This window comes from Arcobacter thermotolerans (genome assembly GCF_983172305.1).
The window spans coordinates 1-57671 of record NZ_CFAFZJ010000008.1; the positions used below are offsets into that span (position 1 = coordinate 1).

Consider the following 57671-nt stretch of genomic DNA (forward strand, 5'->3'; position numbering starts at 1 on the left):
AATGAAAGAGAAAGAGTTTGAATATATTGCAAATAAAATTTGTGATGTATTAGATAATATTGAAGATAAAGAGTTACACAAAAAAATAAACAAAGAGCTTGAAGAGTTAGCTAGTAAGTTTGTGATTTACAGTAGTTCAACGTATTAATAAAGAGAAAAAAGTGGAAATAGAAAAAAATAGTTCTACTTATAATCAAATAGAAAAAGCCATCAAATACATAGATGAGAACTTCAAATCTCATCCAAGTATTGATGAGATTGCAAAAAATGTTGGAATGAGTAAGTACCATTTTATAAGGGTTTTTAAAGATTATGTTGGTCTTACTCCTCAACAGTTTTTGCACAGTGTTACTTTAAACTATGCAAAAGAGCATATAAAAGAGTCCAAATCTATTCTTGATAGTAGTTTAGATATTGGACTATCAAGTTCCAGCCGTCTTCACGAACTTTTTGTAAACTTAATTGGAGTTACTCCAAAAGAGTGGAAAGAAAAAGGTAAAGATGTAGAAATAACTTATGGTTTTGGACAAACTCCTTTTGGTGAGGCTTTGATTGGATTTACATCTAAAGGGATATGCTATTTAGGTTTTTGTGATAACAATAAAAAAGATATTTTTCAAAGATTTAATGAACTTTGGGAAAATGCCAACTTAGTTTTTAATGAAAAATTAGCAAATGAGTATTTGGAAAATATCTTTATAAAAAATAAAAAATATCCCCTTTTTGTAAAAGGTACAAATCTTCAAATAAATGTTTGGAAAGCATTAATAAATATTCCAAATGGAAAAATTGCAACTTATAGTGATATTGCAAATATTGTAGATAAACCAAAATCTGTAAGAGCGGTTGCAAGTGCTATTGGAAAAAATCATATAGGATATTTAATTCCTTGCCACAGAGTAATAGCAAAAAGTGGTGCTATGAGTGGATATAGATGGGGAATTGAAAGAAAAGAGAATTTACTAGCTTTTGAAGCCTCGAAAAAAATAAAATAAAAATCAATAAAATATTCAAATAAGTGCTTAAAAAAGATAATCTTTGGCTATACTTCACAAAATTTTTAAAAAAGAAGTAATATGCAACTACTGTCAAAAGACGCTCCACTAGAAGTAAGTTTAAGAAAAATGAAAAAAATCATAGATGATTTAGGTTACAAAATAAGGCTTTCAAAAGAGAAAAATCCTGTAAAAAATAGTTTTTCAGTAAACTTAAGTTTTGAAGGTGCAAACAACTATATATTTTCAAATGGTAAAGGTTCACTATCACAGTCATCTTTAGCAAGTGCTTATGGTGAATTTATAGAAAGATTACAAACAAATCTATATTTTAATGATTACTATTTAGAAAATAGAGATTTTTTTCCAGACCAAAAAGGATTTGATAAAAATAGCGATTTTTTAGATGAAGATATAAAAAAATATTACACTTTAGAAGGTATTGAAAAAGATGATTTTTTGGATTTTAACTCAAATAATTTTTCACAAATAATATCTTTACCTTTTATAAATCAAACTTCACAAAAAAAAGTATATTTTCCTATAAATTTACTAGCAAATCTTTATGCAAGTAATGGATTATCTACAGGAAATACAAAAGATGAAGCAAAAGTTCAAGCTCTATGTGAGATTTTTGAAAGAAATGTAAAAATAAAAGTTATAAAAGATGGTTTATCTCTTCCAGAGTTTCCAAAAGAAATTCTAAATAATTTTTCAAAAATAACTGAAGATATTAAATCTTTAGAAGAAAAAGGTTTTAAAATAAAAGTTTATGACTCATCTTTGGGTGGAATATATCCAGTTACAGCAATAGCTTTTATAAATCCAAAAAACAATACACTATTTTTATCTTTTGGAAGCCACCCTATTTTGGAAGTTTCAATTGAAAGAACACTTACAGAACTTTTACAAGGAAGAGAAATAGATGAGCTAGATAGCTTTGAAAAACCAACTTTTGATATGGAAGAGATTGCTTCAAACTCAAATTTAGAGTCTCATTTTGTTGATTCAAATGCAAAAGTTGGCTTACAGTTTTTAAGTTCTAAAAAATCATTTGCTTATACTCCTTGGAAGTTTGATACAGAAAAAAGTAGTGAACAATTTGCAATTTTAAAAGAGATTTTAAATAAAGAAAATAAAACCATATATCTTAGAGAATATGACTATTTAGGTTTTTACTCTTGTCATATGATTGTTCCAGATTTTTCAGAGATTTATCCACTTGAAGATATGATTTATAACAATAAAAATCAAGGAAAACTAATCCGTGATTTTATTTTAAACAAAGATAAATATGATTTAGAAAATTTACTTGATGAGTTAAGTGGTTTTGATGACTCCATAAATATGGGAGCATTTATTGGAGTTATTTTTAAAGAGGATTTCTCTTTAGGTGAATTCAAAGCTGATATTTTGATTAAATTAAAAGAGTATGAAGAGGCAATTTTTTGTCTTGAACAATCAAACAAAAAATTCAACTATATTTTGGCTCAAGTTTTAAGAATGACTCAAGAGAATTTAAATCTTGAAGATTTCAAAGATGCTCTTTTTGATATTTTTGAAGAGAAAAATATCAAAAGAGCTTTAGAGATTATTGATGAAAAAAGCTCACTAATAAACTTAGAGTTTGCAAATGAGTATAAAAATATTTTAAACTTATTTGATTCAAAAAATAAAAAATATATATAAAAATAAATAGCAAGAAAATCTTGCTATTTATCTATTTTAGAAGAGTTGCCTTACAAGAAGTTTCATCATTTGATGGAATAATATGTCTTAAAAATCTTGAATATTTACCAACATAATCAACCTTTGGATATTTTGCTCCAACTTTTAGCAAAATCTCATTTTGTCTTAACCACTCAAGCTCTACAGGAATAGCATCTATCCAAGCACAATTTGTAAGTAAATCTTCTATTCCTTCTAAATTTGGCTCATCTATTTTTTTGCTATATTTTGCATATAATTTAAGATATGTAGCTTCAACACTTTGTGGTTTTTCATCTTTGAAAATAAATACAACTTTAAAATCATCAGCACTTAGTCCGCTATCTATTGGTAATGTTGCTAATGTAGAAATTACTTGAAGATTTTTGTGAAGCTCTTTTTCTTCATAAAATGGTTTAAATGCTTCTATACAATATCCTAAAAATCCATCACCCATATCAAATACAGCTTCACTTTTTGTACAATCAACATTTTGCCCACTTTGTTTTAAAGCTGCTAAAAATACTGCAGCACTTTTGTGATTCTCATTCCAGTTTACAACTGGAAATGTAGCTTCTAAAATTAATTTTGGGTTTAAAACTCCTCTACTAACTCTAGCAATCCCAAATCCCAAAGGTTGTTTGTACCAACTCTCTTTTTCAATACTTTCAACAAGTGCCTTAAAATCTTCTTTTGTATTTATCATATTGATCTCCTAATTTTAATATTAATTTTACTCAAATTCTAATAAATTGTATCCATATCAATAGAAATATTACTTGATTTTAAATAGTGCAAAGCATTTAAAATTGCTTTAACATCTTTTGAGCGAATAATAACCTCATATCTATATTTATTTGCAATTTTAAAAATTGCACACTCACCAAATCCTACAACTTCAATATCTTTATTGTTTTTTAAATCTTTTACAATCTCGTTTAATTCTTCTTTTATTTTTAAACCATTTGTTGAAGATAGAACTACTCTTGCTAATTTAACAAATGGTGGATACAAATCTTTTCTAAATTCTAACTCACTTTTTAAAAACTCTTTATAATTTGACTCTTCTAAATAATATTTAAAAAACTCTTCATTTTTTGTCTCAATTACAACTTCTCCAAAGCCATTTCTTCCACTTCTTCCAGATATTTGTAAAAGTAAACTCAAAGCATTTTCTCTTGCTTTATATGAACTCATATTTAATAAACTATCCATTCCTAAAACAACTGCTAGTTTTACATTATGATAATCATGTCCTTTTGAAAGCATTTGAGTACCAACCAAAATATCTATTTTATTTTGATTGAACTCATCTAAAATCTTTTTTAAAGATTTTTCACTATTTACACTATCTTTATCAAATCTTTTTATAATACTATTTGGAAACTCATTTTTCAAAAGTTCTTCAATTTCGGCAGTACCAACCCTATGATTTCTTACAATTCCAGTTTTACAAGATGGACAAAACTCTGGAATTTTTTGTGCGAATCCACAATAGTGGCATTTTAAAGCTAAATCATTTTTATGTAAACTCATAGAAACACTACAAAATGGACACTCAACACTTTTACCACAATCAAAACAGATTTGATGCTTAAAATTTGCACGAGTTGGTAAAAAAACTATTGTTTGATTTTTATTTTCAATACTCTTTTTTATCAAATTAATAGTTTTTTCTGAAATATTTTGACTACTATTTTCAAAGATATAACTCTTTTTTGTCTCATAAAATGTTTTATCAAGTTCAAAATATGGAATTTTGTAAAAACTATTTATTGATGGAGTTGCACTTCCCAAAATAAGTCTTAAATCAAATTTTTTTGCTATGAAAATTGCTAAATCTTTTGCATTATATCTAGGAGTTGTATCACTTTTATAAGAGTTATCATGCTCTTCATCTACAATAATCAAACCCAAATTGTTATAAGGTAAAAAAAGAGCTGACCTTGCACCTGCTATTAATTTTATATCACCATTTTGAAGTTTATTTAAAATCTCTTTTTTTCTTTTTGCAGTTACTTTAGAGTGCCAAATTGCAACACTTGAATCAAAAACTTCTTCAAGTCTTTTTTCCATTTGTGGAGTAAGAGATATCTCTGGCATTAAAAAAACTGCCTGTTTTCCTTGCTTTAAAATCTCTTTTATAGTTTTGATATATATTTCAGTTTTACCAGCACCAGTTTTTGCAAAAAGAAGGGCTTGTTTTTTACTATCTAAAAAATCTTTTGCCTCTTGTTGAAAAGATGATAAAGTTATCTCTTTTTTATATTCAATACTAGAATTTTCATAAACTATATTTTTATTAAAAGTTTGAAATAAGCTCAAAGCAAATCCCATAGAACAAATATAGTATTTACTAATAAAATCACCAATTTGAAGCATAAAATCGCTATAAAACTCATCTTTTATACTCAAAATCGTACTACATTTAAAATCTGGTTTATCAACTTTTTTTATAACTACTGCTAAATTTGAATTTTTTCTATTTGCTAAAATAACTTCAACTAAAGATCCATTTTCAATAATCTCTTCACTTTGATAAGTCAAATTTTGTAAAGGAGATTTTAAAATCGCTACTTCATAATAGTTCAATAAAGTTCCTTACATATTTCTTCACTACTTACACACAAAAATTGACCATCTTTTAATAAAAATTCATATTGATTTTTTCTTGTAAAAAAAATGTATTTATCATCTGATATTTTTGTCCAATAGCCATTTTTAGACTCATTTGTTGAAGTTGAAATAATTGGAAAATCTAAAATATATTCAAATAACTTCTCATTTTTAACATCAATCTTTGCACCATCAAACTTGTTTATATTTCCATATTTTTGTATTAATATATTTTTTGATTTCTCTTTTTGTATACCATTGTTTATAAGAGCTATATCGGATTTTAATTTAACTAAATCACTATTTTCTAAAAAGGTATTGAGTTTTGGAAGTAAGAAAGATAATATAGTAGCAATAACTACTATAAAAATAACTATTTCAAGAGTAGAAAATGCTTTTTTTCTAAAACCCTGCAATTTTATTTGCAATATCCTCAACCTCTTTTCTAAAAGTTCTATACTCTTGATTTAGCTTTAAATATGCCAAAAGAAGTGATTTTGTATCATTATTTTTATCAGTATCTAGATATTTACAAAGCTCTCTTTCAAGCTCCTCATCTCCAGAAATTGTATAAGCTTTATTATTTATGTGAAATGTCAAATCTTTAGTCATTTGTATTTCCTTTTATTAAAGTTAATGTACTATCAATTTTTAAAATCATGTCTTGATTATTTCTTTCAAGTTTATCATTTTCATCTATTAGTTCACTTATTTTTTGCTCTAAAGCTATTTTTTCTAGTTTTATTTTTGCATGCTCTTCTAATAGATTGTCAATTCTTTCATTTAAAAGCTTAATGATTTCCATACTTTTATTCATAATTTAAGATATCAACTCCTCATAATCATCACTCATATAAACTTTTGCTACTTCATAAAGTTTTGCAACAGATTTTCCCCAAGATGAAAAATCATTTAAATCCTTAGTACTAATACCAAAGTTTTGAGAAATTTTTTCTATCAAAATTTGTTCATTTATATTAAATACACTATCAATATGAACTAATATCATTAGTTCTAAAACAACAATCTTCCTACTTCTTTGACTTTTAAAATTATTTAAAGTTGCCTCTAAATTAAAACTATCCATATCAAATGAATCTATATTTTCAATTCCCATCTCATCACAATACTCTAAAATAACTTCTTCTTCTTCTTTTCCAAAATTATTATCAACTCTTGCTAAATAGTGAGCCAATTGTAAAAAAGCAAATTTCTCTCGCGCTTCAAGTTTCATCAATAACATATTTTATATTCCTATTTGTATTTAATATTTAACCTTACATTATAGTATATTTTTTTTAATTTGCACCTAAATCAAATTTTGCAACAAAACTAAACTACTTTAAACCTCTACCCAAAAACTCTGAAGCCTCTGTTATTATCATAAAAGCATCTGGATCATATTTAGTGATTAAATTTTTTAATAAATCAATCTTTCCCGCATCAACTGTAACATAAATGATAGTTTTATTTTGCCCTTGATGAAGCCCTATACCTGTTAAAATAGTACCGTGTTCCTCTATTCTTTCTCTTATTTGCTCTTTTAAAACTTCAACATTGTTTGATACAATATTAACTATCTTTTTTGATGGTCGTCCTGTTAGAATAATATCAAGTACTCTAATTCCAACATAAACACTAAGCATACTATAAAGTGATTTATCTATATCATTGTAAACAAAAACAGAAGCAAACATAATTGTTGCATCAATAGCTAATAAAACTTCTGCTGCTTTATATTTTGTCTTTTTTGCAACTATTTCTCCTACAACAGATGTACTTCCCGTAGATGCTCTTCCTTTTATAACTAATCCAACACCTAAACCTATAAAAATTCCACCAAAAACTGCAGCTAGCAAAATATCATGGGTAATTGCTTCTATTTTTAAAACTTCTTTTAATATATCTGTAAATGTTGATAAAAGAAGAACTACAATAAATGTTTTAAAAAGATAATATTTTCCAAAATAGATATAAGATAAAAATAAAAATGGGATACTTACAACTGCAATAATAATTCCCAAAGTAATTTGTGGAAAAATTGCATGTAAAAGTAAAGAGATACCAACTCCTCCTCCTGTAATTATCTCATTTGGAGATAAGAAACAGACTGTTCCAAATGCCATTGCAAATGAGCCTAAAATTATAAATATATAGTGTTTCAACTCTGTTTTTTTCATATTTTTCCTAATTTTTATTCAATTTCCCAGCTAAAAAACCACTTGAAAATGACCATTGAAGATTGTATCCACCACAAGGTCCATCAATATCTACAAGTTCTCCGCAAAAATATAAACCTTGTAAAATTTTACTTTGCATAGTTTTTTGTTCTATCTCTTTCAAAGAGACTCCACCTCTTGTAATCATAGCTTGTCTAAATCCATCATGTCCAACTATAGTAAAAGGTGTCCAAGCTAGAATTTTTATTAGTTTTTCTCTTTTAAACCCTTCTATTTGTTTAAATCTTAAATTCTCATCAATTTCACAAATATTTAAAATCTCTTTAGAAACACTACTTGCAAGAAGAGTTTCTAAATTTTGTAAAATAGTGTTTTGTGGATTTTTAGAAATTTCATTTTTTAAATGCTTAAAAATATCCTCTTCATTTTTGCCTTTTAAAAAATTTATCAAAAGTGGAACTTCATCATATTTTTCTAAAATTGGAGTAATTTCTCTAGCAAAATCCAAAATAACAGGACCTCTTAAACCTTCTTTTGTAAAGATTAAATCTCCTGTTAGTTTTAGATTTTTATATTTTGGAATATTTACTTTTAATATAGCTTTTGCAATTGTATCGGCTTTACAAGAAACAAAATTTTTCTCTTTTGTAAAAAGTGGCATCATAGCAGGAGAGGTTTGTGTGATTGTATGACCAAAAGATGAAGCAAAAATATATCCATCTCCTGTTGCTCCTAAAGTTGGATAACCCAAACCTCCTGTTGCCAAAACTAGATTTTTACTTTTAAAAATATCTTCATCTGTTTTGATTTCAAAAATATCTTTCTCTTTTTTTATACTTTTTATATTTATCGAAGTTTTAACTTCAACTTTTAATCTCTCAAGCTCATTTTGCAATGCTTCTAAAATAATAGTAGAGCTATGATTTACTGGAAATACTCTAAATCCATCTTTAGCAATTGTAGCAACTCCAATTGAAGCAAAAAAAGCAAGCAAATCATCTCTTGAAAAACTATCTAATGCATCTTTTATGAATCTGCCACTCTTACCAAATTTAGTACAAAAATCATCTTGAGATAAAGTATTTGTAAGATTACACTTTCCTCCGCCTGTTGCTTTTAGTTTCAGTGCAATTTGTGCCATTTTTTCAATTATTAATACTTTTTTATCATCTTTTGCGGCGCTTATACTTGCCATTATTCCAGCAGGTCCTGCACCAACAACTATTAAATCATAAATTTTATTCAATTTTCTCTTCTTTTATTGAGTTTCTTGTATTATACACAATTTAATTTAAGCATTTAGGGGTTGTGTGTCTATGCTTGGTCGAGGTTTATTAGTTTTTACAATTTTATCACTATACTCATTTGCAACTACAAACAATAAAATAGCACTTTTGACTTTTGATGATGGTCCAATAAAAGCAACAAAAAATATCATAGAAACTGTAAGAGAAGAGAATATTCCTGTTACTATGTTTTTTATTGGTTGTCAAATTGAAACTTTCCCAAATATATATAAAGAGGCTATAAATTATCCAAATATTTTAATAGGAAACCATACATACTCTCACGCAAATAATAGATATAGAAAGTTTTATAGTGATCCTCTTTTAGTTGTAGAAGATATAAAAAAAGCAAATTCAATAGTAGGAGTTGATAATATTTCAAATACTTCATCTGCTTTTTTACCAGTAAGGCTTGCGGGAAGAAATGTTTTTAGACTTCCAACAATTACTAAAAATGACAATATGATTGATACAACACAAAGAGAAAAAGAGATTGTTGGTTATGATAATATCTATAATGAGGGCTATTATATTTATGGTTGGGATTTAGAATGGGCTTATGAAAAAAATGGAAAACCAATATTAACTCCTCAAGAGATATATAACTCTATGGAAAAAATATATGAAAAAAAACTCTCAAGCAAAGAGGATAAAGTAGTTCTTCTAATGCATGACTTTATGTTTAGTAATAATTTTGATGGAAAAGAGAACCTAAAAACTCTAATACAACTTCTTAAAAATGGTGGTTGGAGTTTTGAGAATATAGAAAATTATTAGAGTATATATTTATCTTAGTAGATTTTTAATACTATTTCAATTTTAAAACTATAAAAAGGAATTTAATGGCTGGATTATTGGGCTATTTATCAATATTAGCAGATGATATTGGATCGCTTGCAGGAAAAACAGCAGCTACAACTGCAAAGTCTCTTGCAACTTCACTAGATGACATAGGTATTTTATTTGATGATATAGCAACTTATACAAAATTAGCAAGCATAAAATCTAGTGGTCTTTTAGTAGATGACCTTGCTGCTATTGCAAACTTTACAAATGAAACAACTTCAGAAATACTAAAAAAAGAGCTTGAAAAAGCTAAAGATGTTGAAGAGTTTGAAAATAATGTTAAAAAATTAGATGAAGAAACTCAACAAAAAATTATAAAAGAACTTGAGCATATAAGAGAAGTTGCAAGGCTTGAAGCAAAAAGAAAAGCAGCTTTAAGAGAACTTCCAATTGTTTATAAAATTGCAAAGGGAAGTTTTATAAATAAATTTATCATTATTCCTGTTGTTTTACTTTTAAGTTATATTGCACCTTGGGCTATTGCTCCTATTTTAATTATTGGAGGAGCTTATTTAGCTTATGAAGGAGTTGAGTCAATTTTAGAAAAATTTGGTCATCATCAAGAAGATGAACAAACAGCTCAAAAAGAGAGTTCAAATGAAGATTTTGAAGATCAAAAAGTAAAAAGTGCTATAAAAACAGATTTTATTTTATCTTTTGAAATAATTGTTATTAGTTTAAGTTTATTAGATAATAGTGATTTTATAACAAAACTTATGGTTTTAATAAGTGTAGGAATTTTAACAACCGTTTTAGTATATGGAATAGTTGCTTTGATTATAAAACTAGATGATATTGGCTTTTATTTGCAAGAGAAAAAAAGTATTGCTTTACAAAAAATAGGTGATGGTTTTGTAAAATCTATGCCTTATATTATAAAAAATATTGGGGTTCTTGGAACAATTGCAATGCTTGCTGTTGGTGGTGGAATCATAGCTCATGAAACACATATTTTACAGTCACTTGAAAATATTATAAAAGCTATCCCTCTTGGTGGATTTTTTAGTGAAATTATTTTAGGTGCAATTGTAGGATATATTGTAGTTTTAGCAGTTCCTATTTTTTCAAAAATTACAAAAGTATTTAAAAAATAGTTTAAGTAAGTGGTTAAATATCACTTACTTAATAAAATATGTATGAAAAATATCTACCAGAATATATAATACTAAAAGCGAAAAAATAATCATTCTATAGTTCATGATACTCTCTTAAACTCAAAATTCTCTCTATGCTGTTTGATATTCCTACTTTAAACTCATCTTCATTTGCATACAATCTATACAAATCCAACTCTTTTTTTCTATTTATGTTCATTACTTCCTTTATTATATTATCTAAGGCAATTTTTCTAGTATGGCTATCTTGATTATTTTGATATTTTGTTTCAAAATCTTTATGTTGTTTTACTTTTTTTATTATATGTAAAATTTTTTCTCTACTCTCTTGGGGTGTTTCTGCCCAACCACTAAACCATCTTTCATTAAAACTGTTTATTATTTTATCAAGTTCATCTTTCTCAGAATTTGTATGAGCTCCTCTTGGATTTGCATTTTGAGGGTCAAGTTGTGTTGCACTTTCATCAAGCCCAATACTAATTCCTAATTTAACTCTCTCTAATCCATAAGTTGATAAATCTACACTATTTAACAACTCATCTAGTTTATCTTGGTCTTTATCTTTTATAATCATTTTTGGAATTAGAAACTTTAAAAACCAAAATAGTTTTTCCCATGCAACTATCTCATAAGGCATAATAGAAGACATTTGCCCATATATTTTTACAAACTGTTTAGCTTTGATTTTATAATCTGCTTTTTCTTCATCTTCAAGTTCTAATTCAATATTAAATCTTTGAGCTGAAATATCAATTATTGGTGATAATTTTGAAGCATCAACACCTTTGAAATATTTCTCAAAAAACTCATCAACTTCACTTGATTCATAAACACCTAAATCATCTAAATTATCTTTTAACTCATGAAGTACATTTATATCTGTTGCTTCACTTAGCGTCGTTGATGTATAAAATGGATCAAACGAAGCTTTAATATCCTCCGTTTTATTGAAAAAATCTAATACAAACAGATCTTCTGTTTTTTTACCATATTTTGGTGCAGCTCTATTTAGTCTTGATAGTGCTTGAACAGCTAAAACACCTTGAAATTTCTTATCTACATACATAGCACATAGTTTTGGTTGGTCAAACCCTGTTAAAAATTTATTTGCAACTACTAGTAATTTATACTCATCACTATCAAATTTTTCACTTATATCTTTTGAGACAAAACCATTCATATCATCTTCTGTATATTCGATTCCATCTATCTCTTTTTTTCCTGAAAAGGCAATTATTGCTTTAAATGGATTTCCAAGTTCCTCTAACTTTTTATTTATAGCTTGAAAGTAAACAATAGCTGTTTCAATATTAGCCGTTACAACCATACCTTTGGCTTTGCCTTTTAATTTTTTAGCCTTTACAACTTTTTCTATAAAATGGTCAAGTATTATTTCAACTTTTGTTGCTATTGTAGATGGATTTTTTTCTACAAAACTTCTTAGCTTTTTTTGTGCTTTTTTTGTATCAAATAGTGGATTATCTTCTATTGATTTTTCTATTTCATAATAACTTCTATAAGTTGTATAGTTTGAAAGTACATCTAAAATAAATCCCTCTTCAATAGCTTGTTTCATAGAGTAAAGATGAAATGGTTTAAAAGTTCCATCTTCTTGTTTTGTTCCAAATTTTTCAAGAGTTGTATTTTTTGGTGTTGCTGTAAATGCAAGATAAGAAGCATTTCCTTTCATCTTTCTATTTTTCATAACTTCTAAAACTAAATCTTGAGCATCTAGTTCTTCATCAAACTCTTTTTTACCCATTGCTTCATTCATTTTTCCATGAGCCAAACCACTTTGAGATGAGTGTGCTTCATCAATAACCACAGCAAATCTTTTTTCACTTAAATCTGCAATTCCATCAACGATAAATGGAAACTTTTGAATAGTTGTAAGAATGATTTTTTTACCACTTTCAAGATTGCTTTTTAGTTCACTTGAGCTATATGCAGGTGCAACTATATTTTTTTGTTCACTAAAACTTTTTACATTATCACGAAGTTGTTTATCAAGTAGTTTTCTATCAGTTACAATTATCACACTATCAAATAGTGGATAATCCAAACCTTTACTTCCTTGTACATTTTCGCTTATTGGATAAGCTTCGATTAGCTGATATGCACTCCATGTAATAGAGTTTGATTTTCCACTTCCAGCACTATGTTGTATAAGGTAAGTTTTTCCAACACCATTTTGGCTTACATCGTTTATTAATTTTCTAACAACATCAAGTTGATGGTATCTTGGGAAATAAAGTGTTTCACCATCTAGTCTTACAAAGTGCTGGATGATGTTTGCTAATGAATTTTTACTAAATATCTCTTCCCAAATATAAGAAGTTTTATGTCCATTTGGATTTACTTCATTTCCAGCTCCAAAATTATTACCTTTATTAAAAGGCAAGAAGAAAGTTTTATCTTTTTCTAATTTTGTAGTCATAAATGCTTCATCAGTATCAATAGCAAAATGAACTAAACATCGTGCAAAGTTTAATAAAGGCTCTTTTGGGTCTCTATCTTCTTTATATTGTTTAATACCATGATATCTTGCATTTTGTCCTGTCCAATGATTTTTAAGTTCCATTGTAATAATTGGTAATCCATTTATAAACAGAACCATATCAAGCTCTAAAAGTGGATTTGTTTTTGAGAAAGTTACTTGTCTTGTTACACTAAAAACATTTGAAGCAAATCTTTTTTGTAACTCTTGCCCACTTGAAGCCAAAGGTGCAATAAAGAAAAATTTAAAATGAGCATCATCTACATCAAGACCTTTTTTTAGGATTTTTAAAATCCCATACTTCTTAATCATCTTATCAAGTCGTTGGATGATTTTTAGTTTATATTGTGGGTCTTTTTTTAGTTTTTCTAGCTCATCTGCTTGTGTTGTTTCTAAGAAATCCCAAAATCTCTTTTCATCAATCGCATAATCTTTATTAAAATCTTTGTTTTCACCCCTGACAAAACTTTGTTCTAATAAAGAACTTTCAATACAACTCTCTAATGCTTCTTCGTTAGTTTGACTTACTATCATTTTAACCCCTTAATATCAACTTCTAGCTCTTTTAAACTTTCTATTTTTTCTATTTTCTTTTGTTCATCTTTAAACTTTTGATACTCTAATTCACTTTTTGCTTTTGCTATATCGTGGCTTATTTTTCCTGCATGAGTTAGTAACTCTCTACCATTTAAAGATATAACAGCATCTAGTCTTGCTATCCAATCTTTCATATACATAGGTGTTCTTTGCATTGCCATAGTCTCTGCAAATGCTAAATATTGCTCAACAAGTAATCCTAAGAGCTTTATCTCTTCTTCGTTTAAATAGTTTTTAGCAATACTCACATCTTTTTTTGTTACATTTTTACTCTCTTTATCATATGAACTCATACCTAAAAGAGGTTTACTCATATCTATTCTATTATGTACAAGTTCAGCTGCTGTTTGAGATGATACTGCCCAAAGTAGCTTATTTTGAACAATTTTAAAAAACTCTATTGTTTTTTCATCTTTTGGGTCATAGTCAATACTTGTCATATAGATGTCTTTGATTTTTTGATAAAAAAACTTCTCAGAGATTCTAATATCTCTAAGTCTTTTTTGGAGTTCATCAAAATAGCCCATTGAATTGCCATTTTTAAATCTTTCATCATTTAGTACAAAACCTTTTGTGATGTACTCTTTTAATTTGTCATTTGCCCAAATCCTAAATTTTGTACCAGTAGATGAACGAACTCTAAAACCAATGGCTATTATCATATCAAGGTTATAATACTCTACATCATAGTTTTTACCGTCATTTGCAGTTGTTCGGTAATTCCGAACAACTGAATTTTTATCTAATTCACCCTCTTCAAATATTGCTTTAATATGTTCACTTATTGTTGATTTTGCTTTACCAAATACTTCACAAATTTGAGCTTGAGATAGCCATATTGAACCATCTTCAAACATAACATCTACTTTTATATTACCATTTTCGTTTTGGTAGATTAGGATATTTGGATTATTGTTCATCTATGAATCCTCTATCTTTTCTCCATCTTCTACCATTTACTAAGTCTTCAAATTCAATTCCATCTAACTCTAAATGATCTGCATGATCTGTAACAATAATTTGTGGTTCTATACCTGTTTCTTCAAATGTTTTTTTACAATAAGATACAAGTTGATTAAAAATATTAGTTACGGCTTTTATATCTTCATCAAGGTTACTATCTTTATCCCCTTTTTTATCTTCTATCTTTTTAGCATCAAACTCATCTTCATTATCTTTTATTGTAGTAGGAAAATATACTTGTGTAGGTTGATCTAAAAATAAAATTGGTGGAATTAAAGATTTATCACCAAGAGAACAAAAAAATTTATGAATAGCTAAAAATAAAGTTAAGTGACTATATAACCAATTTGCACCACTTCCCATAGATCGCAGATAAATTTTTTCAATTTTTCCATTATTATATTTTTCATCCCATAAATCAAAACTTTCCAATGAGAATTTTAAATTGATTGGTTTGTATGATTTTTCAAAATCAAATTTTTCACCAATTTTCTTCATTTCAGCATTTATATATTTCTCGGCATTTGATAATTTTTTATCAATATCGAATTTTTCTTCTAAATCTTTTTCATAACTTTTTATTTTTTCTCTTGAAATTCTAAGCTCTTCTTCAAGATTAGAACTTTCACCATTAACCAAACTTTCCAGTAAATTTTCAATTTTAAGCTTAACTTTTAGACCTTGTTCCTCTAAGCTTCTATTTTTTTCTAAACTACTAGTAATTCCTTCTAATTTATTAATTTTTTGATAAATTATTCTAATTTTTTTATCTAAACCACTAATCTTTTCTTGAATCTCTTTTTTATCACTTTCAAACGAATCAAGCAAATAATTTGATTTTGAAAGCTCATTATTTAGCCAACTAATAGCATTTTCTAACTTATTTGTTTCATTTAAAATTTTCTCATTGAATGTATGGCAAAAAGGGCATTCTGATACTTTTACTTCCTCTTCACTTTCATTGGTCATATTTTCTATACTATGAAAATGTTTATTTGCATATTCAATTGAAGATGAGATATCATTGAGTTTGTATTGTAAAATCCTTTTTTCTGCATAAAGTTCATTTTTTTTATTTCTAAATTCTTTAAGCTCTTTTAAACTTTGCTCTGATTCGTAATTAGCTGAAACATTTTTTGCTTCAAGTTTTTTTAATGTATTTGCAGGATTTATAAGTATTTGCATTATGGTTTCATCGATTAATATATTACCAGTAATCGCATAATATTCATTTAATAAACCATCTAATCTCTGAGTATTAAATTCATTGAGCTGAATTATTGCTTTTTGTTGATTTTCTAAGCTTTTTAAATATCTTTGTTCTTCTGCTAAACTTTGCTTGATAGTGTAATATTCTTGCTTAACAAAACCTGCAAAAATTTTAAATTGATCTATTGTTTGCTCTCTTTTTTCTTTTTCATCAAACCGATAAAATAAAGAATGTTTATTAGCTATTAAATTCTGATGTTGTAACAAAAAAGGTATCATATTTCTAATTGAAGGACGACCTTTTTTAGCATTATTTTTTCTATAATTTCTATCTTCTAAATCTTCATCAATATCCATTATATCTAAGCCTAAATAATGACCCAAATCCACATTGAAATCTTTAGAAAAATAGCTTTTTTCAAAATATTCTTTTTTTATATTTTCTGTATTAGGTAATTCTGATTCAAATTTTAAAAATTTTTTTGACCAATTTGGACTTCTTCCTACTGTAATAAAAGTATCTTTGATAGCTAAAACCATAAAATATATATCCGCACTATGTGTAATAATTCCAGATGGAATATTAAACTCACTACTTCCCATACAATAATCAAATATTTCAATCATTGCACTTTTACCTGTAGATGATTTACCTGTGATTACATTAACACCTGTATTAAACTCTACATAATGTATTTTATTTGATTTATCAACAATACCTAAGTATTTTACATAACTTTTCATAGTTCTTTTACTCCCAATAATCTATATATTGTTACTGCATCTAAATCTCTAAAAATTTTATGCAAATTTGATGAAGCCTTAAATGATTGATTCAAATTTTCAACTTTATTTTCAACTCTTTTTAGGCACTCAATAGACAAATCTTCATTGATTTTTAACCATTGATTATTAACTGCATGTTGTATACACTGATTTGTTATCTCTTTATAGTTTTTGATTCTCTCAGGTAGACCAAAGACATTTTCCCTTTTTGATTTTTCCTTACTGTCTATAAAAGTATGAATGTTACTTGTTATTCTAACCGTTTGAAGTGTTTGTTTACTTCGCTCATTTAATACTAGTGGTAAAACAATATATGCTAATAAAATATTTTTTGGTTTTTTTTCTAATTGTTCATAAAATGCCACAATTAAAGGAGTCAAAACAAATGGATTATTATGTATTTTGTAGATACTATCAATAAATTTATTCATCTTCATCTACCTTTAATTTCCAAATTATTTTTCTTTGATTTTCATCACTATCGTTATCTGCCATTTGATGTAAAAGACCATTTCTAAATCGTTTAGGAGTATCATGAAAATTTCTAAAACTTGGAGCATCAGCCCCAATTACGTTATTATAAAAAATTTTTGATTTTTTTGTAAGGTTAGTATTATTAGTTTCTAATGAAGCCGTACTATATTTTGAATTGTAAGTATCATGTATCTCTTTTTCATAATTATCATAGTGTTTAGTTAATATTTGATATTTAGTTAATTCTTCAAATATTATTTTTCTAGTATATATGAAGTCTGATATAGCATCGCTTTTGACTTCTTTATGATTGATTTCATCTATTTTTTTCACAAAAGTATAGTTTGAATGTTCTGCTTCTTCATCTGATGTTGCCATTATAATTCGATAAGTTGCTGGAAAAATTACAGTTTTTGAGTTAAATTCTTCTAATAGAGATGTAGCTTTAGCTTGAAAAGATTGATATGTAATTTCCCATCCATTAGAAGTAATTTCTGGATTAACTATAAAACCAATTAAAGAATTTATATAGTCATTTTTCTTATCTGAGATTACACCAGTTGCTTTAGTTTCTATTAATCTTTTATATAAAGTCTCATCATTTTCAGCTTCACTTTGAATTATAAATTTTTCTAAAATATCTAACAACTTAGCATTTTTGCTAGAATCTAAAACATAATTTAGCAGCTTCTGTGTTGTGTCAGATTTTTCTTTTTGTTTACTAAATTCTTTTAATATTAAATTTAATATTAAATGTTTTTCATCTTTATTTTTATTGTTCCAATCAATAAATTTTGAAGTTGGACTAATAGTTTGTGTAGTTAATAAAATTAAACTATGATAATAAGATATATCAAATCCATCATCTAACCAATTTTTTAAAGTTTTCCAAACATTGTGGTCTAAATCTGTTAAATTCTTTTGATAATCTTTAACTTCTACTTGTTCTCCACTTGAGTTTGTAACATCACCATACTTTTCAATCCAAATTGATTCACCATTTTGCATTTCAAAACAGTTTTCTAATGCAATTAAGAATTGATGAATTATAGGTTTAATTGTTTTTGTTGAATCATGAACTAAATTATCACTCATTGTTACACCTTTACTTTTCCAGTTACTACACTATCAATAAGTGATGCTTTATACTCTTTGAGTTTTGCTATATAGTTTTGTTGCAATTCTATGGCAATATCTATTTTTGATGTTTGATTTTCAATATATTCTACGATTTTGATTTGTTCATCATACGATGGATAAGGGATTGAAATATCTCCAAATTTATCAAAATAAAGTCTTAATCTCATATCCATGATACCTCTTGAATACTTTTTCATCTCTTGTGAAAAAACTTTTAATCTAAAAAGTTCATGATAATATATTCCTACAATATCTTTTTTTGCTCTTAAAATATCATAAGCTGGACTTGTAACTCCCTCATATTCTGATAATCCAATTGCACCCATCCATGCAAGAAGTTTATTTACAATAAAATCACCTTTTTTGACTCTCCAGTAGCCATCAGTTGTTGAAGCTTTATTTCCTTTTTCTGCCAATTCTTTTCTTGGTCTAACTCCAATATCTGTGTATATTGAAAGTAATTCTTCTTCATTTGCTTTTGGTGCAGGTTCTATTATCAATTTAAAAATATTCTTTACTTTAATTATTTCCCAATGTTTTGGTATTTTTCCAATCCATTCAACACCACTATCTACAAACTCTACATCTTTGTCTAAACCTTTTGTTACTGCATCATTGATAACGATTTGTTTTCGCTCTTTTAAAAGTTCAATTAGTTTTTCTTTTTGACTAATAACTTCATCAATTTGAGCTGTTTTTTCATCAAGGAAAAAGGCTATTTTTGTTTGTTCACTATCTTTTGGTATCCAAACAAATGTGTCTTTTAAAATATTTTGAGTAATGCTATAAACTTTAACTCCCTTTACTTTCTCATGCAGTTGAGAACGAAAATTTTTAGAATCAAATAGATAGGCATAAAATTTTGAATTTAATGTTTTTTGAGGACGACAAATCATAGTATGATAACCTGCAAAAATTTTTCTATCCCCTATTAAATGCGTGAAGTTACCTGAACCTTCTATATCTTCAGAAGTATCAGCAAATACAAAATCTCCTATATTTAATAATGATTTACTACCATTTTTCAAATAACTTTCATTAACACATTTTAATTTATGAATATTAGGATTTATTTTAAATCCAAACTTAGAATGTATTTCTCCATAATTAACACATTCTACACCTGTTTCTTCTAAGTTTTCCTTAGTAATATTTAAACCTTTTCCAAAAGAAAACAAATGTTTAAATCGTTTTATATCCCAGTGATTTGGAAATTCTAGAAAAGGATTTATTTCACTATCTTTATAAGACGAATATTTTTCTAATTTATTCATTTTCAAAACCTTTTAGCTCTGCTTCTATTTGCTCAATAGTAGGAAGTGATGATTGATACTCTTTTGGAAGTATTTCAGTTAGTTGATACTCGCTTATACCTATTGGTGTATTTACATTTCTAAGTGCATATTCCACTATCATATCACTTTTTGATTTGCAAATTAGTATTCCTATTGTTGGGTTATCAAACTTAGTTTTTATTTGTTCATCTACTGCTGTTATATAAAAGTTTAGTTTCCCTGTATATTCAGGTTTAAAATCTGTTGTTTTAAGCTCTACAATTACAAAACAGTGTAGTTTTACATGATAAAAAAGTAAATCGATTTTGAAGTCGTTTTTATCTACTGTTATTTTGTATTGTTGCCCTACAAATGCAAATCCACTTCCTAACTCCAATAAAAATTTAGTCATATTTTGCATAAGAGCTTCTTCTAACTCTTTTTCATCATAACTTTCTCTAAGAGTTAGAAAATCAAAATTATATGGGTCTTTTGTGATTTCATTTGCTAGAGCTGATTGTGTTTTTAGAAGTTTACTCTCAAAATTTGTGATAGCTTTGCCACTTCTTAGATATAACTCTTTGCTCATCTGTTCTACAAGCTGTGCTCTTGAATAGTTATTTTCAATAGTTTTAGAGATATAAAATAGTGCTTCATCTATGTTTTTAACTTTTGAGATAATATGAATATTATGTCCCCAAGGTATTTGAAAAATTTGTGCAACAAGCTGTTGCACAATTTCGTCAATAGACTGCTGACTATTTGAATAAAATAAAACCCATTTTTTCATATAATGAATATTTCTTAGTGAAAATCCTTGTAAAGCAGGAAACTCTTCTTTTAAATCTTTACTAATATTTTCTAAAATCTTATCTCCCCAAGAAGACTCTTTTTGTTTTGATATTATCATTGAGCCTATTTCCCAATAGAGCTTCAACATCTCTTCATTTACTTTTATATGTGCTTTTAGTTGAGCTGATTGGATTTTTGATTTAATATCAAATAAAAATTGTTTATACTCTTGTGTAATTATTTCCATCTTATAATCCTAAAATCTCTTTGATAAGTCCATCACTTGCATTTTCAAGTTCAAGTATATCACGAGCTACTTCATCTAGTGTTCTTAATGGTTTATGTATATAAAAATATTTATTAAAGCTTATTTCATATCCTATTTTTACACTATCAAGATTTATCCAAGCTTCTTGCACATGAGGTTTTACCTCTTTTAAGAAGTATTGGTAAATATTATCTTTTAAAGGTATATTTTCACTATCTCTTAAATCTGTATCGCTTTCATATTCCACAAACTCATCTTTTTTACCAGTTGGATAATATCCGAAATCTGATAGTTCATCTTCTTTACATCCTAAGTAATCACAAAGTTTTTCTAGCTTATCACCACCTATTTTAGATACCTTTTTAATAACCTTTTGTGCTGTTTCATCATACCAAGATACGGCATTTAGCATCATGTTTTTTTCACTTGCACTTAGAGTTATTTTTTGCTCTTTTAATACTTTTTCTACTAATTCTTTAAAAATATTAAAATCATCATAAGTAGTAGTTCCTATTTTTTCTTTTAGTAGTTTTGCAGTATCAACAAGTGTTTTATGCTTCTTCCATAACTCTTTTGAAAGAAGTGATTTTAGTTGTTTTGTATTTAATTCTATATCATTTTTATCTAAGTATTCTTCTATGGTTTTTTTATGTTTTCCTAAGTCGTTATAACACTCATCTTTATACTCATTTTCACACCATATCATAGCCTCTTCAAGAGTCTTATCATATTTTAGAGTCTCTATTAAATCATCTCTAAATTGAGCTTTTAATCTTTTTGGTCTCTCAATTTGTACTTTATAGTATCCAAAATCACTATTATCAAAGATTTTAGAAGAGATTTTTTTACCATCAATTTCATCATCACAAGTTTGGAATTTTGAATAAATTTCCATAATTTTTGAGATATGTTTAGACTCTAATTCGCAGTTTTTATCACCTAGATTTTTTCTAAGTTTTGAATATAAATTATTTGCATCTATTAGTTGTACTTTACCTTTTCTTGTATTGGCTTTGTTGTTTGAAAGAAGCCAAATATAAGTAGTAATTCCAGTATTATAAAAAAGGTTATTTGGAAGTTGGATAATAGCATCTAATAAATCATTTTCTATTATATATCTTCTTATGTTGCTCTCTCCACCACCTGCATCACCAGTAAATAGTGAACTTCCATTGTGAACAGATGCAATACGGCTCCCTATTCCATTTGAAGATGATGGTTTCATTTTTCCAACCATTTCCATTAAAAACAGTAATTGTCCATCACTACTTCTTGGAGTCGCATCAACATCACTTCTATTTCCCCAATAATCAGCAAGATTTACTATAAATCTACTATCTATTACATCTTTTCCATCTTTGATATATTTTTGTTCACTTGCCCACGATTTTCCATAGGGAGGGTTTGAGAGCATAAAGTCAAATTTTATTCCTGCAAACATATCTGTACTCAAAGTTGAGCCATTTTTTATATTTTCAGGATTGTTTCCTTTTATCATCATATCTGATTTACAAATAGCATATGTTTCATCGTTTATCTCAATTCCATATAAAAGCACATCACCTTTTGCTTTTATCTCTCCATCTTCATCTTTTATAAAGTTTTGAGATTCTGTTAGCATTCCACCACTTCCACACGCTGGGTCATAAATAGTCATAACAGGTGGTAAATTATCTTTGATTGGGTCAAATACAATATGTGTCATAAGGTCAATTACTTCTCTTGGAGTGAAGTGTTCTCCAGCTTCTTCGTTGTTGTCTTCGTTGAATTTACGAATAAGCTCTTCAAAAACATATCCCATACCAAGATTTGTAAGAGGTGGTAGTTTTTTACCATCTGGATCAACTGCTTCTTTATCTGTAAGATTTATATAAGAACTTGTGAATTTTTCTAACACATCAAGAAGCACATCTTTATCTGCCATGTGTTTGATTTGAGATTTTAATTTAAATTTTTCTATTATCTCTTGAACATTTTTGCTAAAGCCATTTAAATATTCTGTAAAGTTTGCTTCAAGCATTTGTGCTGAGTTTGTTGCTGTATCAAAAAGTTTTTGCAGTGTCCATTTGCTTGTATTGTAAAACACATATCCACTTGCATCTTGTAATCCCATTTCATCAAGCTCAGTGAAAAGAGCTTCTTCTTTTTGAAATCTAAGCTCTTCAAGTACAGCTTCTTTTGTAGGTTCTAGTAAAGCATCAAGTCGTCTAAGAACTACCATAGGTAAAATAACATCTCTGTATTTACCTCTTACATATACATCTCTTAGACAATCATCTGCTATTTGCCATATAAAACTTACTAATTTGTTGTGTACTGCTTGATTCAAAAAAAACCCCAAAAATAAAATAGCATAGATTTTATCTAAAAGAATATATAATTTAGGTTATCCTTAAAATCTGTCTTTTATTTGCCCTGCTTTGTTCAATTTGAATAAAATCCTTCTCATATTTTTTATACTTTTTCAAAAATGGTGGTATTTTTCTACCCTCTATCATCATCACATCATCCAAAATTGTTTTTACCAAAAGCTCCTCTTCATAATCACGGCTTAAATACTCAAACAAATACTCTGCAACCCTATCCAGAGAGATTTTAAAAGTACTTTCACTTCTTTTATATATCCACTTACTAAAATCAAAAAAGTTTTTGAACACTTTACCATCTTTAAAAAGTAGTTTTGAAGTTTTTACAAAATTTCCACTATTGTAAACAATATCCCAAAATCTAGCAAATCTTTTCATATCTTGCATAAGCTCAAATGGTATTAGATTATTTTGTAAAATATCATAAGGTGGGTTTGGATTATAAACCATACCATGTAGTTCATCATGCCTATTTAAGGTAGTTCCAGATAGTTTTTTTAAAATTCCAATTTGAATTTCACCACTACTCAAAGTATAAAGCAAATTAAGATTTTGTGCAAAACTATCAATTGTTTCACTAGGAAGTCCTACAATTAAATCAATATGCATATGAGCATTTGTCTCAGAACTCAAAAATGCTAGATTCTCTTTTATTTTATCAATTTTTAGATTTCTGTTTATATTTTTTGCAACATCTAAATTTAGAGTTTGAATACCAACTTCAAGTTGCAAACTTCCTGCTTTAAACTTTTTCAAAAGCTCTCTTAACTCAGGTGGAAAATTATCAGGAATTACCTCAAAGTGTAAAAAATAGTCATCATCTTTTGCTAAAAAATAGTCTAATATTGCTTTTGCATAAGATATTTTTAGATTAAAAGTTCTATCTATAAACTTGTAGTTTCGTGCACCCCTATTCCAGAGTTTATCAATCTCATTTAAAAAAACATCAATAGGAAGATATCTCATTGAACTGTCAATACTAGATAGACAAAATTCACAAGTAAAAGGGCAACCACGGCTACTTTCTATATAAATATGCCTATTTTTTATATCAAAATCACTGTAATAATCATATGGTAGTTCAATTTTATCAAATTCAACTGGCTTTGCATGAATTATCTTATCTTTTGGTCTAATTCCACCTAAGATATTTTTACATAAGTTATAAACACTTATTTCACCCTCGCCAAACATAAAGTAATCAGCCATTTCAAAATCTACTCTATGAGGAAGATGACTAATCTCTGGACCTCCAAGAGCTACTATTGTATTTGGGCTTATTAGTTTTATATATTTTACAATTTCAGCTACATCTTGAGCATTCCAAATATATGTTGAGATTAATACAATTTTTGGTTTGTACTCTAAAATCTCTTCAACTATTGTTTGATTTTGGCTATTTATTACAAACTCTAAAATCTTTGCTTCATCTTTTAACTCTTTTAGATTTGCAAACAAGTATCTTAAAGATAGACTTGAGTGCGAAAATCTTGAGTTTAGTGTTGTTAATATTATATTTTTATTTTCTATATTCATGGTGTGGATTCTACTTAAAATGGTGTTATATTAACCTTTCATAAAGAATAGTTTACTATACTTAAAAGAAAAAACAAAAGGTGTGAAATGTTACGAACGAAGTTTTCTCAATTTAGAGCTATATCTATAATTGAAGGAATCTCTTATTTAATACTAGTTTTTCTGGCAATGCCTCTAAAATATCTCTTTGAAGAACCTATGGCTGTTAAAATATTTGGAATGATGCATGGAATATTTTTTATATTTTTTTGTATAGCTTTATACAATGCTATGAAACACTACAAATGGGGATTTTTATTTAGTTTAAAACTATTTATATACTCTTTAATCCCTTTTTTATTTATACTAATAGAAAAAGAGATTATGAAAACAAAAAAGGCTATTTAGAAAGCAAGGCTTTCTAAATAATTTTACTCTACTTTTTGCTCAATTACTTCAGATAATTCAATATCAGAAATTTTTACAGGATACTGTTGTTCATCTTTTGTAAAACTAGTTCCTATTTTTGGAACTATCTCATAATTTATAGTTCCATTTGGATCAGTTGAACCAATTGAGTATGCTCTAAAATTTATCTCCAAAATCTCAGCTTCAAAATCTTTGATATTTAAGATTATGCTAAACTCTTTTAGTGAATTTTCACTCAAAGTATCATCATAAGCTTCAATAGCTAAAAAGCTATTTTTAATACTTTCATAAGGATTTATAGTAAAAAGCTCACTATTTGGTTCATAAACATTTATCTCTTTTAAATCTCCTAAAATAGTAGAAACAACTCTTGATTTATCTTTTAATTGAGGAAAAGATACAACTAATCCTTTTTGACTATTTTCATTTAAAGAAGATTTATACCCAAAAGTTATTTTTAAAAGATTTTCACCAATCATATCATAAGAAGTCGTAAGATTTTCATCATCATAATATTCAAAATCACTCTCTTGTTGAGTAAATTTTAAATCTTTTTCTTCCAATAATTTAATATCATTTATATAAATACCATCTTTTAAAGATATCTCAAATCTCTTTAAATCATCATTTGCAATATCTTTATAATTTAATCCTAAACTCTCTTTTAAAGGTAAGATTAACTTATCTGCTGAAACTTTATCTAAATCAATTTTTATATCAATTTTTTCAAAAATATCATTTAATCCACTAACTAATGCTGGTTTCATATTTTTATTTAAAGATAAATTTGCTTCATATCTTAGTTTTTCAAAAATCTTCTCAGAATTTTGAGAAAATGAAGAAGAAACTCCAGAAGATGAAACTTTTACATCACTTTTTACAAGCTCTTCAAAAAAACTATCAAAAGCTTTTGAAAAAATATCTTCATCTTCACTATCTATAACTTTCATTAACTCTTTGTACTGTTTATATGGTAAATTATCCAAAGAAAAATTTATCTCACTATTTTTTACATTTATTATATTTGAACCATTTATCAAGCTTTGAACATCATTACTAATAAAAGAGAACTCATCAAAAGAGATTTTATCTTTTGTACTAACTTTGTCATTTATATTTTTAGAAGAGCCATCAAATAAGATATTTTTTATACCCATTTTTACAAATTCACTTTCTAGTGATAGATTAGAAACTGAAAATTTAGTATCTATATTTTTTTCAATCTCTTTGTAATAGCTTTTCATATCTTCTAAGACAAAACTTTCATTATTTGCGCCAATAATTTTAAATAAAGCAATATTTAAACTATTTTTATCTCCATTTATTCCTCTTAATGATATTAAAGAGCCACTATTACTAAATGCAATATCATCTAAAGTAAAGTTCATTTTGTCATCTACTTTTAAGTGAATAGCCTTTTGTTTTAAGATACTTAAAAGCTCTTTACTAGCTTCATCTTCACTATTTTCTAACTCATTTTGTAATACAACTGATAACTCCTTTAAATATAAATCTGCTTTCATCTCTTTTGTGAAAATATTTAAAGAGAAATCATAATCAAACTTTGTACCCTCAATTGCTAACTGTTTTGATTGACTATCAAAAATATTTAAAAACTCAACAAAAACCTCTTTTGCTTGGCTCTCTTCTATATTCTTAACTATAAAATCTAATGCTTTTATAGCATCTATAACTTGGATTTCACCATCTTTTCTTATCTTCATTGGAAGATTAGAATTATTTTGAGTTATAGAAAAACCATTTTGATTTAACTCTTCAATTTTTAGATTAACTGCCTTATCAACTGACCTATTTATAGTAAAAAAAATAGCTCCAGCTACTATTAAAACTACAAATCCTATCAATAATTTTTTCATTTATGTTCCTTTTTCTTTAAAAACAAAAGCTTATCAAATAGTTGCTAAATTATCTTTAATAATTTAAAAAATTCACTTTTTCATCAATAAAATTATTGTTAAACTCTAAAATCTTTAATACTTTACCCTCTTCTATAGTATCTGCTTCACCTGAACTAATCATTAAAGAGTTACTTTCACATATTGGACTTATCATTCCAGAGCCATATTTATTATCTCTTGTAACTTCAAAAACTCCATTTATAACTCTTCCTAAAACAGCCTCTACCCTTCCATCTTTTACTCTAAATGATTTTTTATTTTTACAAATTATAAAATCATGATAAAAATCTGTTTCACCTTGAAGTTTTTTAGCTATTGGTAAAAGAAAAATATATGCATTTATAACTGCTGCCAAAGGATTTCCTGGTAGTGATAAAACAATAGATTTATTCAAATTTCCAAGCATCATAGCACGACCTGGTTTTAAATTAACTCCATGATAAGCAATATCTAATCCAGATTTAAAAAATGCTTCAGCTAAAAAATCGGCCTCCCCCATAGATATTCCACCACTTGTAATAATTAAATCAAAATCCTCTAAACTCTTTATAAAATCTACAGATTTTTCAAAACTATCTGGAACAACTCCACAATAAGTAGCATCAAATGAGTTCTCCTTTAATAAAGCAATGATTGAACTTGCATTGCAGTTATAAATCTCATCTTCACTTGCACTTTCCCAAGGCTCTTTTAACTCATTTCCTGTTGATATAACAGCTATTTTAATTTTTCTATAAACTTCAATAGCATTTATTCCTTGAGAAGCTAAAAGTGCGATAGAAGAAGAGTTTATCTTCTCTCCTTTTTTTATAATTACATCACCCTCTTTTAACTCTTCGCCTTTAAATCTAATATTAGAATTTAATTTTAGATTTTTTGGAACTTCTACACTAAAACTATCTATTTGTATGCAATTTTCTATTGGAATTATTACTTCAACACAAGAAGGAACTTTAGCTCCTGTCATAATTTTATAACATTCACCGATATTTAAATCTTTAAAAGCTTTTTTATCACCAGCAAATATAGTATCAACTATTTTTAATACCTTTCCACTATCTTCAACTCTACAAGCAACTCCATCCATTGCTGAGTTATTAAAAGATGGAAGATTTTTTTTACAAATAATATCTTTACTAACAACTTTTCCTAAAGAGTCAAAAGTGTATGCAACTTCTGTTTTTGAAATAGGGTTTGTTTTCTCAAGGCTTTTTTTGCATGCTTCTTCAAAATTTAAATATGTTAAACTCTTTTTCATATAAACTCCTTATTCAAAACTTCTTATCTGCTCATATTTTTTAAAAATCAGATTTACAACTTTATTTATAATCTCTTCTTCATAATTTTCATTAAAACTAAAAATTAAAGCATTCCTACTAATACTCTCTTCAAAACCCATAGCTTGAATAACTCTTGAAGGTTTTGATAAGCCCAAACTACAACCTTCACCATTTGATAAAAATATATTTTCAAATGCTAAAGTTCTTATAATATCTCTTGCTTTTATTCCTTTTAATGCTATATGAAATGAGTTATTTAATGTATTTTTATTATTTACAAAATAGTATAAATTATCTTTAAACTTATCTTCTAATTTTTTTATAAAAACCTCTTTTATTTTAATATCTTTTTTTATATTTTTATATGACTTAAAACAAGAATATATAGCTAAACTATCTGTAAATCCAATATTTAACTGCTCAAATCCATCATTAAATAGTAAAACTCCACTTAAAAAATATCCACAAAGTTTATAGTTATCAAAATATATAATATCACTATATTTACAAAAATCTGCACTTGCATTTGAGATAATTTTTGCATTTGTTAAAGTTTTTAAACTATTTAAATCTGTCTTTAAAAATGTATCCATAACATATGATGAGATAAAAATATAGTCAAAATCTTCATTTTTTAACTTATCTAAACAAACAGTTCCATCTTTATTTAAATCCAAATAAGTAATTTCAAAACCTAATTTCTCATACATTTTACAAGCATCTATTAAAGCTTGTGATTCTCCTAGACTAACTGCTATTTTTGAATTAAGTTCAAAAATAAGTCCTAGAAAACCCTCTTTTGAAAAAGAGAAGGTTTTTAATTTTTTAAAAGAGAAATAGTTCAAAAACTCTTTACAAAGATTTTCAAACTCAAAATTAGTAGATAAACTATCTAAAGAGTAGTTTTTATCTATATTTAAATCTAAAGGATTGTATTGTAAAAAGTTTAATCTAATCAACTTTTACTCTTGAACTATGCGTATAAATATTCATTTTATGCTCTCTTGCAAAACCAACTAATGTAACTCCATGTGAAGAAGCAGCTTTAATACCTTCAAATGTAACAGCTGCTTTTGACACAACTATTGGAATTTTATGCATTACACACTTTACAACCATTTCATTTGATAACCTTCCAGTTACATATAAAATAGATTTTCTTATATCTTTTTTACTCATTGCTGCAAGTCCAACAACTTTATCAATAGCATTATGTCGTCCAATATCTTCAGCTTCAAATATAGTTTTATCTTCAAGAACAATTTGTGCTTTATGAACACAACCTGTCTCATCAAAGAGCTTTGAGGATTTATTAAATTCACTCATCTGTTTTAAAATTTGACTAGATTTTACTTGATAGTTTGTTTGCACAAAAGAGCAATCAAAACTTAAATCAGCATTTCCTGTAACTCCAACACAACATCCAGATGTTAAAGTTTTATGTTTAAATAGATTTTCATAAGATATTGAAGAGATATCAGCCTCAACATAAACTTTCAAACCATCTTCGTCTATTTTCAATGATTTTATATCATCAATAGTAGAAATAACTGCTTCACTTAGTAAAAATCCAACTATATGAGCATCTTGATGCTCTTTTATAGTCATAACAGAAATTAGTTTTTCACCATTAAGATAAAAATCTATCTTCTCATCTTTTATTACAAAATCCTCAAAACTCTCACATTTATCTTCAAAAAATTTATCTACAATAACTTTTTTAGAGTTTATTTTATCTTTTTTAAAAAAAGAGAGAGAGTTATCTCCCCCTTTAAAAAGAGCTGTCATCTTTTTGCCTTCTCTTTTTCTATATCAGCTAACACATCTGGAGCTAACTGTTCTAAATACTCTCTTGGATATTTTCCAGTAATCAAACCTTTTAAGTTACCTTTTACAGCAACTAAAGTTGAATATACAAAATCCATTAAGAAGAACATTATTAAAACACTTGCACCAAAATGAACATAAAGTAATGCTCTTTTAAACTGTATAAATTGAGCATTTGTATATGCATCTGGATGAATAAACCAAATTAAAAATCCACTAAATAGCAATCCTGCTCCCATCATCACAAATACAAGGAATATAATTCTTTGCATTGGTTTATAACTTCCTGGAAGAGTAATTTTAGCTATTAGGCTATTTTTTGATAAGATTTTTAAATCCTTAAATGCAATTATGCTCATCAATAACCAAACAGGGAACCATATAAGTCCTGTAACTTCATGAGTACCTCTTAAAATATATGGAATATAACCACCCTCGCTTCTTAAACTCCAAGTTATATTAAAACCTGTAATAATTAAAGCTAAGATAATGAATACATTTAACCAAATTATTGCTCTATGAACTAAAGAAAAAACTTCAACCTGATCATTTGGTCTTGTTATTTTTGCCTCTTTTCTACCACTTATTGTGTACATTACACAAAAAATAGCAATTTCAGCAACAAAAACCCACCAAATATATAGTTGTCTTTCATTACTTGCTCTTATAATCTCAGGAGCAATAGCTTCATAGTTTGGTCCAAATGCTCTATTTACCATCTCTTTATAAGTAGAATCTGCTGGAGTTAAAATCCCATCAATATTTCCACCTGTTAAAACATGGATTGTGTACTTAATTAAGTATCCCCAATCCATTATCATTAAGAAATTAATAAATACAAATCCAACAACTCCAAGACCTAGAAGTGTAAAGATATATGCCCTATTTCTTTCAAAAAATGAGCTTTTTTCCATAAATTATTCCTTACCAACCATAAGAAGGAGTTGCAATTCCCTTTCCTTTGCTTGTAGCTCTATATGTTTTAATTAAAGCAACTTCATTTGCATCTCCTACAAGTAAGGCTTTAGTTGAACACATTGAAGCACACATAGGAACTTTTCCTTCACTAATTCTATTTTGTCCATATTTATGGAACTCTTCTGGAGTATTAGTTTCTAAAGGACCTCCTGCACACATAGTACATTTATCCATTTTACCTTTTGTACCAAAAGCACCATCTTGTGGGAACTGTGGAGCACCAAAAGGACAAGCAAAGAGACAATATCCACAACCAATACATTTGTCTTTGTCATGTAAAACAATTCCATCTGTTCTGATATAAAAACAATCTGTTGGACAAACTTGTTGACAAGGAGCATCATCACAATGCATACAAGCCATAGAAATAGAGAACTCTTTTCCTACAACACCCTCATTTACAGTTACAACTTTTCTTCTATTAACTCCAACTGGAACTTCGTGAGCCTCTTTACAAGCAACTACACATCCATTACAGTTAATGCAAAGATTTTCATCACAGTAAAACTTCATACTTGAAAAATTTATTTTATTACTCATGATTACTTCCTTTACGCTTTTTCTATTCTAACAAGTGAACATTTTGTTTCTGGACAAGCTGTTTGCTGATCAAAACCATAACTAGTTACTTGTGTTGAGTTTTCACCCATTGCATATGGAGCTGTTTTATCTGGGTATCTATGTGTTAAATCTTCTCCACTCCACCATCCAGAAAAGTTTTGTGGTAAGAATACATTATTTTCAGCTACTCTTAGACTAACTTTACATTTAATCTTAATCTTTCTACCAGTTGTTCCATGAACCCACATCATTTGACCATGCTTAACACCTAATTTTGATGCAGTATTTGGATGTAACTCTCCATACATTTCAGGGCTTAACTCAGCTAAATATTTACTAGCTCTTGTTTCTGTTCCTGTTCCCATATGCTCAACAACTCTTCCTGAAACAATATTAATTGGGAAATCATTTACCCAAACTTGTTTTTTCTGCTCAGATTCATATCTAACATCAACTCTAAAGTGATTAGTCTTATCTTTAATAGATGGATATTTTTCAACTAAATCAGGTCTAAATGAGTGTAAAGGTTCTCTATGTTTTGGAATTGGATCAGCAAAAGAAGGAACAATAGTCATAGCTCTTGCATTTCCATAAGGTACAAGTCCAGCAGCAAGTGCATACTTAACTAAAATTCCACTATCATCATTTTTCCAGTTCTTACCTTCAACTAACTTTTTCTCTTCTTCAGTTAAAGTAATTCCAGCTAATGCTTCGATATTTGCACCAGTAATTTCTGCATAACCACCTTTTACTTTAGAACCTTTTGGATAACTTCCATCAGCAGCAAGTAAACTCACTCCATCTTTTTCTAAACCAAAGTTTGCTCTAAACCCCATACCACCTTGAGATACTGGTAAAGTAGTGTTATATAATACTGGGCTTCCAGGGTGTGTTGTTGTCCAACATGGCCAAGGTAAACCATAATACTCTTTACTAAACTCTCCTGTTCCTTGAAGTGTTGTAGTATTAAACAGATGCCAATTCTCTTGTTGTTTTTTAATTCTTTCAGCAGTAACACCTGTCATACCAATTGTTTTTAATGCTCTTGCAATTTCATTTGTTGCATCTTCTGGCCATTGGAAATTATCTCCTTTACCCATTCCTGCAACTAATTCATTATAGAATCCCATTCTTTTTGCAAAATCAAATAAAATTTCATGGTCAACTCTAGCTTCATATAAAGGTTCAACAACTTTACTTCTCCATTGAACACTTCTTCCTGTGTTTACAACAGTTCCCGAAGTCTCTACTTGTGAAGCAGCTGGCAATAAGAATAGATTATCTGTTCTTGTTGTAATAACAGCAGCATCATTTACATAAGGATCAATAAATACAACTAATTCTAACTTGTCTAAAGCCTCTTTAATTCTTTTTACATCAGTTACAGTTGAAATACCATTTCCAATACAAACTAAAGCTTTGATTGTACTTCCACCATTATATTTTGCATTTTCTTCATGAATTACACCATCTGCAAATAGTGAAAGAGAGTTACCTTTCGCTTCCATTAGCTCTTTAGATTTAAATCTTCCTTTTAACCACTCGTAATCAACTTTCCATTGTTTTGCAAAATATTTCCAAGAACCTTCAGCTAAACCATAATATCCTGGTAATGTATCAGATAAACATCCAACATCTGTTCCACCTTGAACATTGTCATGTCCTCTTAGAATATTACATCCACCACCTGGTTTTCCTACATTTCCTAATATTAATTGCATAATTGAACCAAGTCTTGTATTAGAAGAACCAACAGTATGTTGAGTCCATCCTTGATTCCAAATTAAACATCCAGGATCTGCACTAGCTAGTAGTGTTGCAGCTTGAATTAAATCTTCTTTTGGTAATCCTGTAATATTTTCAACATGCTCAGGAGTATATTGTTCACACTCATTAAAGATTTCTTGAACTCCATAAACTCTATCATTTAAATATTTTTCGTCATACCATTTATTTTCTTTGATTAATCTAATCATTCCATATAAAAATGCAACATCAGTTCCTGTTCTTATTCGACAGTATAAATCTGATTTAGCAGCAGTTTTTGTAAATCTAGGGTCAACAACAATGATTTTTGCACCATTTTGTTCTCTAGCTTTCAAAATATGTTGCATAGCAACTGGATGATTGTCAGCTGGATTAGCTCCAATTATAATAATAGCTTTAGAATTATGCATATCTCCTAAGTGATTTGTCATAGCTCCATATCCAAATGTATTTGCCACACCGGCAACTGTTGGACTATGTCAAATTCTAGCTTGGTGATCTATATTATTTGTTCCAAACATTGAAACAAATTTTTTAATATAATATCCTTGCTCATTACTAGTTTTTGCTGAACCTAAGAACATAACTGAATCTGGTCCAAATTGTTCTCTTAGTTCCATTAATTTATTAGTTACTTTTGTCATAGCATCATCCCATGATACTCTATTCCATTTTCCAGCAACTTTTTCTATTGGATACTGTAATCTATTTGTTGATCTGATTTTATCAATCATATCAGCACCTTTACAACAGTGTCCTCCTCTACTAATTGGGTGATCTTGAGCTACCTCTTGTCTAACCCAAACACCATTATGAACTTCAGCAACTACTCCACAACCTACTGAGCAATGCGTACAAATAGATTTTATAAGTTTTGAACCAGGAAATGGATTTCTAACCTCTTCCTCTGTTGCATCTCTTAAAACTTTATTTGTACTTGCAAAAGCAGATGTAGTAGTTATAGCAGTCGCTAGTGAAGCCATTTTAAGAAATGTTCTTCTACCAAAGCTATTTGCTCCCATACTATCCTCCTTTTAAATTTTTATACTAGTTTGCAGCTCTATAAAATTCTTCCCAAGCTGCTGATTTTTTATATAAAATCTCTTTTTTAGTTGATCTTCCCACAACTACACCGTTACCGTTGTTGCTATTTGCTCCTCTATCTTGATTAGGAGATGTTGCTGCTGTTGCAACCACACTTCCAGCTAAAACAGTAGCAGCTATACCAGCTCTTTTGATAAATTGTCTTCTTTGTGCTAATTCATCTGCCATGATAACTCCTTTCTTTAATTCAGGGTAAAAGCCCCTCTAAAAACTCTAATAAGTTTTTAGAGCGACTTTTATAAAAAAACTAAAGCTCTAAATAACCCTTTTCAAAGCCATAAAAACTCTCTAAAATAAACCCAACATTAGAATAAATATCTGACTTTGTAGACATTAACTTATAAAACAATTTATCTAAATACGGATTTAAAACTTCAACAAAAAGTTCTTTTTGTAAATCCTCTTTTATCTCATTATTTAACTGTTTTTCAAGTAAATAAGCACTTAAAGTAAAGGTAAAACCAAAATGGTCTTCTTGTGCTGTAAATGAATTTTCATCTCTTCTTATTTTTGTTTTTCCAAGAATATCTTTTACTTTTAATTGCATTACCCCACCTTCTCTTTGCTCATGATACCATGAGATAGAAAGGGGAATAAACTCTCCGAATGGAATTAAAAATAGATTTTGATATTGTCTAAAAATTTCTTCTTTTCCTCTTTGTGAAATGATTTTTATAATATTTTTAGCTGATTCTTCTACAACTGGACTAAATGAGTTTTCACTTAATATCTCAAGATTTTTTAAAATCTCTTCCTGTTTTGTTTTCGTGTACTCTTCAACAAAAAATAGAGATAGAAGATTATAAACAAAAAGTCTAGCTTGATTAATTTGAATATTTTGCATTATTATTTAACTCCTCAATTATCATAACTTTTGGTTTACAATTTGAACAACAATATAAGCTTCTAACTTTTGCAGGACTTTGTTTTGCAAATATTGGTTCCATTTTAGAAGCAATTTTTTCTATTGCTTTTGTAGTTGCAAATTCAACTCCACACTCAACGCAAGCAAAAAGTTTATCTTGTGCTAAAATAGTCTCTTTAAACCAAATTGGATTCAGCTCCATTTCATCATAAACTATAGTTAAACAGTCAGTTTCTGGACATACAGCTTCACAATATCCACAAGCTGTACATAAAGATGGATTTACTCTTAATGTAAAATCTGATTCGTTTGCAAATAAAGCATCAACATTACAAGCTCCAACACAAGATAAACAAAGCGTACAATTTGCTTCATTTACCAATACTCTTCCATAATGAATATTTGGACCTGTTTTAACAACTCCTAAATCATCATTTCCAACAATTTTTTGAAGCCTTTGAGAAAAAACTTCTCTTTTTTTCATATCATTTTGATTAAAGTTATAGTAAGAGTTCTCTATAAACTCCTGTTTTTGTAAGGCATCATTCAACTCTTCTTCATTTGATACTAAATAAACAGCTATTTTCCCATATTTTTTCAAATATATCTCATTTACGATTCTAATACTCTCTAATGTTCCTTTTGATATATCACCTGAAAAATATATCAAAGAAGAACCACTTACTTGAAGATAAGTTAAAAGCATAGTTTCATCAAAAATATCTCCAATAATACAAAGTGGTAAAACATCCTCTTTTAAATCCACCTTTATATTTTCAATATTTGCTTTTGAAGATATTATTAAAGGTTTTGTATCTTTATAAAATAGAGATATTTCGTATAAAGAGTCTCTTGAAGTATTAGCGCTATTTAAAGAGCCACTTGGACAAACACTCACACACTCTCCACATGTAATACAATCAACTAAAGAAAAAACTAATCTTCTATTTTGTTCATCTTTTGTAATAGCATTTGTAGGACAAACATCAGAACATTTTGAGCATATCTCATCTTTTCTTTCATGATACTGACAAATTGATTTATCATAAGTTATAGTTTTTTTGAAAGAAAAAGTAACTAAATTTTTTCTTACAATATCTAAAGTATTATCAACACCTAAAATATTTGGGTCATAAACACCCGCTCTTTTTTTCTCTAAATTTTCATTAAACCAAACTATTTGTGATGTTTTTAAAACAATATCTTTGTTTCCACCATCAACAACTACTTCAAAATTTCCAATAGAGTTTTTTATCTTTTTTATAAGTTTTGATTCAACTTTATAAAGTTCAAACTCCTCTTTCACTAAATTTTTAGAGAAACTATTAAACTCTTCTAAATTGTCATAAATTATCATTAAAGTATTAGATATTTCCAAACTTTGTGGAATATCTTGTGCAAAGTCAAATCTTGTAGCATTTATATCATACAGTTTTAAAACATTTTGAATCTTTTTTGATAAATCATCTTGTGAATTTTTAATATAAAAATCTATCTCAGAAGCAATAAATTCAGAGTTCACATCTTTTGAGTTTGATATTAAAAAACTTTTCTCTTTAATATCATCTAAACTAGTAGCTACTTGGATCTTTTCATTTAAAGGGAAATCCAACCCGTTTTTATTATAGTATATATACTCTTGCATAACCTATGCCCTTAGTTTTTAGTAAAAAATATTTTACCATATTTTATATTTAAAGAAGTTAAATAAACCTGAATTTCTATATATTAAAGAATATATTATTACAATTAAACTGAGAGTTTTAAACACAAATAATGTAAACTTATGAATGATTAAAAAAGTTTTATTTGTTACACTTATTATTATTTTAATATTTATGATTTCTATTGAAAAAACTAAGCAGCAAGATGAGATATTAATAGCTTCATCTATGCCACAAAGTTCTGGTTTGAAAGCTTGGGGAGATGCTGTTTTTACAACTACAAATAGTTATTTTAACTATGCAAATGATAATAATTTGATAAAAGATAAGAAAATTGTTTTAAAAGTTCTTGATGATAAATATGAACCTGATTTAACCTATGAAAATATAACTAAGCTTTCAAAAGATGATATTCTAGCTTTTTATGGAATAGTTGGAACACCTACAAATAAAAGAGTTCTTCCTATTTTGGAAGATAGTGGCATGGTATATTTTTCACCATTTTCAGGTGCACAATTTTTAAGAGATAAAAATCTTAAAAATATCATAAACTTTAGACCTTCTTATAAACAAGAGTTAGAAAATCTTTTAAACTATATCGTAGATGAAAAAAAATTAGATAAAATAGCAATTTTTTATCAAAATGATGAGTATGGAGAAGAGGGATATATATCAACATTAGAAATCTTAAAAAACAAAAATATAGAACTAATATCAACAGGTACATATAAAAGAAATACACTTTCAATAAATCATGCTTTTAATGAAATAAAAAAATCAAAACCAGAAGTAATAGTAATGATTGGCGCATATAAAGCAAACTCTTTATTTATAAAAAAGGCAAAAAGTGATGGAGTTCTAAAAAATGTAATCTTTTGCAATATATCTTTTGGAGATGCAAACTCTATTGTAAAAGAGCTAGAAGCAACAAATACAGATACAAAAAATCTTATATTTTCTCAAATAGTGCCAAACTACAACGATAAATCTTTAAAAATAGTACAAGAGTATCAAGAAATTATGAAAAAATATTCAAACGAGAGCAGTTTGGGATTTATATCATTTGAAGCATTCTTAGCTTCAAAGGTTTTGGTAAATCAAATATCAAAAATTGAAGAGTTAGGAGAATTAAATAGAAAAAATCTATTTAATTCTTTAAAAAGTCCACCAAAAAATATTTTGTATGAATTAGAGTTAGATTTTAAAAACAATCAACTTCTAAATAAAACATATCTTTTTGAGTATGAAAATGGAAATTTTAAAGAGCTTATAAGATGAAAAGAGTTTTCAACTATTTTAATAACTTAAAATTTTCATACAAAGCAAATTTTTTAATATTTATAATTGCTGGTGGAATGTTTACTATTATCATACTATCTCAATTATCAATTTTTATTTTAAAAAATGATTTTGATACACTTTTTGAAAAACGAACAAAAACTCTAATTAAACTTGAAAATATAAATGATTCATATAAAATAAATATTCAAAATACTTTAAGTGAATTTGAAAAAAACAATCTAAACTATGAACAAACTTTAGAAGTTTTAAAAATAGCAAATGAGATAATAGATAAAAATTGGAGTGAATATAAAAATAACTCATATTCTACAAAAACTGATTTTGTAATAAATTATATACAAAAACATTTTTCAAATAAAAACTACTATAAAAACGAGTTAATAAAAAATTTAAATATCCAAAATGTTGATGAAAAAATGAATAAAATATTGCACTATTTAAATAATATAAAAGAGAAAAACGATAAAGAGTACTTTACAAATTTAAATTTTGAAATAGATGCTATTTTGATATATTTAGGGAGTTTAGTAAATTATGATTTAAATTTAGCAATAAATGAAAAGAGAGATACAGATAATATCTTTCATCTTATAACAATTTTTTCTTTTATCTCTATTTTTTTAGTTGTTTTATTTACAATAATTTTATCTTTATTTATAACTGTACATTTTAGAAGAATACATGATTTACAAGAAAAAATTGTAGAAGATAAAACCAAAGAGCTAAAAGAGTTAAATGCAAATTTAGAATTAAAAATATCTCAAGAGGTTTCAAAAAATAGGAAAAAAGATATTATTATGTTTCAGCAAGCAAGATTTGCAAGCTTAGGAGAGATGTTAAATAATATAGCACATCAATGGAGACAACCTTTAGGTTCTATATCTATGATTATCCAAAGTTTTCAAACAAAAATGAGACTAAATAAGCTTTCACTATATTTTGTGGAACAAAAAGTTGCAGATGCACTACTTTTAGCACAAAATATGTCAAATACACTAGATGATTTTAAAAATTTTTTCAGTCCAAATAAATCAAAAAATAGCTTTTTTATAAAAGATTGTGTAGAAAATTCAATAGAATTATCAAAATATTTTTTAAATAAAGAGAATATAAAATTAGATTTAATTGTGAAAAAAAATGTAAAAATATATAGCTTTGAAAATGAGTTATCTCATGTTTTTTTAAATATAATATCAAATTCAAAAGATGCTTTAATAAACAATATATCTAAAGATAATAGAGTAATAAGAGTTATTGTAAATAGTAAAAAAGATTTTGTTTTTGTAAATATTAGTGATAATGGAGGCGGAATTCCCCCACTTATTATGCCAAAAATATTTGAACCATATTACACAACAAAATATAAAAGTGCAGGAACTGGAATTGGACTTTATATGTCAAAGCAGATTATCGAAAAACATATAAAAGGGCAAATTTCTTGTAAAAATATAGAAATTATTATAAATAATCAAAAATATGATGGAACATCATTTTTGATAAAAATACCAATAAATAAAGAGATTATTGAAGAAAAAAAGGAAAAAGATGAATAAAAATCTAGATATTTTAAAGAATATTAATATTTTATATTTGGAAGATGATGAGAACCTTTTAAAACATACTAGTGATATTTTAGAAGATTTTGTAGCAAATATTTATGGTGTAAAAAACACTATTGATGCTATGAAAATTTTACTTGAAAAAAAAGTAGATGTAATAATAAGTGATATTTTGCTTGAAAATGAAAATGGTATAAACTTTTTAAAATATATTAAAAGCAAAGATATACTTATACCTGCAATTTTAACTACCGCACATACTGATACAAACTATTTAATAGAATCAATTAAGCTAAAGGTTGAAAACTATCTTTTAAAACCAATAAATATTGATGAACTTCTAAATAGTTTATATGATGTCATTTTGCCAAAAATCCAAGAAAAAGAGATAAAAAAGAATAGTAATATCATAAAAACAATTGGAGCAATTACAGATAGCAAACAGGTTGAAATTATAAAATATATTTTTAATAATCTTGATGAAAATAATAACTTTTTTGGCTCTTACAGTGAAATTATGGAACAATTTTCTATTTCAAAACCAACATTGATTAAACTATTTAAAGATTTAGCAGATAAAAATATTTTAATAAAAATTTCCCACAAAACTTACCAATTTGATGAAAAGAGTTTAAATGATTAAAAAAATTAAAAATATATACAAAATATTTGGTCCTGGTATTTTAATGGCAACTGCTGCTATTGGAGGTTCACATTTGGTCTCTTCAACTCAAGCTGGAGCACTGTTTGGTTGGAGTTTAGCTATATTTATACTTTTAATAAATTTTTTCAAATATCCATTTTTTTTAGCAAATGTACAATATACAATGGCTACAAAAAAGAGCTTAATTGAGGGATATGCCTCTTTAGGAAATAGTTGGTTGTGGCTTTTTACAATTTTAGCTGTAATTGCTGCTGTTGTAAATACTGCTGCTGTTTCAATGTTTGCAGCAAGTTTGTTGGGATATTTTATTCCTATACAACTGACTATTAATATTCTTAGTTTTATTATAATTTTTGCTTGTATATTAATTTTAATTGCTGGTAAATATAATCTTTTAAATAATGTTTCAAAGATAATTATGATAACTCTTAGTATTGCAACAGTAGTTGCTGTTGTAATGGCTGTAACAAAAGATGTTAATTCAGCTTTAGCTGATGATTTTATATCTCCATCTGCTTGGACAATTGCTAGTTTAGGATTTATAGTTATTCTAACAGGTTGGATGCCAGCACCTATTGAAATATCAAGCATTGGTTCTATTTGGCTAAAAAATCAAATAAAACAGACAAATATAAATGCAAAAAATGCTTTGCTTGATTTTAATGTAGGATTTATAGTAACTGCTATTTTAGCTATATTTTTTCTAGCTCTTGGAGCTTTAGTTTTACATGGAAGTGCTTATGAATTTAAAGATGGAATAGCATTTTCTCATCAACTTGTAACTATGTATTCAACTGTTATTGGTGATTGGTCAAGACTTCTAATAGCTTTTATAGCATTTGCTTGTATGTTTGGAACTTCTATTACAGTTATTGATGGTTATGGAAGAGCCGTTGCAGAAGCTTTTTCATTAATTAGAAAAAACAGATCTGCATCAAATAGAAGTGTTGCTGTTTGGACAATTTTTATATCTATTATTGGATTTTTAATTATAATTTATTTTGCAAGCTCTATGCGAACTATGCTTGATTTTGCAATGATATTATCATTTACAACAACACCAATATTTGCATTTTTAAACTATAAACTTGTAAGAAGTACAAAACTTCCAAAAGAGCTTCAAAATGGGATGTTTTTAAATATTTTGTCTATTTGTGGATTAATATTTCTTTTTGGATTTTTAATTTTATTTATTATTTATAGATGGTTTCCATTTTTAATTGGTTTGTAGAATTTATCTATTTTTTTAATCTTCATTCGATTTTGTAGATATTTCTACACCTTCGTATGAGGTTGTTTTAATTGCTTTTAAAATATCTTCTACTTTTACTTTTTCATTATAAACAACTGTTACTTCTTTGGTATTAAGTCTAGCACTAACCTTATCAACTCCATCAAGTTTTGAAATAGCTTGTTTAACAGCTGTAGTACACAAAGGACAATGCATTCCTTCAACTTTAAAAACTGATATTTGTGAAGATATAGCAAAGCTAAAAAATATAAAAAATAGAACTAAAATTCTCATATCTACTCCATAAAAAGTGGTAAAATTTCAGGATAAAATAGTAATCCCAATATCAAAATAAAAAATATAATAAAAAAAACATAGTTTTTATATATCTCTTTTTTACTACATTTACAAGCTATATTTTTTCTAAAATTGTAAATTCCAACAATAAAGAAGATAGTGCTTAAAATTGCCAAAGGAACTCTAGTATATTCTAAAGTTGTAAAAAAACTCAAAACTCCACTTGATACTCCAAAAAAGAGAAATAATAGTGCTGGCAAACAACAAATAGTTGATAAAAGTGCAGTAAAAACTGCACCAATTATCACTAAACTATTTTGTTTCATACAATCTCTTGAGAAGTATAACTATATACAAAAGTTTTTGGTTTATAATAATCTTTTGCATCTTCTCCAACTTCAGCATAAGGGTAACCTAACATATTTAAAGGGTATTGTGTAGGTTTTGGCTCTAAAATAAAATCTCTAGCACTATTAAATCCTACCCAATTCATCTCCCAAGAACCAAAGAAATAATCTTTTACCTCTTTTAGTTTTTTGCTATCGTTTGGTAATTTTTCAGCTAACTTTACCTTTGCAACATCAGCAGGATCACAAGGAACCCATCCAAGTCCATCTATATAAAACTCTGCTCTACAATGTTGAGCTCCCGTAATATCAGCAAATCCTTTTTCATCTGCTTTTCCACAAGCATTTGAAATTTTTGATTGCCCTACTCTAATTCCAAAAGTCTCACGTGCTGGAATTTTTGCATTTCTTAGTAAACATACAAATACAGAGCTTATATCTGTACATTTTCCACCATAAATTTTCTCTTCAATTGATTTTTGTGCATCACCAATTCCACAACCAATTACACTTTCGTCTCTATACATAGTTGAAACTGTCCAGTCATAAATTGCTTGTGCTTTTTGAAGTGGTGTTTTAGAATCTTTTGTAATATCATTTACATATGCTGTTAAACCTTTTGTTATAGGAATATGTTTTGTTCCTTCTAAAAATTCCAATACTTCAATAGGGTAATTTGTATTTGATGTAGCTTTTGAGAAATCAGTTGTTCTTTCTTGCATAACAACTCCAAAATTAACATCTAAAATTGGCTTAATATTTGCATCATTCCACTTTACATATAAAACTCTTGTATTATATGGATTTTTTACAATTTTTGCCTCACTAAAATTTCCATCATATTTAAATGATACAACTTTTTGATAATCTTCATCTTTTGGAAGTGGTACCCAAAGTTGAGTTATCTCTTTACTTTGTTCAAAGTTATAACTATTTTTTACTTCAAATTTTCTTGGTTTTTTTGTAATTCCAAATGGATTTTTTTCCTCATTTGCAAGTGTAAAACTTGGAGTTAAAACTGAAACTGCTGAAAAAGTTGCAGCTGTTTTTAAAAATGTTCTTCTTTTCATAATATGATTCTTTTATTTTATATGTTCTTTAGAGAGATAAAATAGAGATAAACACTATTTATTTCAAAGCATAACCTATGCTCTGTGAACTAATTAGAACTTTATGATAGTAAATTATTAATAAACCAAACCTTAAATAGTAAAATATTTTTTACTTTAGTTTAACTAAAAATTTAAATTTGCTTAAGTATAATAATTCAATTTTTTAAGAAAGATATAAAAATGAATAACGAACATAAGCTGACAAAATTTGTTCAAGCTGCTGGTTGTGCTGCAAAGATGGGTCCGGGGGATCTAAAACAAGCTCTTTGTAATTTAAACCAAAAAAATGAACAAATTTTAGTAGGATTTGATACAAGTGATGATGCTGGAATTTTTCAAATAGATGAAAATTTAGCTCTTGTACAAACTGTTGATTTTATAACACCTGTAGTTGATGATCCATATATTTATGGGCAAATTGCTGCAGCAAACTCTTTAAGTGATATTTTTGCAATGGGTGGAGAGGTTAAAACGGCTTTAAATATAGTTGGATTTGATAGTACAAATGTATCAAAAGAGGCTTTAGGAGAAATTTTAAGAGGTGGTCTTGAAAAAATAAAAGAGTGTGGAGGTTCACTGTTAGGTGGACACACTATTCAAACACCAGAGATGTATTATGGATTGAGCGTAACAGGAATAATTCATCCAAAAGATGTAAAAAGAAACAATAGTGCAAAAGTTGGTGATGTAATAGTGCTTACAAAACCTATTGGTATGGGTATTTTAACAACAGCTATAAAAAGAGATTTAATAGATTTAAATCTAACACAACATTGTGCTAAAATTATGGCTAGTTTAAACTATATACCTTCAAAAATCATGAAAAAATATAGAGTTAGTTCTTGTACAGATATTACAGGATTTGGACTTTTAGGTCACGCTTTTGAGTGTGTTAGTGAAAATATTAGTTTTTCTATATCTTCAAATGATGTACCTTTTATAAAAGAAGCTTTTGAACTATGCAAAAATGGAGTTTTACCAGGTGGTTCAAAAAGAAACTTAAAGTTTATGGAAGATAAAACTTATTTTTCAAAAGATATTGACCCAACTTTAAAAGCAATTTTATGTGATGCCCAAACTTCTGGTGGACTTTTAGTAGCTATAAATAAAGATGATGCAAAAGAGTTTATAAAAGAACTAGAAGATTTTAGTTTTGGATACGCAAAAATTATTGGAGAAGTTATAGAAAAAGGTAAAAAACCTATAATTGTAGATTAAAAATAGAAAATTTTAATATATTTTTGTAAATTTTTAGTCCGATTAATTTTACATTAATCTTTTCTGTATATAATTTCAATATAAGTTAAGTGAATAACTTAATTTATACGAGTATTTTTTAAGATAAGTTTCTTAAATAGATAATTTTTTTATGTTTCCTTGTGTAGAAAGGTCGCTTCCCCTAGGCGACCTTTTTTTTTGCTTATTTTTTTGCATTCACACCTTTTTCAATCTAGCTTAATCCTTTTATGATAATATTCCAAAATGATTTCATTCTATACAAAAATATACATAAGCCTTTAAATATGCCACTATCAAATCTTAATCAAGAACAAAAAGAAGCCATCCTTTGTAAAAGCGGATACAATCTTATAATTGCAAGTGCAGGAACTGGTAAAACTTCAACAATTGTAGGAAGAATTTCTCATTTACTCAATAATGGAGTAAAACCAAATGAAATTTTGCTTTTAACCTTTACAAATAAAGCTGCTTCTGAGATGGTTTCAAGAGTTTCTAATATATTCTCAAAACAGATAGCAAAAGAGATTATGGCTGGAACATTCCACTCTGTATCATATAAACTTTTAAAAGAACTAGAGATAAATATTACTTTAAAACAACCAAATGAACTTAAAACTCTTTTTAAATCAATTTACGAAAAACGAGTTTTTATGGATAGAAGTGATGAAGCAAATCCATACGATGGTGGATATTTATATGACATGTACTCTTTATACTTAAATTCAAATAATAGTGAAGATTTTACTAGCTGGTTAAAAGAAAAAAATTCAACTCAAGAGATATATAGCTTAATATATGAAGATGTTATTGATGAGTTTAATAATTTAAAAAAAGAGTATGGATATGTAAATTTCGATGATTTATTAACAACAATGCTTGAAGTTTTGAAAGATAAGAAATTTAATTTCAAAGAGATACTTGTAGATGAATATCAAGATACAAATCCTTTACAAGGAAGGTTGCTTGATGCTTTTTCTCCACAATCACTATTTTGTGTAGGAGATTATGATCAAAGCATTTATGCTTTTAATGGTTCTGATATTGGTATTATCTCTAGTTTTAGTAAAAGATATCCAGATGCAAATGTTTTTACTTTGAAAAAAAATTATAGATCTACAAAACCTATTTTAGATTTAGCAACAAAAGTTATTGAGCACAATGAAAGAATTTATCCAAAAAAATTAGAAGTTGTTAGAGAACAAAATATTCATCTTCCAAAACTTCTAGCTTTTGATGAGCTTTTTTCACAGTATGAATATATTTCAGAACTTATCTCAAAAAGTAGTACAGAACACAGTGAAATTGCAATAATTTATAGAAATAACTCTAGTGCAGATGGGATTGAGGCAAATTTAAGAGAGTTTGGAATTCCTGCAAAAAGAAAAGGTGGAATGAGCTTTTTTGATTCTGTTGAAGTTAAATTTATTTTAGATATTTTGGTTTTACAAGTTATAAGCAACGATATGATGGCTTTTATTCATATAGTTGAACATGGAAAAGGGATAGGAAAAGCAATTGCAAAAGACATTTTTGATGCTTTAATAAAACTTGGGAGTGGGAATTTATTAAATGGGCTTTTCTACCCAAATAAAGATATAAATAATCCTTATGAAACCAAAAGAAAAAGCCAACAGCTAGGTCTTTTTGATGATTTTATCGAACTAGGAACTGTTTCTAAATTTAAAGATTGTAATTTTGAAGAAGCATTTTTAGGAAATCCAATATTAAAACATCCAAAACTAGGAGTTGATGGAGCTAAATATATTTATGATTTATATCTTCTTTTAAAACAATTAAAAAGAACAAAAAATCCAGAAACAATGGTTACATCAATTAGCTCTTCAATGATTTACTCTAAATTAAAAGATATGTTATCAACAAAAAGAGCAACACAAAAAGATGGTACAGTAAATTCTATACAAAAAACAAAATCTTTGGCAAAAATAAATAGAAAAGCTATGTTGCTTAAAAATTTATCAAGAAATTTTTCTGATTTATCAAAATTTATAAACTCAATGATTTTAGGTGGTAGTGAGCTTAGTGAAGGAGAAGGAGTAAATCTTTTATCTATTCATGCTAGTAAAGGGTTAGAATTTAAAGAAGTTTATATAATAGATTTAATGGATGGAAGATTTCCAAATAGAAAACTTATGAGTAAAGGTGGAAGTCTTGAAGAAGAGAGAAGACTCTTTTATGTTGCTGTTACAAGAGCAAAAGATATTTTATATCTATCTTTTGCAAAATATGATAAATTAAAAAAAATGAGCTTCGTTGCTAGTCCTTTTTTAAGGGAAGCTGGAATGATAATAGAAGATAAAGAATAAATGTATTAATATCAAAATTTTAAAATATTAATATTTTTTTTAGGATGTATATGGAAAAGATTATTTTAATTATTACAATTTGCACAATAATAATGATTTCACCACTTGTTTCAAAACTTATAAAAGCACCAGTTGTTGTAGTTGAGATAATTTTAGGGTTGTTTTGTGGTTATATTGGACTTATTTATGATGATGAAACTTTAAAATTAGTTGCTAAATTTGGTTTTATATACCTTATGTTTTTAGCAGGTTTAGAGATAAATTTCAAACTTGTAAAGATAATAAAAGCAACCATGGCTTTAAATGTAATACTATATTTTGTTCTTTTATACTCTATTGCAGGAGCTGTTTGTTGGTTTTTTAATTTAGGTTTAACATATTTTGTAGCGCTTCCTATATTTTCATTAGGAATGTTAATGATGCTAATCAAAGAGTATGGAAAAGAAGAACCGTGGTTAAATTTAGCTCTTTCTATTGGAGTTGTTGGAGAGATAGTAAGTATTTTAGCACTTACTCTTTTTACTAGTTGGACTGAGAATAGTGGTTTAAGTAGTGGATTTTTTATATCAATTTTAACAATTATTAGTGTAATAATTGGTACGATTTTACTTCTTAGATTCTCTTATATGCTTTTTTGGTGGTTTCCTGAAGTTAAAAAATATTTAATTCCAGATAATATAGATGATAAACACAATCAGGACATAAGATTTTCAATATCTTTATTGCTAATTTTAGTATCAATTATGCTTATTTTAAAAATAGATGTTGTTTTAGGAGCATTTACAGCTGGTCTTTTCTTTAAAATGTTTTTTATGCAAAGAGAGGAGTTATTACATAAAATCGAATCTTTTGGCTTTGGTTTTTTTGCACCTATTTTCTTTATCTACACAGGCTCAACAGTAAAGTTAGATATGGTAACTTTGGAAATTTTAAAACATGCTATATTTATTATGGGAACTATAATTTCAATAAGATTAATTAGTTCATATCTAGTTTTTTTAAACTATTTAAAACCAAAACAAACAACACTTTTTGCACTAAGTGATTCAATGCCACTTACTTTTATGGTTGCAATTGCAATGATTTCATACAATTATGGATTAATAAGTCAAGAAGAGTATTTCTCTTTTATTATTGCAAGTATGTTAGATGGCTTGATTTTAATGATAGTAATTAGAAAATTATATAAGTTATTTAAATTAGATAATAAAACAATAGAAAATAAAACTTAAATAGTTTTATAAATAAAACAAATCTAAAATATAATATATTTTTATTGATGCTATATATATGCTATTTTTTCGTATTTTTAAAAATTATTATATAAGAAAAATTAATATTTTAAGTTTCATTTCAACTTATAAAACCTATAATTAAAATTCAGAATTATTTGAAATAATATTAAATTTTATTAGGAGGTTAGCTTGAAAAATAGTGAAGTTTTAGAAATAGAAAAAAGCTCTTTATCTTTAGAAACTACAAGTAGAAGAGATTTTTTTAAAAAAACTGCTATCAATTTAGCTGGAGCAATAAGTGCTGCAACTGTTTTATCACCTATGTCGTTAAAAGCTGATGATAAAGCAATAATCAAAGAAGCCCCATGGGGACAAAAGCTAGGTGATCCTGTAGATAAAAATCTATATGGTATTCCTTCACCTTATGAGCATAACAATATTAGAAGAACTCACAACCTTCTATCTTCAGGTGATGCTTATGCTTCTATATCTTTGTGCCCAATTCATGAAAGTGAAGGAATAATTACTCCAAATGGACTATTTTTCACAAGAAACCACGGAGGAACTGCACATATTGATCCAAATGAATTTAGATTAATGATTCATGGTAAAGTAAAAAGAGAAGTTGTTTTAACTTTAGAAGATTTAAAAAGATACCCAAGTGAAACTAGAACTTATTTTATTGAATGTCCTGCAAATGGAAGCCCTGAATGGAGAGGTCCACAATTTAATAGTTTACAATTTATGAAGGGTATGATGAGTAGTGCTCAATGGACTGGAGTTATGCTAAAAACTATACTTGATGATATTGGTTTAGAAAAAGATGCCGTTTGGATGTTAGCAGTTGGAAGTGATAATGCCTCAAATCCTAGAACTATTCCTGTTGAAAAAGCACTTGATGATGTTATGGTAGTATGGGCTCAAAATGGTGAAGCACTAAGACCTGAGCAAGGATATCCAGTAAGACTTGTTGTTCCAGGCTGGGAAGGAAATTTAAATACTAAATGGCTAAATAGACTTGAATTTAGTGATAAACCTTGGCATGCAAAAGAGGAAACTTCAAAATACACAATGCTTCAAAAAGATGGAAGATCTGTAAGATTTTTTTGGGTAAATGAAGTAAACTCTGTAATTACAAAACCTTGTCCAGAAAAACCATGGACACATCTTAAAGCTGGTGATATGGTAGAAATTGAAGGTCTTGCTTGGAGTGGTCATGGAACAATTAAAGGTGTTGATATATCTTTTGATGGTGGAGACAACTGGGTTGAAGCAAAACTAAAAGGTTTAGTTTTACCAAAATCATGGACTAGATTTAGTTATATTTATAAATGGGATGGAAAGCCACTATTTTTATCAAGTCGAGCTTACGATGACTTTGGAAATGTTCAACCAACGATTGATGAAGAGACAAAAGCTGTTGGTGTAGAGAGTGTTTATCATAGAAATGCAATTGTAACTTGGGAAATAACTTCAAAAGGAGAGTGTAATAATGTTCACATTAGAAAACATCACAAAGCTTAAAGGTACTCTTCTAGCTCTTAGTTTAGCTATTTTAGTTACAGGTTGTAATGAAACAGCATCAAAAAATGAGTCGTCTGTTGATGGTGCAGTTAAGTATCCAATAAAAGATGGAAAATATACACAATATCATGTAAATACACAAAAGTTAGATGGTTTAAACATTGGAAGAGATGCTACTAAAAAAGAGATAGCAGCTTGGAATAAAGATGTAATGTACGAAGGAACAGGTCTTCCAGAATTTGATATGCACGAAGGTGAAGTTGTTATAGAAGATGGGAAGCCTAAAAAAGCACAAGGTAGTGTAGAGCTTGGAAATGAACTTTATGATGCTCAATGTGTTATGTGTCATGGAGATTTTGGAAGCGGAGGAAAAGGTTATCCAAAACTAGCAGGAGGAAGTCTTGAGAGCTTAAAAAACCAAAGATTAAATCCAGCAGATGAAAATCCAAATCCAGAAAACCCAGATAAAACTATAGGTTCATTTTGGCCATATGCTAGTACGCTTTTTTGGTATGTTCAAGAGTCAATGCCATTTAATGCTCCAAAAACTTTAACAAATAGTGAAACTTATGCTTTAACAGCTTATTTATTGTCATTAAATAATATTACAATAGATGGAGAAGATTTAGATGATGATTATGTTTTAGATAAAGAGAAGTTTTTAAAAATAGTTATGCCAAATGTTGATGGTTTTTATCCAGAAACAAATACACCAAATAATCCAAAAGAAGGCGTTGAAAATATGAAAAAATATCTTTCAAATCCTACTTTATATGGTAAAGGTGAGAGATGTATGAAAGATTGTATAAAAGAAGATGTAAATAATCTTGTTATGAGAATACAAGATGATTTAACGGCAACTGCAAACGAACCATTATCAACTGTAAGAGATTTACCAAAAAATGATAAGTCTGCTCAAAAACCAGGGCAAATAGAGTATGAAAATGCTGGTTGTTCAGCTTGTCATGCAAATGCTGCTATAGGAGCTCCTGTTTTAGGTGATAAAGTTGCTTGGGATAATATTGTTAAGAATGGTATTGATAAAGTTTATTATAACGGAATTAATGGTATAAATAGTATGCCACCTAGAGGTGGAACTGATTTAAGTGATGATGAACTTAAAAAAATCATTGACTATATGATTCAATCAAGTAAATAAGGAGGGTATTATGAATTTAATCAAAAAGTATGCGAAATATCTTGCTTTTAGCTTACTATTTGTAGTAAATGCTCAAGCAGATAATTCAGAATTGATTAAAAAAGGTGAAAAGATATATACTACTAATACTAAAGGTAATTGTATAGCTTGCCATGATGCAAATGGAAAAACGCTAGATGGTCCTGGAACAATGGGACCAAAATTGCAATATCTTGCAATGTGGCCGGATGAAGTTTTATATAATAAAATTTTTGACCCAACAAATCCAGGTGATCCAATAACTGCAATGCCAGCTTTTGGAAGAAATGGATGGTTAAGTGATGAAGAAATAAAAGCAGTTGTTGCTTATTTAAAAACAATAAATTAAAATAAAGGAAGAATTATGTTAAATAGAAGAAAATTTTTAGGTTTAGGTTTAGGTGCTATTGCAGTTGCTGCAATTCCAAGTAGTTTAAGTGCAGAGGATTTTAGAGCTAGTAAACCAAAAGCTTGGACAGCTACAAAAGTTGATGATGCAGTTAAAGAGATTTTTGGAACAACTACTACAACTCAAGGTGGTATTACACTAACAGCTCCAGATATTGCTGAAAATGGTGCAGTTATTCCAATCTCTTTTAAAACAGATTTAAAAGCAAGTAAAATTGCAGTATTCCAAGATGCAAATCCAGAAAGTGCAGTTGCTGTATTTACAACAACTCCTGATATGGTTTTAGATTATGCATTTAGAATTAAAATGGCAAAAACAGGTACTGTTACAGTAATTGCAGATGTTGGTGGAAAATTACACTCAGTTTCTAAAGAGATAAAAGTTACAATTGGTGGTTGTGGTGGTTGATTTAGTTCGGCTAATCATTAAATAAAAGATAAAAAATAGAATAAAAATTATAAAAATAAAAAAAGGATATAAAATGGCAGGAACAACAAAAATAAAAGCAAAAATTGATAAAAATGGTGTATGTGAAGTAAAAGCATTAGCAAGTCATGATATGTTAAGTTACCAAGAGGCTGAAAGAGCTAAAAAAGAGGCAAACTTTATTACATATTTGGTTGCAAAAGTTGGTGGAAAAGTTGTATATGAAGTATCTTCTAGTCAATTCTTATCAAAAGACCCTTACTTCAAATTTTCATTTACAGGTGCAAAAGCTGGAGATGATATTGAAATTACTTGGAAAGATTTAAAAGGAAATAGTGATACAACAGTAGAAAAAATCAAATAGTTTTAACTATTTGATTTTAAATAAAAGGAGAGAAAATGCTTATAAAAATAGTTAAATCTACTACTGTTTTAGCTCTATTTATATCATCTTTAAGTGCTGCAAGCTTTAATGCTGGTGCAGAAAAAGATAGATTAGAGATGATAAAGTTCTTTGAAGCAAAATTTGAAGACCCAGCAAAAAACAAAGATAGATTTTTTACATATTTCACAGAAGAAGAACTTGAACAAAAATATGATAAAAATCTAAAACATATGGATTTTAATATTGGAAGCTATGCATATTCAAAAGATGCTAGAAGCCAATATGAAGCACTAAAAGAGATGCCACCTTATGAAGACGCTATTGAAAAAGGTGAAGAGTTATATACTAAAAAATTTGCAAATGGTAGCTCATTGCAAACTTGTTTCCCTGATTTAACAAATGCTGGAACATACCCTTACTATGATAAAAATAAAAAAGAGTTAATCTCTTTAACAAAAGCTGTTAATGATTGTTTAAGAGCAAATGGTGAAAAAGAGTGGGGAACAAAAAAGGGTCCTATGGCTGAATTTCAGGCTTATTGGGTAAATGAAAGTAAAGAAGCTGGTAAAAAGTTTGATATAAAAATCAATAGTAAAGCTGAAAAAGAGGCTTATGAAAGAGGAAAAGAGTATTACTATTCTCAAAGAGGATATTTAAAACTATCTTGTGCTACTTGTCATATTCAAGGTTCTGGTCAAAGAGTTAGAAATGAGGTTTTATCACCGCTTTTAGGTCAAGTTACTCACTTTCCAGTTCTAAGACTAAAATGGACAGATATAGGAACAGTTGAAAGAAGACTTTCTGGTTGTGTTGTAGATCAAGGTCAAGTTCCACCAAAAGATGAGAGCCAGACTATGATTGAGCTATTGTACTTTTTGGCTTACATGTCAAATGACATGCCAGTTGATGGTCCAGATGTAAGAAAATAAAGGATATGAAAATGAAAAATATTTTAAAAATTTCGATATCAGTAGCTCTTTTATCTTTTGGACTAAATTTAAGTGCATCTGAAGATTACTCAAAACTTGATGTTAAAAAAGAGTGTGATGTAAAAATAAATGGACTTGATAAAGTAATTCAAACAGCTGAAAAATACAATAAAATAGCTATTGAACATGGTGTTGAATTTATGAGATTTGGTATGAAAAATAGCCAATATATTGATGCTTCTAAAGAAGCTATCAAAAGTGGTGCAAAAGAGATTGAACTAGTAGATGAAAAAGCTAAACCAACAGGTGAAAAAGTTTCAATTGAATTTTCAACTTGGAGAGCTTGTAGCTTTGCTATTAGCGCTTTAACACAAGAAGCTCAAGCAAAAAAAACTTGGAAATTAGCTAGTCCTAGTGATGGTTATAAATACTAAAAGTATTTAAAGATATTTTTTAAAAGTCAAGATTTTATCTTGACTTTTTTTATTTATACAATAAAAGGAATAAAAATGAGTAAATTTAGTCGAAGAGAGTTTGTTTATATGATGGCAATTTTAGGAGCTGCCCCTGTATTTGCAAACTCTCACACAAGAATGGTAGAAACTACAAAAAAAATAGAAGATTATTATAAATTAAAACCATTTGGTAATGCAAGATTTATACATATGACAGATAGCCATGCACAGCTTTTACCTGTCTATTTTAGAGAACCTAGTGTGAATTTAGGATTTTATGGAAATTTAGGAAAGCCGCCACATATTGTTGGTGAAAAATTTTTAGATTATTATGGAATAAAAGGAAATAAAAGATTAGAGTATGCCTTTTCTTGTGTAAATTTTGAAGAACATGCAAAAGTTATGGGTAAAACAGGTGGTTTTGCACAAATAAAAACAGTAGTTGATTTTTTAAGAGATAGTTTTGGAAAAGATAAAACTCTATTTTTAGATGGTGGAGATACATGGCAAGGAAGTGCAACAGCTTTATGGACAAGAGGTAAAGATATGGTTGGTGCTTTAAATCTTCTTGGAGCTGATATTTGTGTTGGGCATTGGGAATTTACATATAAAGCTGAAGAGATTCTTGAAAATATTAAAGCTTTAAACGCAGAATTTTTAGCTCAAAATATCTTTGTAAAAGAGGACTCTATGATGAATGGAGTTGAAGCTTTTGATGAAGATAGTGGTCATGCATTTAAACCATATACTATTAAAACTTTAGGAAAAGCAAGAGTTGCTATTATTGGACAAGCTTTCCCTTATACAACAATTGCAAATCCTCAAAGATTTATCCCTGATTGGACATTTGGAATAAATGAAAACAATATGCAAGAGTTAGTTGATAAAATAAAAGATGAAGAGAAACCAGATGCTATTATAGTTCTATCTCACAATGGTTTTGATACAGATAAGAAAATGGCTGAAGTTTGTACAGGAATTGATTTTATCCTAGGTGGTCATACACACGATGGTGTTCCAGAAGCATATCCAGTTAAAAACTCATCAGGAACAACTTATGTTTGTAATGCTGGAAGCAACGGTAAATTCTTAAATGTTTTAGATTTAGATATTCAAAATGGAAAAATTAAAGATTTCAAATTTACACTTCTTCCAATATTCTCAGATTTAATTCCTGAGAATAAAGAGATGAAAAAATATATTGAAGATGTAAGACTTCCATATTTAAAAGAGCTTACAAGACCAATAGCTACAACCGAAGAGACTCTATTTAGAAGAGGAAACTTCAATGGTTCTTGGGATCAAATTATATGTGATGCATTAATCGATGTAAAAGGTGCTCAAATCTCTCTAAGTCCAGGATTTAGATGGGGAACTTCAGTGATGCCAAATCAAACAATAACTTTTGATGATTTAATGACACAAACTGCTATGACATATCCTGAAACTTATGCAAGAGATATAAAAGGAAGTGAAATAAAACTAATTTTAGAAGATGTTGCTGATAACTTGTTTAATGAAGACCCATTTTTACAACAAGGTGGAGATATGGTTAGAACAGGTGGAATATCTTATAAAATAGATCCAAAAGCAAAAATTGGAGAGAGAATCACAAATATTGTTTTAAGTAAAACAGGTGAAAAACTTGATGCTAATAAATCATATAAAGTTGCTGGTTGGTCAACTGTTGGAGCTCAAAGTGAAGGTGAACCAATTTGGGAAACTGTTGAGACATATTTAAAAAATATGAAACATATTAGTAAAATAAAAATTGACACTCCTGATATTGTAGGAGTTAAAGGTAATCCAGGAATTATATAACCCTAGAAAACATAAAGATTTTTTCTTTATGTTTTTTTTAAATAGAGCTATAATTTTTATAGTTTTATTTAGAAAAATTTTGGAGAATTTATGAAAATAGTATCTATTCTGTTTTTTTTTACAATAGCTTTATTCGCAAATTTTGAAGATGGTAAAAAAGTCTTTGATGCCAAATGTTCATCTTGTCATAAAGAGTATATACCTATGAATTTATTAAAAGAGAATTTTCTTGAAAAAAACAATACTCTTTTAAATTTGAAAGCCCCAAGCGCAAACATAATAGTTTGGGCAATGTTTGATAGTTCAAAAAAAATTGGTGATGAAAATGATAAAGAGTTTCAAGAGATTGAAATAAATGGTTATTTAAAATCTTATTTAGAAAATCCAGATAGATTTAACTCAATTTGTGATGATAGCGCTTTAGGACACTATGAAAATAAAAGTAGTATGAAAGGTGTGTTAAGTGAAGATGATTATCTAAATTTAACAACTTATTTTATGGAGTTTAAAAATAATATTAAAGAAGAAGATGTATATAAAAAACCAAAATATTCTAAAGAAGAAGAACAAAATATCCTAACAAAAGCAAAAAATGAAAATAAAAAGATTATAGTTTATGCAACTTCTAGTAGTTGTTATTTTTGTAAAAAAATGGATAAAGAGGTTTTTACGGATAATGAAATAAAAAAATTATTAGATAAAAACTATATTTTCATAGAAATTGATATGGATAAAAGTTCACTTCCTTTTGATTTACAAAAAGAGTATAAAAGGGTAACTCCTAGTTTCTTTTTTGTAAACAACAATAAAAAGTTATTAACTCAATATCCTGGTGCTTGGAAGAAAAATGATTTTATAGATATTTTAAAAGAGAACAAATGAAAATTTTAGGTGAAGTTTTAGAAGTTTTTAGTGCAACAAAAGAGTCAAGTGGACTTCCTAGACCAAAAGTTGAAAGCTTAAACTTAATAAAAGATTATGGAATAGAGTTTGATAAATTTGCAGAAAAGAATCTTGACCAAACTGTTATGATTGTTGGTTTAAAATCATATGAATTAGCAAAATCATTTAATATAGATTTAGAGTTAGGAAGTTTGGGTGAGAATATTTTATTAGATTTTGATCCTCATGATTTTGAAGTTGGAAAATATTTCAAAATAGATGAAGCTATAATTCAAATAACTCAAATATGTACAGTTTGCAATCATTTAAGTGTTTTTAATAAAGATTTACCAAAAATTTTAAAAGGTCATAGGGGAGTTTATTGTAAGATTATAGAATCTGGAAAGATTTTAAAAAATATGAAAATAAAGGAAGTATAATGTTTAAAAAACTCTTTTTAATTCTTTGTCTATTTGGTTTTGCCTTGGCACAGACAAAATTTAGCGATCCAAAACCTAGTTTTGAATCACCAAGAAAAGTTGTATATTCACTATATGTAAATGATTTAGATACTGTAAATCATACTATTGGTTCTATGTACAATATTTTAAAAGAGTATCCAGCTGAAAGTCTAAAAATTGTAGTTGTTGCTTATGGAAAAGGTCTTAGAGCTCTAAAAAAAGATTATGATAAAGAGACATTAAAAAGAATAAAATCTTTGATGGAGTACGATGTTGAATTTGTTGCTTGCAAAAATACTATGGAAACTATGAAATGGAAAGAGAGTGATTTTATAGATGATATTTCATTTACTCAAGCTGGAATTGTTGAAGTAATAGAACGACAAGTTGATGGATATATTGGTATTACAGCGTATTAAAACTATTTTTAAAGGAGAATAAAAATATGAAAAAATTAGTAATTTTGGCTTCATTGGTATTTGTGAATTATCTTTTTGCAAATACAAAAGATGATTGTATTAAAAAAGGTGATGGTTTTATATATGTACAAAATGAGTGTATTGCATATAAAAAATTTAATGGTGAAGGTGACTCTTTAAATATTATTATTCATGGAACTTGGGATGAAGGAAGTGATACTCTTGCTAGATATTCACCATTTGCTGAAGATTTAACTATGATGAGTGATGTTTCAACTATTGCTGTTGCACTTCCAGGTTACTCAAAAAGTTCGTCAAATAAACTTCTTCCACTTTCAAATAAAGAGGTTAAAAACTTAGCAGCAACAAAAGAGTACATTGAGTTTTTAGAAAATTTAGTTGAATCTTTAAAAGCTAAATATAGTGCTAAAAAAATAACTTTAATAGCTCATA

At 27.7% G+C, this 57671-nt stretch carries 54 protein-coding genes and 1 pseudogene (1 of these 55 running past the window's edge); 25 read left to right on the forward strand and 30 right to left on the reverse strand.

Annotated features, from left to right (window positions below; all coding sequences use genetic code 11):
- The 3 genes and pseudogenes from glyA to AC5LG6_RS07225 all read left to right on the forward strand — a co-directional run.
- Positions 1–148: pseudogene (glyA, locus tag AC5LG6_RS07215) on the forward strand (serine hydroxymethyltransferase); the annotation flags it as partial.
- Between the two features lie 13 nt (positions 149–161).
- Positions 162–995: a bifunctional helix-turn-helix domain-containing protein/methylated-DNA--[protein]-cysteine S-methyltransferase gene (locus tag AC5LG6_RS07220; RefSeq protein WP_228137977.1), complete on the forward strand. Its 834-nt coding sequence runs from the start codon at positions 162–164 to the stop codon at positions 993–995.
- An 81-nt stretch (positions 996–1076) separates the two neighbouring features.
- The gene (locus AC5LG6_RS07225) at positions 1077–2684 is read left to right on the forward strand and encodes a YcaO-like family protein (protein ID WP_498586095.1); all 1608 of its coding nucleotides are present in this window, start codon (positions 1077–1079) and stop codon (positions 2682–2684) included.
- 31 nt (positions 2685–2715) lie between these two features.
- On the opposite strand, the gene AC5LG6_RS07230 is transcribed toward AC5LG6_RS07225, so the two are convergent.
- From AC5LG6_RS07230 to AC5LG6_RS07265, 8 genes are all read right to left on the reverse strand, one after another.
- Positions 2716–3408: a tetrahydrodipicolinate N-succinyltransferase N-terminal domain-containing protein gene (locus tag AC5LG6_RS07230; protein ID WP_066358756.1), complete on the reverse strand. Its 693-nt coding sequence runs from the start codon at positions 3406–3408 to the stop codon at positions 2716–2718.
- A 38-nt stretch (positions 3409–3446) separates the two neighbouring features.
- Positions 3447–5294 (reverse strand): primosomal protein N', encoded by a 1848-nt coding sequence (locus AC5LG6_RS07235; protein WP_260966729.1) that lies wholly within the window; start codon positions 5292–5294, stop codon positions 3447–3449.
- A complete protein-coding gene (locus AC5LG6_RS07240) occupies positions 5291–5734 on the reverse strand; it encodes a hypothetical protein (protein ID WP_498586096.1) in 444 nt (147 codons plus the stop codon). Before AC5LG6_RS07240 ends, AC5LG6_RS07235 begins: the two co-directional genes overlap by 4 nt.
- Complete coding sequence (locus AC5LG6_RS07245) at positions 5721–5930, reverse strand: hypothetical protein (protein ID WP_066155890.1); 210 nt, start codon at positions 5928–5930, stop codon at positions 5721–5723. Before AC5LG6_RS07245 ends, AC5LG6_RS07240 begins: the two co-directional genes overlap by 14 nt.
- Positions 5923–6135: a hypothetical protein gene (locus AC5LG6_RS07250; RefSeq protein ID WP_228137701.1), complete on the reverse strand. Its 213-nt coding sequence runs from the start codon at positions 6133–6135 to the stop codon at positions 5923–5925. The genes AC5LG6_RS07245 and AC5LG6_RS07250 overlap by 8 nt, the downstream gene beginning before the upstream one ends.
- Before the next feature lie 3 nt (positions 6136–6138).
- On the reverse strand, positions 6139–6561 hold the full coding sequence (locus AC5LG6_RS07255; RefSeq protein ID WP_066155887.1) for a hypothetical protein: 423 nt from the start codon (positions 6559–6561) through the stop codon (positions 6139–6141).
- 94 nt (positions 6562–6655) lie between these two features.
- On the reverse strand, positions 6656–7498 hold the full coding sequence (locus AC5LG6_RS07260; protein ID WP_434248478.1) for a YitT family protein: 843 nt from the start codon (positions 7496–7498) through the stop codon (positions 6656–6658).
- A 7-nt stretch (positions 7499–7505) separates the two neighbouring features.
- Entirely contained in the window at positions 7506–8744 is a 1239-nt protein-coding gene (locus AC5LG6_RS07265; RefSeq protein WP_498586097.1) for a BaiN/RdsA family NAD(P)/FAD-dependent oxidoreductase, read from the reverse strand.
- Positions 8745–8814: 70 nt separating this feature from the next.
- Here AC5LG6_RS07265 and AC5LG6_RS07270 point away from each other — a divergent pair, with 70 nt between their 5' ends.
- Entirely contained in the window at positions 8815–9561 is a 747-nt protein-coding gene (locus AC5LG6_RS07270) for a polysaccharide deacetylase family protein (protein ID WP_498586146.1), read from the forward strand.
- 65 nt (positions 9562–9626) lie between these two features.
- The gene (locus AC5LG6_RS07275) at positions 9627–10724 is read left to right on the forward strand and encodes a DUF808 family protein (RefSeq protein ID WP_498586098.1); all 1098 of its coding nucleotides are present in this window, start codon (positions 9627–9629) and stop codon (positions 10722–10724) included.
- A gap of 94 nt (positions 10725–10818) precedes the next feature.
- Here the strand turns inward: AC5LG6_RS07275 and AC5LG6_RS07280 are convergent, their stop codons facing one another.
- Genes AC5LG6_RS07280 through AC5LG6_RS07320 form a run of 9 tightly spaced genes read right to left on the reverse strand, consistent with a single transcriptional unit; the run spans position 10819 to position 24647 of the window.
- The gene (locus AC5LG6_RS07280; protein ID WP_498586099.1) at positions 10819–13776 is read right to left on the reverse strand and encodes a type I restriction endonuclease subunit R; all 2958 of its coding nucleotides are present in this window, start codon (positions 13774–13776) and stop codon (positions 10819–10821) included.
- The gene (gene rhuM, locus AC5LG6_RS07285; protein WP_498586100.1) at positions 13773–14759 is read right to left on the reverse strand and encodes a RhuM family protein; all 987 of its coding nucleotides are present in this window, start codon (positions 14757–14759) and stop codon (positions 13773–13775) included. The genes AC5LG6_RS07280 and rhuM overlap by 4 nt, the downstream gene beginning before the upstream one ends.
- Positions 14749–16755, reverse strand: a complete 2007-nt coding sequence (locus AC5LG6_RS07290) for a DUF3732 domain-containing protein (RefSeq protein WP_498586101.1) — start codon at positions 16753–16755, stop codon at positions 14749–14751. Before AC5LG6_RS07290 ends, rhuM begins: the two co-directional genes overlap by 11 nt.
- Positions 16752–17234, reverse strand: a complete 483-nt coding sequence (locus AC5LG6_RS07295) for a three component ABC system middle component (protein ID WP_498586102.1) — start codon at positions 17232–17234, stop codon at positions 16752–16754. Before AC5LG6_RS07295 ends, AC5LG6_RS07290 begins: the two co-directional genes overlap by 4 nt.
- Positions 17221–18366 (reverse strand): hypothetical protein, encoded by a 1146-nt coding sequence (locus AC5LG6_RS07300; RefSeq protein ID WP_498586103.1) that lies wholly within the window; start codon positions 18364–18366, stop codon positions 17221–17223. The genes AC5LG6_RS07295 and AC5LG6_RS07300 overlap by 14 nt, the downstream gene beginning before the upstream one ends.
- 2 nt (positions 18367–18368) lie before the next feature.
- On the reverse strand, positions 18369–19685 hold the full coding sequence (locus AC5LG6_RS07305) for a restriction endonuclease subunit S (protein WP_498586104.1): 1317 nt from the start codon (positions 19683–19685) through the stop codon (positions 18369–18371).
- Positions 19678–20724, reverse strand: a complete 1047-nt coding sequence (locus tag AC5LG6_RS07310; RefSeq protein WP_498586105.1) for a PDDEXK nuclease domain-containing protein — start codon at positions 20722–20724, stop codon at positions 19678–19680. The genes AC5LG6_RS07305 and AC5LG6_RS07310 overlap by 8 nt, the downstream gene beginning before the upstream one ends.
- A gap of 1 nt (position 20725) precedes the next feature.
- Entirely contained in the window at positions 20726–23074 is a 2349-nt protein-coding gene (locus AC5LG6_RS07315) for a type I restriction-modification system subunit M (RefSeq protein ID WP_498586106.1), read from the reverse strand.
- Between the two features lie 52 nt (positions 23075–23126).
- Positions 23127–24647 (reverse strand): B12-binding domain-containing radical SAM protein, encoded by a 1521-nt coding sequence (locus AC5LG6_RS07320; protein WP_498586107.1) that lies wholly within the window; start codon positions 24645–24647, stop codon positions 23127–23129.
- A gap of 87 nt (positions 24648–24734) precedes the next feature.
- Here AC5LG6_RS07320 and AC5LG6_RS07325 point away from each other — a divergent pair, with 87 nt between their 5' ends.
- Positions 24735–25034 carry a DUF3817 domain-containing protein gene (locus AC5LG6_RS07325; RefSeq protein ID WP_066155869.1) on the forward strand — a complete coding sequence of 100 codons (300 nt, stop codon included), beginning with the start codon at positions 24735–24737 and terminating at the stop codon, positions 25032–25034.
- Positions 25035–25057: 23 nt separating this feature from the next.
- Here AC5LG6_RS07325 and AC5LG6_RS07330 read toward each other — a convergent pair whose 3' ends face one another.
- The 10 genes from AC5LG6_RS07330 to AC5LG6_RS07375 form a co-directional block, all read right to left on the reverse strand.
- Positions 25058–26932 (reverse strand): hypothetical protein, encoded by a 1875-nt coding sequence (locus AC5LG6_RS07330; RefSeq protein WP_498586108.1) that lies wholly within the window; start codon positions 26930–26932, stop codon positions 25058–25060.
- A 55-nt stretch (positions 26933–26987) separates the two neighbouring features.
- Positions 26988–28232 carry a molybdopterin molybdotransferase MoeA gene (locus AC5LG6_RS07335; RefSeq protein WP_498586109.1) on the reverse strand — a complete coding sequence of 415 codons (1245 nt, stop codon included), beginning with the start codon at positions 28230–28232 and terminating at the stop codon, positions 26988–26990.
- Between the two features lie 9 nt (positions 28233–28241).
- Positions 28242–29213, reverse strand: coding sequence for a cysteine desulfurase (locus AC5LG6_RS07340; protein WP_498586110.1), 972 nt, complete (start codon positions 29211–29213; stop codon positions 28242–28244).
- Entirely contained in the window at positions 29206–30042 is an 837-nt protein-coding gene (gene fdhD, locus AC5LG6_RS07345; RefSeq protein WP_498586111.1) for a formate dehydrogenase accessory sulfurtransferase FdhD, read from the reverse strand. The genes AC5LG6_RS07340 and fdhD overlap by 8 nt, the downstream gene beginning before the upstream one ends.
- The gene (locus AC5LG6_RS07350; protein ID WP_066155852.1) at positions 30039–30995 is read right to left on the reverse strand and encodes a cytochrome b/b6 domain-containing protein; all 957 of its coding nucleotides are present in this window, start codon (positions 30993–30995) and stop codon (positions 30039–30041) included. The genes fdhD and AC5LG6_RS07350 overlap by 4 nt, the downstream gene beginning before the upstream one ends.
- 10 nt (positions 30996–31005) lie before the next feature.
- Positions 31006–31599, reverse strand: a complete 594-nt coding sequence (gene fdh3B / locus AC5LG6_RS07355) for a formate dehydrogenase FDH3 subunit beta (protein ID WP_066155849.1) — start codon at positions 31597–31599, stop codon at positions 31006–31008.
- Between the two features lie 11 nt (positions 31600–31610).
- Positions 31611–34409 carry a molybdopterin-dependent oxidoreductase gene (locus tag AC5LG6_RS07360; protein WP_498586112.1) on the reverse strand — a complete coding sequence of 933 codons (2799 nt, stop codon included), beginning with the start codon at positions 34407–34409 and terminating at the stop codon, positions 31611–31613.
- Between the two features lie 25 nt (positions 34410–34434).
- On the reverse strand, positions 34435–34659 hold the full coding sequence (locus AC5LG6_RS07365; RefSeq protein ID WP_066155840.1) for a formate dehydrogenase: 225 nt from the start codon (positions 34657–34659) through the stop codon (positions 34435–34437).
- 79 nt (positions 34660–34738) lie between these two features.
- The gene (locus AC5LG6_RS07370; protein ID WP_498586113.1) at positions 34739–35335 is read right to left on the reverse strand and encodes a TorD/DmsD family molecular chaperone; all 597 of its coding nucleotides are present in this window, start codon (positions 35333–35335) and stop codon (positions 34739–34741) included.
- Positions 35316–37001 (reverse strand): 4Fe-4S binding protein, encoded by a 1686-nt coding sequence (locus AC5LG6_RS07375; protein ID WP_498586114.1) that lies wholly within the window; start codon positions 36999–37001, stop codon positions 35316–35318. The genes AC5LG6_RS07370 and AC5LG6_RS07375 overlap by 20 nt, the downstream gene beginning before the upstream one ends.
- Positions 37002–37146: 145 nt before the next feature.
- On the opposite strand from AC5LG6_RS07375, the gene AC5LG6_RS07380 reads away from it, so the two are divergent.
- The 4 genes from AC5LG6_RS07380 to AC5LG6_RS07395 are packed head-to-tail and all read left to right on the forward strand — an operon-like array spanning position 37147 to position 41776.
- Positions 37147–38298 (forward strand): ABC transporter substrate-binding protein, encoded by a 1152-nt coding sequence (locus AC5LG6_RS07380; protein WP_260879918.1) that lies wholly within the window; start codon positions 37147–37149, stop codon positions 38296–38298.
- Positions 38295–39875 (forward strand): sensor histidine kinase, encoded by a 1581-nt coding sequence (locus AC5LG6_RS07385; RefSeq protein WP_498586115.1) that lies wholly within the window; start codon positions 38295–38297, stop codon positions 39873–39875. The genes AC5LG6_RS07380 and AC5LG6_RS07385 overlap by 4 nt, the downstream gene beginning before the upstream one ends.
- Entirely contained in the window at positions 39868–40524 is a 657-nt protein-coding gene (locus AC5LG6_RS07390) for a response regulator (protein ID WP_066155827.1), read from the forward strand. The genes AC5LG6_RS07385 and AC5LG6_RS07390 overlap by 8 nt, the downstream gene beginning before the upstream one ends.
- Positions 40517–41776 (forward strand): NRAMP family divalent metal transporter, encoded by a 1260-nt coding sequence (locus tag AC5LG6_RS07395; RefSeq protein ID WP_081560643.1) that lies wholly within the window; start codon positions 40517–40519, stop codon positions 41774–41776. The genes AC5LG6_RS07390 and AC5LG6_RS07395 overlap by 8 nt, the downstream gene beginning before the upstream one ends.
- A 15-nt stretch (positions 41777–41791) precedes the next feature.
- On the opposite strand, the gene AC5LG6_RS07400 is transcribed toward AC5LG6_RS07395, so the two are convergent.
- Genes AC5LG6_RS07400 through AC5LG6_RS07410 form a run of 3 tightly spaced genes read right to left on the reverse strand, consistent with a single transcriptional unit; the run spans position 41792 to position 43490 of the window.
- Positions 41792–42070 carry a heavy-metal-associated domain-containing protein gene (locus AC5LG6_RS07400; RefSeq protein WP_081560642.1) on the reverse strand — a complete coding sequence of 93 codons (279 nt, stop codon included), beginning with the start codon at positions 42068–42070 and terminating at the stop codon, positions 41792–41794.
- A gap of 2 nt (positions 42071–42072) precedes the next feature.
- Positions 42073–42399: a hypothetical protein gene (locus AC5LG6_RS07405; protein ID WP_498586116.1), complete on the reverse strand. Its 327-nt coding sequence runs from the start codon at positions 42397–42399 to the stop codon at positions 42073–42075.
- A complete protein-coding gene (locus tag AC5LG6_RS07410; RefSeq protein WP_498586117.1) occupies positions 42396–43490 on the reverse strand; it encodes a transglutaminase-like domain-containing protein in 1095 nt (364 codons plus the stop codon). Before AC5LG6_RS07410 ends, AC5LG6_RS07405 begins: the two co-directional genes overlap by 4 nt.
- A 222-nt stretch (positions 43491–43712) precedes the next feature.
- Here AC5LG6_RS07410 and selD point away from each other — a divergent pair, with 222 nt between their 5' ends.
- The 15 genes from selD to AC5LG6_RS07485 all read left to right on the forward strand — a co-directional run.
- Positions 43713–44750, forward strand: coding sequence for a selenide, water dikinase SelD (gene selD, locus AC5LG6_RS07415; RefSeq protein WP_066221323.1), 1038 nt, complete (start codon positions 43713–43715; stop codon positions 44748–44750).
- Between the two features lie 305 nt (positions 44751–45055).
- Positions 45056–47095: an ATP-dependent helicase gene (locus tag AC5LG6_RS07420; protein ID WP_066155812.1), complete on the forward strand. Its 2040-nt coding sequence runs from the start codon at positions 45056–45058 to the stop codon at positions 47093–47095.
- A 50-nt stretch (positions 47096–47145) separates the two neighbouring features.
- Positions 47146–48327, forward strand: a complete 1182-nt coding sequence (locus AC5LG6_RS07425) for a cation:proton antiporter (protein ID WP_498586118.1) — start codon at positions 47146–47148, stop codon at positions 48325–48327.
- Between the two features lie 192 nt (positions 48328–48519).
- On the forward strand, positions 48520–49854 hold the full coding sequence (gene soxC, locus AC5LG6_RS07430) for a sulfite dehydrogenase (protein ID WP_260877882.1): 1335 nt from the start codon (positions 48520–48522) through the stop codon (positions 49852–49854).
- Positions 49823–51013: a c-type cytochrome gene (locus AC5LG6_RS07435; protein WP_498586119.1), complete on the forward strand. Its 1191-nt coding sequence runs from the start codon at positions 49823–49825 to the stop codon at positions 51011–51013. Before soxC ends, AC5LG6_RS07435 begins: the two co-directional genes overlap by 32 nt.
- 10 nt (positions 51014–51023) lie before the next feature.
- Positions 51024–51380, forward strand: a complete 357-nt coding sequence (soxX, locus tag AC5LG6_RS07440) for a sulfur oxidation c-type cytochrome SoxX (protein ID WP_066166979.1) — start codon at positions 51024–51026, stop codon at positions 51378–51380.
- A 15-nt stretch (positions 51381–51395) separates the two neighbouring features.
- Positions 51396–51848 carry a thiosulfate oxidation carrier protein SoxY gene (gene soxY, locus AC5LG6_RS07445; protein ID WP_066155798.1) on the forward strand — a complete coding sequence of 151 codons (453 nt, stop codon included), beginning with the start codon at positions 51396–51398 and terminating at the stop codon, positions 51846–51848.
- 73 nt (positions 51849–51921) lie between these two features.
- Positions 51922–52230 carry a thiosulfate oxidation carrier complex protein SoxZ gene (gene soxZ / locus AC5LG6_RS07450; protein WP_066155796.1) on the forward strand — a complete coding sequence of 103 codons (309 nt, stop codon included), beginning with the start codon at positions 51922–51924 and terminating at the stop codon, positions 52228–52230.
- A gap of 35 nt (positions 52231–52265) precedes the next feature.
- Positions 52266–53180, forward strand: a complete 915-nt coding sequence (soxA, locus tag AC5LG6_RS07455) for a sulfur oxidation c-type cytochrome SoxA (RefSeq protein WP_434247077.1) — start codon at positions 52266–52268, stop codon at positions 53178–53180.
- Between the two features lie 11 nt (positions 53181–53191).
- Positions 53192–53614 (forward strand): hypothetical protein, encoded by a 423-nt coding sequence (locus tag AC5LG6_RS07460; RefSeq protein WP_498586120.1) that lies wholly within the window; start codon positions 53192–53194, stop codon positions 53612–53614.
- A 75-nt stretch (positions 53615–53689) separates the two neighbouring features.
- The gene (gene soxB, locus AC5LG6_RS07465; protein WP_498586121.1) at positions 53690–55456 is read left to right on the forward strand and encodes a thiosulfohydrolase SoxB; all 1767 of its coding nucleotides are present in this window, start codon (positions 53690–53692) and stop codon (positions 55454–55456) included.
- 90 nt (positions 55457–55546) lie between these two features.
- Positions 55547–56338 carry a thioredoxin family protein gene (locus AC5LG6_RS07470; protein ID WP_498586122.1) on the forward strand — a complete coding sequence of 264 codons (792 nt, stop codon included), beginning with the start codon at positions 55547–55549 and terminating at the stop codon, positions 56336–56338.
- On the forward strand, positions 56335–56778 hold the full coding sequence (locus AC5LG6_RS07475; protein ID WP_081560336.1) for an MOSC domain-containing protein: 444 nt from the start codon (positions 56335–56337) through the stop codon (positions 56776–56778). Before AC5LG6_RS07470 ends, AC5LG6_RS07475 begins: the two co-directional genes overlap by 4 nt.
- Positions 56778–57218 carry a DsrE family protein gene (locus AC5LG6_RS07480; protein ID WP_260968873.1) on the forward strand — a complete coding sequence of 147 codons (441 nt, stop codon included), beginning with the start codon at positions 56778–56780 and terminating at the stop codon, positions 57216–57218. Before AC5LG6_RS07475 ends, AC5LG6_RS07480 begins: the two co-directional genes overlap by 1 nt.
- A gap of 26 nt (positions 57219–57244) precedes the next feature.
- Positions 57245–57671, forward strand: the 5' portion of a protein-coding gene (locus tag AC5LG6_RS07485; protein ID WP_498586123.1) for an alpha/beta hydrolase. The gene runs 344 nt beyond the window's last position; the window shows 427 of its 771 coding nt (coding positions 1–427); its start codon is at positions 57245–57247; its stop codon lies off the right edge, out of view.

Excerpts from the sequence above, each read along its gene's own strand:
- AC5LG6_RS07225 (WP_498586095.1), top strand. The coding sequence starts at position 1,077 with ATGCAACTACTGTCAAAAGACGCTCCACTAGAAGTAAGTTTAAGAAAA.
- AC5LG6_RS07230 (WP_066358756.1), bottom strand. The coding sequence starts at position 3,408 with ATGATAAATACAAAAGAAGATTTTAAGGCACTTGTTGAAAGTATTGAA.
- AC5LG6_RS07245 (WP_066155890.1), bottom strand. The coding sequence starts at position 5,930 with ATGACTAAAGATTTGACATTTCACATAAATAATAAAGCTTATACAATT.
- AC5LG6_RS07250 (WP_228137701.1), bottom strand. The coding sequence starts at position 6,135 with ATGAATAAAAGTATGGAAATCATTAAGCTTTTAAATGAAAGAATTGAC.
- AC5LG6_RS07255 (WP_066155887.1), bottom strand. The coding sequence starts at position 6,561 with ATGTTATTGATGAAACTTGAAGCGCGAGAGAAATTTGCTTTTTTACAA.
- AC5LG6_RS07260 (WP_434248478.1), bottom strand. The coding sequence starts at position 7,498 with ATGAAAAAAACAGAGTTGAAACACTATATATTTATAATTTTAGGCTCA.
- AC5LG6_RS07270 (WP_498586146.1), top strand. The coding sequence starts at position 8,815 with ATGCTTGGTCGAGGTTTATTAGTTTTTACAATTTTATCACTATACTCA.
- AC5LG6_RS07275 (WP_498586098.1), top strand. The coding sequence starts at position 9,627 with ATGGCTGGATTATTGGGCTATTTATCAATATTAGCAGATGATATTGGA.
- AC5LG6_RS07280 (WP_498586099.1), bottom strand. The coding sequence starts at position 13,776 with ATGATAGTAAGTCAAACTAACGAAGAAGCATTAGAGAGTTGTATTGAA.
- rhuM (WP_498586100.1), bottom strand. The coding sequence starts at position 14,759 with ATGAACAATAATCCAAATATCCTAATCTACCAAAACGAAAATGGTAAT.
- AC5LG6_RS07290 (WP_498586101.1), bottom strand. The coding sequence starts at position 16,755 with ATGAAAAGTTATGTAAAATACTTAGGTATTGTTGATAAATCAAATAAA.
- AC5LG6_RS07295 (WP_498586102.1), bottom strand. The coding sequence starts at position 17,234 with ATGAAGATGAATAAATTTATTGATAGTATCTACAAAATACATAATAAT.
- AC5LG6_RS07300 (WP_498586103.1), bottom strand. The coding sequence starts at position 18,366 with ATGAGTGATAATTTAGTTCATGATTCAACAAAAACAATTAAACCTATA.
- AC5LG6_RS07305 (WP_498586104.1), bottom strand. The coding sequence starts at position 19,685 with ATGAATAAATTAGAAAAATATTCGTCTTATAAAGATAGTGAAATAAAT.
- AC5LG6_RS07310 (WP_498586105.1), bottom strand. The coding sequence starts at position 20,724 with ATGGAAATAATTACACAAGAGTATAAACAATTTTTATTTGATATTAAA.
- AC5LG6_RS07320 (WP_498586107.1), bottom strand. The coding sequence starts at position 24,647 with ATGAATATAGAAAATAAAAATATAATATTAACAACACTAAACTCAAGA.
- AC5LG6_RS07325 (WP_066155869.1), top strand. The coding sequence starts at position 24,735 with ATGTTACGAACGAAGTTTTCTCAATTTAGAGCTATATCTATAATTGAA.
- AC5LG6_RS07330 (WP_498586108.1), bottom strand. The coding sequence starts at position 26,932 with ATGAAAAAATTATTGATAGGATTTGTAGTTTTAATAGTAGCTGGAGCT.
- AC5LG6_RS07335 (WP_498586109.1), bottom strand. The coding sequence starts at position 28,232 with ATGAAAAAGAGTTTAACATATTTAAATTTTGAAGAAGCATGCAAAAAA.
- fdhD (WP_498586111.1), bottom strand. The coding sequence starts at position 30,042 with ATGACAGCTCTTTTTAAAGGGGGAGATAACTCTCTCTCTTTTTTTAAA.
- AC5LG6_RS07350 (WP_066155852.1), bottom strand. The coding sequence starts at position 30,995 with ATGGAAAAAAGCTCATTTTTTGAAAGAAATAGGGCATATATCTTTACA.
- fdh3B (WP_066155849.1), bottom strand. The coding sequence starts at position 31,599 with ATGAGTAATAAAATAAATTTTTCAAGTATGAAGTTTTACTGTGATGAA.
- AC5LG6_RS07365 (WP_066155840.1), bottom strand. The coding sequence starts at position 34,659 with ATGGCAGATGAATTAGCACAAAGAAGACAATTTATCAAAAGAGCTGGT.
- AC5LG6_RS07370 (WP_498586113.1), bottom strand. The coding sequence starts at position 35,335 with ATGCAAAATATTCAAATTAATCAAGCTAGACTTTTTGTTTATAATCTT.
- AC5LG6_RS07375 (WP_498586114.1), bottom strand. The coding sequence starts at position 37,001 with ATGCAAGAGTATATATACTATAATAAAAACGGGTTGGATTTCCCTTTA.
- AC5LG6_RS07380 (WP_260879918.1), top strand. The coding sequence starts at position 37,147 with ATGATTAAAAAAGTTTTATTTGTTACACTTATTATTATTTTAATATTT.
- AC5LG6_RS07385 (WP_498586115.1), top strand. The coding sequence starts at position 38,295 with ATGAAAAGAGTTTTCAACTATTTTAATAACTTAAAATTTTCATACAAA.
- AC5LG6_RS07390 (WP_066155827.1), top strand. The coding sequence starts at position 39,868 with ATGAATAAAAATCTAGATATTTTAAAGAATATTAATATTTTATATTTG.
- AC5LG6_RS07395 (WP_081560643.1), top strand. The coding sequence starts at position 40,517 with ATGATTAAAAAAATTAAAAATATATACAAAATATTTGGTCCTGGTATT.
- AC5LG6_RS07400 (WP_081560642.1), bottom strand. The coding sequence starts at position 42,070 with ATGAGAATTTTAGTTCTATTTTTTATATTTTTTAGCTTTGCTATATCT.
- AC5LG6_RS07405 (WP_498586116.1), bottom strand. The coding sequence starts at position 42,399 with ATGAAACAAAATAGTTTAGTGATAATTGGTGCAGTTTTTACTGCACTT.
- AC5LG6_RS07410 (WP_498586117.1), bottom strand. The coding sequence starts at position 43,490 with ATGAAAAGAAGAACATTTTTAAAAACAGCTGCAACTTTTTCAGCAGTT.
- selD (WP_066221323.1), top strand. The coding sequence starts at position 43,713 with ATGAATAACGAACATAAGCTGACAAAATTTGTTCAAGCTGCTGGTTGT.
- AC5LG6_RS07420 (WP_066155812.1), top strand. The coding sequence starts at position 45,056 with ATGCCACTATCAAATCTTAATCAAGAACAAAAAGAAGCCATCCTTTGT.
- AC5LG6_RS07425 (WP_498586118.1), top strand. The coding sequence starts at position 47,146 with ATGGAAAAGATTATTTTAATTATTACAATTTGCACAATAATAATGATT.
- AC5LG6_RS07435 (WP_498586119.1), top strand. The coding sequence starts at position 49,823 with ATGTTCACATTAGAAAACATCACAAAGCTTAAAGGTACTCTTCTAGCT.
- soxX (WP_066166979.1), top strand. The coding sequence starts at position 51,024 with ATGAATTTAATCAAAAAGTATGCGAAATATCTTGCTTTTAGCTTACTA.
- soxY (WP_066155798.1), top strand. The coding sequence starts at position 51,396 with ATGTTAAATAGAAGAAAATTTTTAGGTTTAGGTTTAGGTGCTATTGCA.
- soxZ (WP_066155796.1), top strand. The coding sequence starts at position 51,922 with ATGGCAGGAACAACAAAAATAAAAGCAAAAATTGATAAAAATGGTGTA.
- soxA (WP_434247077.1), top strand. The coding sequence starts at position 52,266 with ATGCTTATAAAAATAGTTAAATCTACTACTGTTTTAGCTCTATTTATA.
- AC5LG6_RS07460 (WP_498586120.1), top strand. The coding sequence starts at position 53,192 with ATGAAAAATATTTTAAAAATTTCGATATCAGTAGCTCTTTTATCTTTT.
- soxB (WP_498586121.1), top strand. The coding sequence starts at position 53,690 with ATGAGTAAATTTAGTCGAAGAGAGTTTGTTTATATGATGGCAATTTTA.
- AC5LG6_RS07470 (WP_498586122.1), top strand. The coding sequence starts at position 55,547 with ATGAAAATAGTATCTATTCTGTTTTTTTTTACAATAGCTTTATTCGCA.
- AC5LG6_RS07475 (WP_081560336.1), top strand. The coding sequence starts at position 56,335 with ATGAAAATTTTAGGTGAAGTTTTAGAAGTTTTTAGTGCAACAAAAGAG.
- AC5LG6_RS07480 (WP_260968873.1), top strand. The coding sequence starts at position 56,778 with ATGTTTAAAAAACTCTTTTTAATTCTTTGTCTATTTGGTTTTGCCTTG.